Raw genomic sequence first — 57,671 nt, forward strand, 5'->3', positions numbered from 1 at the left:
TTTTGGTTCAAGTGGTTTTCACGAACCCAATACGAACCTCAAGTGGGACGACCACCCATCACTCAAGCAAGTCACTACCTTATTTATATTGAAGAACCTCTTCGAGTTAACGCTCGAAGAGGTTTTTTCATGCGCGCTACGGCAACAAAGAGACCAGTCAGACGCAAATTTCTAACTGGTTTGGATTACACTTCGATCTTTCTCGATCAACATACATACCCAACCGAATCCCGCCGCTCTCCAAGCCCTTTTGGTATTTGCTCTCTATTAGGAGACCAGTTGTCTTGAGCAAACCTAGAGAGTGTGACGAGCCCAACAAAACACTACCAAGGGCCGCTCCTTACTTTATGCTTTCGGTGAGAAACGAAATCTTGCGATCGTTCGCCACTTTCTTTCCTGGCGTACAGCGACCGTTTTCGACCTGCGTTTCCAGCAGTTGGATCAATTGCTGCACTTTTTGGGGATTTGCCTCGACAAGGTTTTCCTGCTCTGCCGGATCGCTGGCCAGGTTAAAGAGTTGCATTGCAGGCAAACTTTGTTTGATGGCCGCTGGCTCTCTTGGCTCGCTCCATCCGCCACTACCGTGAGCCAGACATAGCTTCCAGTCACCCTGTCGAACGGCAAAGTGCCCGGAGATCGAATGGCTGACCAGCGAGTCACGTCCGGTCGTCTCTTCTCCATCGAATGCAGGCACCAGACTGAAACCATCTTCGCCCCCCAGAGGTTTTCTAGGCTGGTTGGTAACTTCCTCCAGAGTAGAGTAAATGTCGGTCAAACATGCCAAGGCGTTGGTCTTGCGCCCCTTTGGAATGTGTCCTGGCCATCGGACGATCAGGGGAACCCGATGTCCACCTTCGTAGATGTCGGCTTTGTGGCCGCGAAAGCCGGCGCTAGGGTCGTGCCCTTTTTCCAAAAGAAGCGGGAAGTTGGCTTGAGGGGAACAGCCATTATCGCTGGTAAAGAAAACCAATGTATTCTCGTCAAGCTGATTGGCTTTCAATGCTGCGAACAGTTCTCCCATATGATGATCGACCTGCATGACAAAGTCGCCATATGGGTTCAATCCACTGGCATCCTTGAAAGGCGCGATCGGCACAATGGGTGTGTGCGGAGCTGGCAGCGGCAAGTACAGAAAGAAGGGCTGACCTGTGTGCTCAGGCTTGGCTCGCTCGTTGACGTAAGCAATCGACTTGGCAAACAGATGGGGAAGAACTTGCTCGATTTCAAAGTCAGGGCCGATCGGTCCTTTGCGATACCAGCCGTAACGATCTTCCTGTGCCGTCACTCCTTCTTCTCGCTGGGGAACGGCAGTGACGCGTCCCGTATCGACCCAAACGTACGGAGGCATATCTAGCGAACCACAATGGCCGTAGTACTGATCGAAGCCGTTAATATCTGGCCCGTTGGTAACGGGTTTGGTGAAGTCGATCTTGCCGTTTTCTTTGTGCCAGTCCCAACCAAGATGCCACTTGCCGATCATGGCCGTGTGGTAGCCGGCGGCTTTCATCAAATGACCGAGAGTTGGGCGATCGGCAGGAATCAGATGTTCACTCGTTCCACTCAAAACCCCCTTTGCAAGACGCGAACGCCAGTTGTAACGACCAGTCAAAAGGCCGTAACGCGTCGGGGTACAAACCGAACTAGGTGTATGGGCATCCAAGAACGTCAGCCCCTCAGCAGCCATCCGATCTAGGCTAGGTGTCTTGATCTGGCAATTAGGATTGGTCGCCGAGATATCGCCGATCCCTAAATCGTCGGCCATCACAACAATAACGTTCGGCAAGTTGGGTTTATTTTGCCCGTCAGCAATTCCAAGCGTTGTAAAAAGCAACAAGATGCCTAACGAGACGATGGATAGTTTTAGGCGTTCCATGATCCAAGCGAAAGTCAGAAGGGAAGGGGGGAAGAAAAGAGACCGGAGCTTTCTATCTTAACGTCGCGCAGATCAGGATACATCCCTCGTCAAGTGATCGACGTCAATTCACTATTGCTCTCGATAGGGTCGGAATACTGCTGCACAAAGCTCACGAAATCTTCCTTGCAAGATTCAAAGGCCCGCACGACTTCTGGGTCGAAATGCTTTCCACTTCCTTCGCGAATGATTTCTTCCGCGTAATCCGTACTAAATGCATCCTTGTAGATGCGTCGGGTTGTCAAAGCATCGTACACGTCGGCCACTGCCACAATGCGTGCAGCAAGGGGGATTTCCAGGCCGCTTAAACCGTAAGGGTAACCGCTGCCATCCCATTTCTCGTGGTGAGCCACCGCAATGTCTCTGGCCATTTGCAGGAACTTGGCCTTGGGGAATTGCTTGAGCGCTGCATCCAGTGTCTCCGCGCCGAGGATCGTGTGCTTCTTCATGATCTCGAACTCATCCTTGGTCAGCTTCCCCGGCTTGAGCAAGACGCCATCGGGAATACCGACTTTGCCGATATCGTGAAGAGGGCTCGTTTGATAAATCAGTCGGACGAATTCACCATCGATTACCTGAGCAAACCCAGGCAGCGTCGACATCTCTCGCGCTAATCGGCGCGAGTATTGCCGCACGCGTTCCAAATGCTGGCCCGTTTCCGTGTCACGTGATTCTGCCAGGCGTGCGAGCGAGAAAATAACCAAGTCGCGGGTTTCCAGTCCAATCAAGCGAACGCCGGCATTAATCCGCGCCAAGAGCTCCGGTGGGTTGAAGGGCTTGACCATAAAGTCGTCCGCACCTGATGCCATGCCCTCGACGATTTCATCATTTCGCCCGCGACTGGTCAGCAAGATGCTGTAGATATAATGCTCGGTGAAACGCCCCCGGATCTCGCGACACAGTTCCAGGCCGTTCATCATTGGCATTTCCCAGTCGGTCACGACGATCTGAATTTCATTCTCCTCGAGAATCTTGACCGCTTCGACACCGTTGATCGCGGTGTGTACCAGGAAGCCTTCCCGAGTCAAATAACTCTCGATCATATCGAGCGCTATGTCGTCATCATCGACCACTAAAATGCTAGTGCGAGTATCCACGCTCATCGCTCTCCTTCCTCACGATTCGCTTCGTTCAACAAGTGAGAAATGGCTGCTTCGCACGTGTCGAACTTTTGACTGAGCTCTTGCAACAAGAGTTCATAACCTTCTGGCTGCTGCTCTCTGGCAGCTAACTCAATGGTTCCAGCAACCTGGGAAACTGGCTGAGCGGCAACATTCGCGGCCATTCCCTTGAGGGAGTGGGCCACCTGGATTACCTGTTCCATGTTTTGATCACGAACATGCTGCTCAAGTAACGTGATCTCCGACTTGGCTTTGACGGCAAACTTCTGTAGAACACGCTGGATCAGTCCATCGTCATTACCGCACCGCTCGCGCAGTTCAGCAAGCGAAATCTGCTCTTCATGCTCGGTGGCCGGCTCGTCTGAATTCACATACGGACTGGCGACCGCCGAAGTTTCTTCTACGACGATCGACTTTCGCTGATCAAGCTGCCGCAGGATGGTTTGAATCAGTTGCTGACGATTGACAGGCTTCATCACGTAATCGTCCATGCCCGAAGCGAGACAGCGTTCTTGATCCCCTTTGATGGCTTGGGCGGTGAGAGCCACAATCGGCAAATCGTGTAGTTGTGCATGAGTCACCGATGCCATTTGACGAATCTTGCGAGTCGCCTCGAAGCCGTCCATCTCGGGCATTTCGCAGTCCATCAAAATCAGATCGACGCCCGATTCACTCACCTTATCGACTGCTTCTCGTCCGTTTTCAGCTAACATGACTCGAAAGCCTTCGGCCTGGAGAATCTCGTGGGCAACAAGCCGATTGATTTCATTGTCATCCACCACAAGTATCATGGCATCCTGATGACGCCGATCGTTGAGCGGCTTCTGTTCCGCTTCCAAGCGAGCTTGCATCTCGCTAGAACGCCGACCGCCAGACAGCGAGACCAGCGTATCGAGTAGTCGTGACTGGCGGATTGGCTTGGTCAGGCACGTCATCTCTAATCGCTTGAGCTCTTCATTGGAAATATTGCGATCGTAGGACGTAAGCATCAACAACTTGGTATCGCGATACTCTTCGTGCTGATAGATTCGGTCAGCCAGCGTCAAACCATCCATCTCTGGCATGATGTGGTCAAGAATGGCCAGTTGGAATGGTGTGTTTCTGTCCGCTGCTTCCTTCATCAGATCAAGCGCTCGCATTCCACTGCTAGCCGTGGTCGCTTCGACGCCCCACGATTGAAGCTGCTCTTTGAGCACCTGCAGATTCATGTGATTGTCGTCGACCGCCAGAACACGCAGGCCCTGAACATTTGGAATCACGTCGCAAGTCGATCGCTGGGTGCTTTGCAAAGGAATTCTGAACCAGAAAATCGACCCCTTACCGGCTTCGCTATCGACACCGATCTCGCCACCCATCAATTCCACGAGCTGTTTACAAATCGCTAGTCCTAGCCCAGTACCTCCGTAGTTACGCGTGGTCGAGGCATCTACTTGCGAGAACGCTTTGAACAGGCGATCGAGTCGACTTTGCGGGATACCAATCCCCGTGTCTTCCACGGCAAATTGAACGACTGCCTGATTCTCCATTTTCGGGCCACACGGTTCTTCAGACAGGGTGACATGCAGATTAACTCCACCATGTTCGGTGAATTTGACCGCGTTGGAGAACAAGTTAATCAACACCTGACGAATTCGTTCGGGATCACCAACGACGGCCTGCGGAACATCTGGAGCAATGCAGCAATTGAGTTCCAGCCCGCGCGATCTTCCTTGGGGCGAGAACATCTCGGGAACCGATTCCACCAATTCGTGGATGACGAACTCGGTAGATTCAAACTCAATTCCGCCTGCTTCGATTTTCGAGAGATCGAGAATATCGTTGATTAGGTGCAGCAGCGTCCCGGCTGAACTCTTGGCTAAATCCACAAATCGTTGTTGGTTGTTCTCCAGCCTGGTAGCTGCCAGCAGATCGAGAAAGCCAATGATTCCGTTAAGCGGCGTGCGGATTTCGTGACTCATGCTCGCCAAGAAGTCACTCTTAGCGCGGTTGGCGGCATCGGCCGCGTTACGCTCGGCCTCGAAGTACCGTGCTTTGCGTCGCTCAGTGATATCTTCGATCGTACCTTCGTAGTACGAAACATTCCCCTCAAGGTCGCGTCGCACGGACGCGTTTTCCGAAATCCACATTGTCTCGCCATTAGCACGGCGGATCTCGGATTCAAATCCGAAGACGACTCCCTGTTGGTCCAAGGTTTCGATGAATGCCGCACGTTGATTCGGATCGACGTAGACCTGACTCGAAATGTCGGTAACACGGTCGGTTAAAGCGACGAGACTCTCGTAACCCAGCATCCGAGCCAGTGCCGGATTGACCGTCATGAACCGACCATCTGGCGTCGTCTGATAAATCCCTTCGACAGCATTCTCAAAGATTCCGCGGAATCGAGCCTCGGCTTCGGTACGCTGCTTCATTTCTTTATTGACACACTCGAGCACGCGGTTGTATTCCGCGGCGATCTGTCCAACCTCGGTATGCGGCTCGATGTCGACCTTCTGCGAGAAATCCCCTTGCTCGCGGTGTCGCGACATGTTGGTCAGCAGGTCAATCAGTTCCGTACTTGCACCATGTTCAGAAATATTCAAACCAGCGACTTCGTGATCGGCAGACGTACGGAACGGCAGCACCTTGTTGATCGCGTAAATAAAGGTAAAACCACCACCAAACGCCAACGCAGCACATGTGGCGACGCCTTTGAGCTGAATCAAAAACTGCGACCACGCTGTCATCCCTTCGCCGAAATGACTGGGGTCTGCCAGGAAAGCAAGCGCCAAAGTTCCGAAAGCACCTGCGCAAGCATGAGCAGGGAAAGCACCAATCACATCGTCGATCTTCAGCTTCGGCAGAATCTCTGTAACCAGGCAACAAATGATGCCAGCCCCGCATCCGATGACAACGGCAGCCCAAGGGGCCACGATATGACACGAAGCCGTAATACCAACGAGACCGGCAACGGCCCCGTTCATGGTGTGGCCAACATCCGGACGGCGATGAAGGACCCAAGAGCAAGCCAGGCAGGCCAGACCACCAAACGCCCCAGCCAGGTTTGTATTGACGATAATCAGTGGCACCGAGTCGTTCATCGCCAACGTGCTGCCGCCGTTGAAACCGAACCAGCCAAACCACAGCATCAGCACGCCGAACGTTGCTAAGGTTAAGTTGTGACCATGAATACCAGGACGATCACCATCAAAGCGTCCAATGCGGGGGCCGATGACCAGAATTGCAGCCAAAGCGACCCAGCCACCCACCGAGTGAACAACCGTCGAGCCGGCGAAGTCAATGAACCCTTCTTTTGCTAACCAGCCAGTAGCAGAGCCATCGGCCGCACCGCCCCATGCCCAATGGCCGAACAATGGATAGATGACCCCAGAAACCAACAGGGCGATGATAAAGTAACCGCGAAAGCGAATTCGTTCGGCAACAGCACCAGAGATGATGGTCGTCGCGGTGCCGCAGAACACCATCTGAAAGATAAAGAACGCCATCAGCCAGGGAGAAGAATCTTCACCTGGGCAGAACATCGTGGTACCGAACCAGCCGTGATAGCTGGCACCGAACATGATCGCGAAGCCAAATACCCAGAAAACGGCCGCCGACACGCAAAAGTCGACCAAGTTCTTCAATGCCACATTGAAGCTGTTTTTGGCGCGGACCAAACCGCTCTCCAAAAGACAGAAGCCCCCCTGCATGAGCATAACCAGAGCAGCACAAATCAGCATCCAAGCGATATCGAGTTGAGGCAGGGCGGACGACATGGTTCTCTGTTTCCGTGAAATAAGCGCACGAATTCTCTATGAGATCTCGTTCCGCCTCGAATCGAGATTCAACCAGAGCTATGTCTACCACTCCCGAGGAGGTAGACATGAGCAATCAGAAAAACTTAGGTCGCGAATAAATCTTCACGAATGGAATTGGCCTTATTGAAGGATCATTTTTGATCACTTATTTCTCAGCCAACGTGATTCAGGCCGGTTTTAACGATCAGACCGAAGATCCCCCCACCAGGCTCCCCTCACTAAGCGGGAAGATGACCACGGTCTGCTCTCAAGAAGCTCTTGATACTGACTGAAGACCGAAGATTTCGACATCTACTCCTGGCGAGAAATGCGCAAAAGCAGGAGGTCCTGGAGGAGTCATAAGGCCTGAGGCATTCACGAGTGAGTCCTCAACGCTCAATAGTTCAACCTCGTGAGCCGGGTACGGAACGTGATGCACCTGCCCTGAATAGAGCGTACCGCGATGCTCTAAGAATAGGAGATAACGCTCGAGAAAGAAGTACTCGAGGGACCCTGGCTGCGAAGGTCCCATCGCGGAACCAATGCGGTAGCATACCTTGTGACGTACGCTGCCGCCCTGGCGTGACGTGTGATAGACAACTTCATCTCCGGTACGAACCAGGCTCATTTCGGCGTGATAATACGGGAGCCCCCAAAACTGCCGAGCTCCCCAGACGGCAAGACGGTTGGCCGCATCCAACGAAAGGAAGTAAACGCCTGGCTGACTTCCGTGATAGACATACGTTCGAACGTTCGTTTCCAAGAATGCCATCGAAGCCCATTCTGGCCACCAGGCATTGCGCACCCCTTCCATCGCGAAAGGAACCACGCCCACATAAGCAACGCCGTCGTGTTGATCGATCTCCAGGCAGCCAGGCACCAATGCCCGCAAAGCATCAGCGGGAACCGGCCAATGCAAAAACAGTAAAGATCGCCACCGTTGATAACCGCGGACGGCCTTACTTGGGCGAATCGTCGGGGCGATGCGGTCAATCATCAATCACTTCCCTCGATAGCAAGATGGCGAATTGATTGGATCTAGTACCACCTACCAACGCGGCCTGGCCCATACCCCAGAACCAACTTCAACCGGCCTGGCGTCACCTGTTTCGACATCGACAACATACGGGCGAGAACCTTTAGGTCCTCCAGATTTCATCATCAGGACCTGCTTCCCCTCGTTGTCTGCTGAGGGTGCGCCAAATTTTGCAAGACCATCTCCGACCTTCTGATGATCTTTTCCTTCCAAGTCACACGTGTACCAAAGGTCTTCATCCCCTTTGAAAAGGATACGCCCTGAGGCCGCTAACAGCTGTGGCTGTTGTCCGCGGCACAGCCTGGTAACCTCGCCATCAAGATTCATGCGACAGACAAAAGATGTCGACTTATCGAGTTGCCAATCGTGCTCTCGCAGCGTGAACACCAAGCCGCTGGAATCCGGTAGCCAGTCGAGATCGGTCATATCCTGCGATTCGCCGATCTTCATCGAATCGCCGGTCTCAACATCGATCAAATGTAAACCGAACTTCAGCGGGCCCGCCTCGTAGTCAATCTGCAACACGGCCACAAAGCTATCGTCAGGCGATACTTCCGCCACCAGGTTCATGCCTCGTAGTATCGCATCGCTCCCCAATCGAAAGTGCTCTTGCGTTTCCAGGTCGATCGCAAAGACACCAATCCGCCCCTCATATGGCAACAATCCGGTGAGAAAACAATATTGGTGATCCGCAGATAAAGATGCACTGATAATTGCACCATGGGCGAAAGGAACCCGGCGCATGACACCTGTTTTCCGATTCAGCATGACGGTCTCTTTATCCCCTCCCTCGCTCCCCGGCTCTGTGGCAGGGTTATGCTGAATGAGGATGACTTCGCTCAAATCGTCATCTTCTCCTAATAGCCTGCCGGTTCGATCTTCCCATGTCGTGCCGCTAACGTCGAACGTTTTTGGGCTGACCACTCGCAGCTTTTGAAAGGACTTCACGCGAAAGATGTTTTTCATAGCGCCCGCCTGTTCGATCACTCCGGTTCGGGTGTTGATCCGAACTTGCGTACCGTTATCCAGAAAGTCGCGGTATCCCTTGAGCTTTTCCTCCAACTCCGGATTGGGTTCCGGGGCAATCGCCATCGCGTTGAGCATCTGCTCGTACACGGCATAAAGCATCCCTCGATCCTTTTCCGCCAGGGGTACGCGGTAGACAGCCACTTCGCCATCCAGTTTCTCGAACTCGCCAACCGTGCCCATCGCTTCGTCGTAAACTTGCACCTCTCCCCGAGCGAGAAACGTGTACATGGCGGGAACAGAAAAGCAGGCCTCGTAAGGCAGACACTTGTAGCGTGCGTTGGACTCGGTCACGTACCACAATCCGTCGGCATCAATGATCTCGACCAAAATAGTCTTCGGCCCTGCACCTACACTTCGCAGGAATCTCGTCCTTCTCTGCTCTTGCTTAGCAATGACTTCAACCACCATCTCGCTGCCATCTGACAGTTCAAAAGCGATCTCCCAGCGGACAGGCTTGCGTTGGGAATACTCTATCGTACTTCGAGCTGCTGCCGCCAAGTCTTGCCACTGTGGTGGCTGCTGACCAAGAACCGCATCTTCACCCAGGAGAAGAAGTACACACGTTACGAGAATAGCTGAATATCGGAACACGCTGAACTCTATCGAACTGAAAAAGCAATGACGATTCGACGCTTGAAAAGAATCATCTCAGCGTACTGGATGATTCCGTCGATTGCACATCGATTTCTCAAATGGTCAGCGTCTAAGCCGCCATGGGGATCAGCTTGGGGCGAGGAATCTTGACGCCATAGATACCACCACGCTGTTGATACAACTTGGCAAAGTCATGCTCTAAGAACGCATACAACTCAGGGGACGGCTTCTTCATAAAGTACTTGTTCGACAAGACGGCCATGTGCTCGTCGTATTCCTTCTGGCTCGTCGAATGGGCATAACAGCGGCCGGGATGACGTCGGATATCTCCGTCGAAGTCAGGGCTGATGTGCCATAGCTCGTGGAAGATGGTGATCATCTTCTCTGAGAAATCCATGTTCTGAAATCGAGGCAGATAGAAGCTAAGGATGTAGAGCATCTCTCGACCGTGCTCATCCAATAGTGATTGGCAACAATACTTTCGCCCGCGACGAGTCGTAAAGCGAGAGCCCTGCTCGAAACGCATCGGAGTGAGGGTTGCAAAGACGCCGTGGGTCGAATCGATTCGCGCCTGCACGATGGCAACAGCCACTCGGCTCATGTCGATATGGGCCAGTTCCGGCATCCGATCAATCATGTCGTTGACCAGCAGCCGCATTGCGAAGGTGAAATCGAAGCCACGGCGGCCGGAAGATTTATGCAACTGCACACGGCCCATAGACTTCGCTGGGGTGCGAGTTTGCTTCGCCGCCGAGCTCTTAGCAGGCGTAACTTTCTTTCGTTTCTTAGGCCGCGAAGAGCGTTTCACGTCATGTCCGTCCATGAAAAAACCGCTATACCCAAGCGAGTATAGCGGTTTTGATATTTTCAGGCGATCCGAATCGCGAGAAGGGGTTTAGCCTTCCGACTTTTCTTCGGTTTCAGCAGGTTCTTCAGCTGGAGCTTCCGGTGCTGCAGCAGCTGGTGCGGGTGCCGCTTGCTCGTCGCTATCGAAAGCAGGACGTTCGGCTTCGGTCTTCACGCGATCGCGATCGTTGCCAACAAACTCGAGGATGGCCTGGATACCAGCATCACCCAGACGTGGTTTGGCCAACTTCAGGATGCGAGTGTAACCACCATCGCGGTCTTCGAAGCGAGGAGCGACTTCGTCGAACAAGATTTCGACAGCACGCTGGTTGCCCAGCAAAGCCACTACACGGCGACGAGCAGCAACAGCAGGTGCCATGGCAGCGTTCCACTTCTGCCATTGTTCGCTCTCACGCCATTCTTTGTATTCAGGCGTATTTGGCTTGGCCTTGGTCGCGAACTTTTGAGCTTCGCGAAGGTGTGGCAAAGCCTTCTTGGCAACCGTGATGCACTTTTCGACGTAAGGACGCAGTTCCTTCGCCTTCTGCACGGTCGTGACAATGCGCCCCTTGACCTTAGGCGTGTTATGCCCGGTCCCTGGAGTATCGGCAGCCAGGTAATCGCTGTAGAGGTAGTAGCTTTCGTTGACGTCGTCAGGACGTTCGGTCAGCAGCAGGCTGCTGGCCATATTGCGGAACAGAGCCTTGCGGTGGCTCGCCGAGCGTCCGAGTCGTCGACCTTTTTTTAGGTGTCGCATGGTACTTCTTGAGTGTTGTCAGTGCCGTGTAAGGCAGGGATATTTTGGAATGGGTTGTCCGATTTAGTGCATCGGGCTTGCAGCTGGCGGCACTCGCATGCCCAGGTGCAAGTTGTATTCCTTCAGCTTCTCGCGAACTTCGGTCAGGGTAGTTTCACCGAAGTTGCGGACTTCCATCAGTTGGTCTTCGGTACGGCGAACCAAGTCGCGAACCGTATGAATGTTTTCCGATTCGAGGCAGTTCGATGCACGAACCGAAAGGTGCAATTCAGCGAGGCTCATGTTGAGCTTGGCTTCCATCACCGGATCCAACCCGCTGGGGGTCGAACGGCTAGGCATGTTGATCGTGGCCCCCAGTTCGTTGTATTGAACGAACGGGTTGAGGTGCTTTCGCAGGATCTTGGCAGCTTCGACCAAAGCCATCTCTGGATGAGCCGAGCCATCGGTCCAAATTTCCAGAATCAGGCGATCGTAGTTGGTCTTCTGACCAACGCGAGTTTCTTCGACGGTATAACGAACGCGGGTTACCGGGCTGAAAACAGCGTCGACCGGAATGATACCGATTTCGTGTTCGTTCGAGCTGTGCTCGGTCGAAGGAACGTAGCTGCGACCCGACTCAACGACCATTTCCATCATGAATGGAATTTCGCCGGTAACGGTGCACAGGTGCAGGTCTTTATTGATGATCTCGACGTCGGCATCGCATTGGATGTCTCCGGCGGTGATCTCACAAGGGCCTTGCTTTTCGATGGTGATGACCTTGGTCATCTCCGAGTGCTTCTTAACGACAACCGACTTTACATTCAAAACGATGTCGGTCATATCTTCGACAACGCCAGGAATGCTGGTAAATTCGTGCTGGGCACCACGGACTTTGATCTGCGTGACCGCCGCACCCTCGAGGCTCGAGAGCAGGATGCGTCGCATGCTGTTGCCGATGGTGGCACCGAAACCGCGTTCAAACGGTTCGGCAATGAACTTGCCGTAATTGGAGGTGAGGGTTTCGGCTTCGCAAGTGACCGCACTCGGCAATTCCAACCCACGCCATCGAATATGCATAGTTCGCTCCGTTTTGTGCTGCTATGTGTGTCTTATGACCGCCTGAAAACGTTGCCAGGAAAGAGACGTCGTGGTATTAGACGCGACGCTTCTTCGGGGGGCGGCAACCGTTGTGCGGAATAGGAGTGCAATCTTCGATCGACTTGACGGTCAGACCGGCGGCTGCCAGGGCAGTGATGGCGCTTTCGCGGCCACTGCCTGGTCCGTTGACCTTAACGTCTACTTCCTTCAGACCAAACTTCAACGCCTTTTCAGCGGCTTGCTGAGCTGCACACTGACCGGCGAACGGCGTGCTCTTACGGCTTCCCTTGAAGCCACAAGTTCCGGCGCTGGCCCAGCACAACGTGTCACCCTTGCTGTCGGTGATGGTCACCTGGGTGTTGTTGAAGGTTGCCTTGATATGGACAGTCCCTTGCTGGACATTACGTCGTGTTTTTCGCTTGACGACCTTGGCCACTTAACTATCTCCCACCACAACGGGCGTAGCGTTTGAAGCTGAATGATGATGTGTTATGCAATTTAAGAAGCACGAAGCAAAACATCGCTGCGTCGCACTTCAAGGAAATCAAGAAGGATCGGATTAACGAAGATCCTTCACGCCCTTCTTACCGGCGACGGTCTTCTTCGGACCCTTACGGGTACGGGCATTGGTTCGGGTACGTTGGCCGCGAACCGGCAAACCGCGACGATGTCGCAGACCGCGGTAGCAAACGATCCGATTGAGACGCTGAATGTTCTGCGAAAGCTGACGGCGAAGAGGACCTTCGACCGTGTATTCGCTTTCCAGCAGACCAGCCAAACGGCTCAGTTCGTCTTCGTGAATTTCCGAAGCTGGGCGGTCTTGATCGATGCCCACCTTAACGCACAGTTCACGAGCAACCGCTGGACCGACACCGTACAGGTACGTCAAGCTGATCCAGGTCTTCTTATCGTTGGGAATGTCCACACCGAGCAAACGTGGCATGGTGATCTCCTAAGGCTGCCCAATCAGGGCAAATGATTCCGAAAATGTTTTGTGCTATCGATTTGCGAAGTGGTGCGATGTTTCGTTTTGCCCTCCCGGGCCACCCTTAGATTAAGGGGAAACACCGTGGCAAGACGGAAAACTAGCCCTGTCGTTGCTTGTGACGGGCGTTTTCACAAATGACGTAGACCCGGCCTCGACGGCGGACCACTTTGCATTTGTCGCAAATTCGCTTAACGCTGGCTCTTACCTTCATGACTCTCTACTTCCAAACCTTGGGCGTTGGGGAAGCGGGACAGTATACCCGACTTTCTTTTCCACTGGCAAGGGGCGGAATGATGAAAAGTTCGGTTTTCGAAGGGTGAAATGGCTCATTCCTCTTGACCAGAGAATCATTTCGCTCCCGTGCTAAGCGGCGGATACCAACAGGCCAACCACTTACGCTTCCTCACGATTGTAAATCACTGGCATTTGACCGACCCACTTCTCCCATACCTCCCTATCTGTGGCCAAATCCGCCATAAAATGAGCCACATTGATGCGGCTGGTGGTTCCGGCATTAAAAATGGGATCCCGCGTCGGGGAAGGGGCCAATTCGTATTCTGTGACTTCGCTTTGATTGACCAGGCTATCGGGCCTGACGACGACCCAGCTCAGCGAGGAATTATTTTTTCCAATTTCTTGCCGAAGCACGCCGGAGGCCTGTTCGTTGTCGGCGTGTGGAGGTACCGCCCAACGAATTAAGCCCACGACAATTCGATTGGCAAACGTGGCTGGCTCGTCCAAATCCCGGTTCCGGTTGCCGGCGGTATTCATCAGTACGAATCGGACGCGGCCAGTTGGCTTTGCCTGCTCGATTGCCCGGCAAAGACGCCGTGTGGCATCGGTGACAAGCCTGCGCGGATTACCAAACAGCCCCTTGAATGTCAAATTGTGCCCCAGGCACGAAGCAACCGCGTCGCATCCGGAAACGTGCTGCCCGAGCTCTTCGTCAGCTAGATCTAAAAGGTTGGCCTCGACGATCGTAATGCTGGGATGACTACGCACCGAATCAGGCAAACGATCTCGCGAGCGGACGATTACCCGAACCTGATGTCCTCGCTTCAGAAGCTGTTCTACCAGCAGCTTGCCGGTCGCTCCGGTAGCCCCTACCACGAGAACCGTCATAGCAACTGCCTAATCATCGCCGGTCAGGATGCGCACGCCTGAGGTAGTCAGGGCCAGCGTGTGCTCGAAGTGCGCCGTCAGGCTATGATCCTTGGTCGAGAGAGTCCATCCGTCACCGTGCAGATAGAGATCTTCCCGCCCTACGGCAACCATCGGCTCGACAGCGATGACCAGGCCTGGTCGCAGGTCAAAGTCCCCTTTCTGCCGGAACTCACGCGAATCGTAGTTGGGAACCTGGGGCTCTTCGTGCATCGTCGTACCGATGCCATGTCCTACCAAGGTCGTAATCACCGAGAATCCGGCCGATTCGACCACATTCTGCATTTCTTTGGCCACCTGGCTCCAGCGTTTTTTCACCGGGAGAAGCTCGATGGCGACATGCAGTGCCCGCTCGGTTACTTCCATCAGCTTCTTCGCTTCATCGCTGATCTCGCCGACAGCATAGGTCCAGGCCGAATCGCCGCACCAACCACCGATTTTGGCACCGGTATCGACGCTGACGATGTCGCCTTCTTTGAGGATTCGCTTGCCAGGAATGCCGTGCACCACTTCGTCGTTCACAGAAACGCACGTGGCAGCAGGAAAGGGAACCTTACCCGGAACCCCTTTGAACAGCGGAATGGCCCCCGCTTCGGCGAACAGGTCGTCTACCGCCTTGTCGAGTTCAGCCGTGGTAACCCCTGGCCTGACCAGCTCGGCCACTTTTTGGTGGGCTTGCCGAACGAGCTGCCCGGCAACGTGCATTTTCTCGATCTCGCGTTTGGAGCGGAGCGTGATCATGCGTTTCTCTTTCGGTCCACTTCTTCCAGAATGGTTTTGATGCGGTCGAAGACTTCGTCGATCGAGCCGATCCCGTCGATACGGTGCAAAACCTGCTGCTCTTCGTAATAGGCGATCAGCGGCGAGGTCATATCGTCGTAGACCTTCATACGGTTACGAATTGTCTCTTCGTTGTCGTCGCCGCGGTCTTCTTTCTGAGCGCGAGCCATCAGCCGGCTTAAGAGTTCGTCCTGATCGACCGTGAGGTTCAATACGGCATCAACCGCTTCGTCATCGACTGCCAAGCCCAGATCAAGCGATGCGGCTTGTGGCAAGGTTCGGGGGAAGCCATCGAGCAAATAGCCGTTGCGACAATCGGGCTGAGCCAGACGCTGACGCACGAGTTGGACGACGATTTCGTCCGCGGCCAGACGGCCACCCTCCATTTGCGCAGCGACCTTCAGGCCGAGCTCTGTCTTGTTACGGATCGCTTCCCGCAGCATTTCCCCCGTCGAGATATGGGGAATGTTCAGAAATTCGACCAGCTTTTGGGACTGCGTCCCTTTGCCGACACCAGGAGGTCCGAGAAAGATAATCCGCATGGCCAAACCGCAGTCCAGCTTGGGCGTAAACGACGTGGGACATCATCGACACCGAAGTCACAAAATCGAAGCCGCCTTTCCCATGGGGTAATGGAAAGGCGGGACGTGCCATCCTGGCGAGAAAGGGTTAGCCCTCGATGAGCCCCTTGTAGTTACGCATCACCAAGTGACTGTCGATCTTTTGGACCAGGTCGAATGCCACACTCACAGCGATGAGCAAACCAGTACCACCGTAGAAACTTGCCACCTGAGGCGAGACACCCAGTTCCGCGGAAACGAGCGTCGGAATGATCGCCACCAAGGCAAGGAAGCCTGCACCCACGTACGTGATGCGAACCATCACCTTTTCCAAGTATTCTTCCGTGCGCCGACCTGGACGATAGCCGGGAATGAACGAACCGAAGTTCTTCAGGTTCTCCGAGACGTCCTTCGGATTGAAGGTGATCGCCGTCCAGAAGTAGCAGAAGAAGTAGATCAACGCGATGTAGCAAGCGATGTACAGGAAGCTTTGTCCGCGAGCGAAAACGTCAGCCAGGTTGGCCAGCGTTGCTGATTCGGTCCATCCGGCAAGAGCCTGGAAGATGAACTGTGGGAATAACAGCAAGCTGCTCGCGAAAATGATCGGCATCACACCGGCTTGATTGATTCGCAGTGGAAGGAACTGGCGGGTACCCCCATAAACGCGACGACCGCGAACATGCTTGGCACTCTGCATTGGGATCTTGCGTTGTCCCTGCATGATAAAGACCACACCAGTGATCACAGCCACAAACAGGATCGCTAACACCACAATGGTTTCAATACCAAACTCCCCTCGCGTGAAGTTGGTCAGCTCAGGCTTGGTATTGTAAAGCAGGTCCAGCAGCGCCCCTGGCATTGCCGCGAGAATACCAGCCATAATCAAAAGGCTGATACCGTTGCCGATGCCGAACTCGTCGATCTGCTCGCCGAGCCACATCAAAAAGACGGTCCCGCAGGTCATGATCGCCACAGCGACGATCGCCCAGCCCCAATAGAGGCTTTTATCGATATTGCCTGGTTCTGCGGATGTCCAGAACGCCTGGTTGACGATACTATCACCCCCTTCACCCACGGCCGTCATCGACGCCAGGTAGAAGTAACTCTGGATGACGCACAAAGCCACCGTCGCATAACGGGTGTACTCGTTGATTTTCTTGCGTCCCGTTTCCCCTTCCTTCTGCAGCTCTTCCAGCGGCTTCCAGACGGTACCGAGGAGTTGGAAGATAATCGACGCCGAAATATACGGCATGATACCCAGACCAAAGATAGTGATCTGGCTCAACGCACTGGCACTGAAAACGGAGACTTGCTGCAGCAAGCCAGCAACCCCTTCGTTTCCTTGCGAAGCGAACATCTCTTGCAGCTTGAGCTGGTCGATCATCGGCAGAGGGATTTGCGAGCCGACACGAAAGACGGCCAACAAGCCGATCGTCAAAAGAATCTTCGTCCGTAGTTCGGGGATGGTGAAGAGGACGCGTACTTTTTCCAACATGACAATCTAACCCGATTTGGCTAGTTCGAATGAATGCCTGTCAGCAGGCATAGCAATGAACGATGGTTTGCAGGGATGTGCGGATGAGTAAATTTACACCAAACCGCGTGTCTCAGACTAGACCACCCGAATGAGTCCTATCCGTAAATTCGAGCGTATTTCCGCATTCTTGCGGTTCGCTAATCACTGCTTGCGCAAAAAACATGCCCACGTAACAACGTGGGCATGTCGTGTTTTGGCTTTTAACTAGGCCTTAGCACCTTTGGCGGCTTCCTTCTTTTCAGCCACCGTGGTGATGCGGACGACCGTGTTGCAGGTACCGCCAGCCTTTTCGATCTTTTCCTTTGCCGAGGCGCTGAAGCGATGAGCTTCGACCGTCAGCTTCTTGGAAAGTTCACCGTCGCCGAGAATCTTAACTTCATCGAAACGACGCTTGCACAGGCCCTTTTCACGGAGCGTTTCCATGGTGACCGTATCACCATCGTTGAACAGCTCGTTCAGGTCCTTGATGTTGACAGCAGCAACCGTCAGTGCCCAGCGGTTGTTGAAACCACGCTTAGGCACGTGACGAACGATCGGGGTTTGACCACCCTGGAAAGTCGGACGATTCGACCAACCAGCACGGCTACGAGCACCCTTGTGACCGCGTTGCGAAGTCTTGCCCCAACCGCTACCGGAACCACGTCCGATACGTTGGCGACGCTTGTTCTTTTGAACGCCTTGGTTGATATCGTGCAAACTCATTAGACAGCAACTCCTCGCAGGCGTTGAATTTCTTCCTTGGTTCGCAGTTGTTCCAGTGCGTTCAGGGTGGCTTTCACCAGAACGACTGGGTTCGTCGAACCAAAGCTCTTGGTCAAAACGTCGTGGATCCCTGCAGCTTCGCAGACGGCACGAACCGAAGCACCAGCGATGATACCGGTACCAGGGTGAGCTGGAAGCATAACCACGCGGCCGGCACCAAAAGTACCGATCACCTTGTGCGGGATCGAGCCTTCAACGATCGGCACTTCCAGCATCTTGCGTTCAGCTTGCTTGACGGCCTTCTGAACGCTCGGTGGGACTTCGTTGGCTTTGCCATAGCCCCAACCGACCTTGCTCTTGCCGTCACCAATGACGACCATTGCCGCGAAGCTGAAACGACGACCACCCTTGACCACGGCGGCACAACGCTTGATCTTCACGACCTTTTCGACGAATCCGCCTTTGCCAGAATCTTTCGCCACGGTATTGGCTCTCCCGTTTGGATGTTACCGATCTGAGGACCGGGTTTTCCCAACGCTTTGAAATGACTTAGTTATCTACTAGAAGTCCAATCCACCTTCGCGAGCGGCCGATGCCAGTGCGGCAACACGTCCGTTATAGCGAAAGTGACCACGATCGAAGCAAACCTGCTTCAGCCCGGCAGCCAATGCCTTTTCGGCGATGGCCTTGCCGATCTTCGCGGCGGCTTCACAGTTGCCAGCAGTAGCATCCGCACGCAGATCTTTGTCGCGGGAAGAAGCCGACACCAAGGTGCGACCTGCTTCGTCATCGATGATCTGGCAATAGATGTTGTTATTGCTGCGGTAAATGGTCAGACGCGGACGTTCTGCGTTGCCACGAACCTTTCGACGGACGTGATTGCTCCGACGCTTCCGCTGCTTGGCAATGAATTTTTGCTTGTTCACGACTCAACTAGCCTCGTGGGTGCCGCGGTAACAGCCGCGACACGATGACTTCAATTAACGTGGTTATTTACCGATTACTTACCAGCGGCCTTACCAGGCTTCAGCTTAACGCGTTCGCCTTGGTAGCGGACACCCTTGCCCTTATAAGGCTCAGGCTTACGGCTGGCACGCACTTCGGCAGCAAACTGACCGACGCGTTGCTTGTCGATACCCTTGATCAGAATGTGGGTCTGGTCTGGGCAAGTGACGGTGAGATCCTTGGGGATCTTCTTATGAACTTCATTGGCGAAACCGACGCGAAGCTGCAGGATGTCGCCGGCGATAGCCGCCAAGTAACCAACGCCTACAACTTCCAATCGCTTTTCGTAACCCTTGTCCACACCTTCGACCATGTTGGAGATTAGGGCCCGGGTCAGGCCGTGCATGGCCTTACCGGTTCGGGTATCTTCCTTTCGCGAGACAACCACTTCCTTTTCGTCTTCACTCAGTTCGATGGTGATGACAGGATTGGCAGTGTACGAAAGCTTGCCGAGGGGGCCTTCGATGTTGACGGTTTGACCGTCGATCGAAACCTTGACCTTTTCAGGCAGGGCAACTGGTTTTCTACCTAGTCGGGACATTTTCTTAACCTATCTTAGGCAATGGGTCTCTGCGAAGGAGACTGTCCTGGTGGATGAATGGATTACGAGCTGGTAACTACCAGACTTCGCACAATACTTCGCCGCCGATCTTCTTCTGGCGAGCTTCACGATCGCTGATCACACCACTGGAGGTGCTGATCACGGTGATACCCATGCCATTGAGGATTGGACGCAAATCGGTCGACTTGGAATAAATTCGACGACCAGGCTTGCTGATACGCTTGATGTGCTGAATCACGCGTTCCCCGCTGGGGCCGTACTTCAGTTCCAAGCGAATCTGCTTCACCGGATGGTCCTCGGTTTCTACCCAGTCCCAGATGTAGCCTTCACGCTTCAACACGTCGGCCAAACCGCGTTTGACTTTGGACGTGGGCATTTCAACGTGTGGGTGCTCGACGCGAACCGCATTGCGAATACGGGTCAACATGTCGGCGATAGGGTCGGTCATCATAATACTTCGGGTCCCCTTACCAACTCGCCTTGCGTAAACCTGGAATCAGCCCTCGATCCGCCAAGTTGCGAATACAAATACGGCAGACACCAAACTTTCGGTACACGGCACGTGGTCGACCGCACATAGTGCAGCGACGTTCACGCCGAGACGAAAACTTCGGCTCGCGATTGGCCTTGGCGATTTTTGACTTGCTTGCCACGAGGATTTCCTACCTGGAAAACGAATCGACTGAGTAAACGTTCTTTATACGGTCCGGTCTAAGCACTACGACTTAGGCGGTCTTCTTCTTTTTAGGATCTTCCCGCTGGAACGGCATGCCCAACAGAGCAAGCAGTTCGCGAGCTTCGTCATCGGTTGCCCCGGTAGTGACGAAGGTGATGTCCATACCTTGCTGACGGGTGTACTTGTCCGGGTTCAATTCCGGGAACACCATCTGCTCGGTAAGGCCCATCGTATAATTGCCGTTGCCGTCAAAGCTCTTGGGGTTCACACCACGGAAGTCGCGAACCTGTGGAAGGGCCAGCGAGACCAGGCGGTCCAGAAACTCGTACATGCGTTGACGACGAAGGGTGACCTTCACGCCGATCGGCATGCCTTCACGCAGCTTGAAAGCGGCGACGCTCTTACGAGCACGGCAGATCATCGGGCGCTGGCCGGTGAATTCCGACATGGCTTCCGCAGCTTCGTCGACATGTTTCTTTTCGGTGACGGCGGTACCAACACCCATGTTGACGACGATCTTCCGCAAGCGAGGCAGGTTCATCGGGTTCTTACGACCGAGCTTTTCAGCCAGTGCGGGAAGCACTTCGTTTTCGTATTGTTCTTGAAGTCGTGGTTTGCTCATGGCTTATCTCGAACGATTACCGGCTCACGCCTTTTGACTTGGGACTGCCGCCAGGCAGTAATTATTTCTTCTTGGCCGGACTCAGCTGGCCGATTTCGGCATTGCATGACTTGCAGTACCGAACCTTGCTGCCGTCCTCTTTGATCTTGGCACCGGTCTTGGTGCGGGCCTTGCACTCGGTGCAAACCAGCATGACGTTGGAAATGTCGATTGGCATTTCCTTCGACAGCTTGCCCCCCTTAGGGTTACGCTGGCTTGGCTTGACGTGCTTGTAAACCTTAGCCACGCCTTCCACGAGGATCTTGCCCTTTTCAGGGTAGACCTTCAGGACCTTGCCACGAAGTTCGCTGGCCGCATCGGCGCCGGTGATGATTTCGACGGTGTCGTCAACTTTGATATGCATTAGACCACCTCACTGGCCAAACTGACGATCTTCATGAACTTGCGATCTCGCAGCTCACGAGCGACCGCACCGAAAATACGCGTGCCACGCGGATTATTGTCTTTGTCAATCAGTACGACCGCGTTGCGATCGAACCGGATGTAGCTTCCGTCTGGACGACGAGTCGGCTTTTTGCAGCGAACGATCACGGCACGAACAACGGCCTTCTTCTTCACGTCCGCACCTGCCACAACTTCCTTCACCGAGCAGATAATCACGTCACCCAGGCCAGCGGTACGCTTACGCGTTCCACCGAGAACCTTAATGCACATGACTTCCTTCGCTCCGGTGTTGTCGGCGACGGCCAGTCTTGTTTCTTGTTGAATCATCGCTTTTTAAATCCAACCCTATGCCGCGGCTGATGTCAGCTTTGGCGGTGTACGGGAGCTTATCTATCTTCTTGTTCTTGGAGGTGAGCCGCTTGTTCACGAGCAGCCTTCAAAGCGGCCACGTCAACTTCGGTGCTCTTTTCCACGATCCGAACCAATTCCCAACGCTTTGTCTTGCTGCGGGGACGGCTCTCGATGATCTCGACCCGATCGCCCAGGCCCGACTCGTTGTTCTCGTCGTGCACATGGCAAACCATGCGTCGCGAGTAGTACTTGCCGTACAGCGGGTGACGGATACGACGGGCGATTTCAACGCGTCGCGTTTTGTCTTGCTTGTCGCCCGTCACTCGACCGACCAATACTTTCTTGGGCATTGCCGAATCTCTCTTTAAACTTCGCTTGAATTAGGTACTGGCCGCGGCGGCTGCTCGCTCGGCTTTAATCGTTTTAATCCGAGCCACCAACTTGCGATTCTTCGCTAATTCGCTGGGGGCGTCCAAACGTTCGGTCTGAGACTGAACTCGCAGACGAAACAGGTTGTCCATGGCGTTCTTCAGATTCGCCTGGAGCTGATCGTCGCTCAGTTCTCGCAATTCGCTTGCTTTCATTGCCTTATTGCCTAATCACGTTTCGCTTGCGGTTATGTCGCCGCCGACCATCGTGGCCAGGTCCTCAGTGGACTAGGCCTCAGTTGTTTCCAGTTCCGGACGACGACGCACGAAGCGGCATCGAACCGGCATCTTGTGAGCCAAACGAGCGAAACAAATCTTCGCTTGTTGCTCGGTGACACCCTTGAGCTCGTACATGACCGTACCGGGCTTCACGGTGGCGACCCAACGGTCAGGCTCACCTTTACCCTTACCCATACGAGTCTCCAACGGGCGAGCCGTTACCGACTTGTGGGGGAAGATCCGGATGTACAACTTACCGATACCACGGACGTACTGCTGAGCAGCGATACGACCCGCTTCGATCGTTTGAGCGGTAATATGTCCCGCTTGTGTGGATTGAAGTCCGTAATCACCAAGGACGACGGTATTGCCACGAGTGGCATTACCTTTTATACGTCTTCTTTGGCTTTTTCGGTGCTTCACTCGTCGAGGCATCATAGCCATCGGAGTCGTCCCCTTCGTAAAAACCGTTATTGATCCAGACCTGGACCCCGATGTGTCCCTGCGGAGTACGTGCTTCAGTGAAGCCGTAATCGATCTTCGCCCGCAGGGTGCTCAACGGAATCGATCCTTCAATTTGCTTTTCGCGGCGAGCCATTTCCGCACCACCAAGACGCCCGGCCATTTGGATTTTGATGCCACGGGCACCGGCCTCCATGGTGCTTTCGATCGCACGTTTCATCGTGCGGCGGAAGCTGGCACGCTTGGCCAACTGATCGGCGATATCCTCGGCGACCAACTGGGCTCGCAGTTCTGGGCGACCGACTTCTTCAATCTTCAGATTGATGCGACGGCCAACCAGGTTTTGCAGTTCTTCCTGCAGCTTTTCGACTTCCTGCCCCTTCTGACCAATGATCAGACCAGGTCGGGCGACGAACAACGTCACGCGAACTTCATCGCGAGTCCGTTCGATTTCGACTTTGTCGATACCTGCATTACGGTACTTTTGGCGAATGCGTTGATCAGGGTGCTTCAGGATGAAGTCCCGGATCTTCTTATCTTCCAGGAGCAAGCCTGGAAAATCACGCTTCGACGCAAACCATTTGCTCTTCCAGCCGACCATGACGCCGGTACGAAACGCAACTGGATTAACTTTTTGTCCCATGCTTGTCTCTCGACTCGAAGACGGGGCAACCACCTGGTTACCTTAGCCTTGGAGTTCCTCCAGGGTGACGTGAATGTGACAGGTCCGCTTCAAAATCGGGAACGCGCTTCCACGAGCTCGGGGGCGGAATCGCTTAATGATCGGGCCACCATCGACGCGAGCTTCGCGAACAAACAAAGCATGCTGGTTAGCAGCACGACCTTCGTTCTGTTCCGAGTCTTGCGAGTTGCCGATGGCACTCTTAATGACTTCTTCCAGCAGGCGAGCACCACGCTGCGGTTGATATCGCAGAATATCGAGTGCCTCGTCGGCCAGCTTGCCACGCACCAAATCGGCTAGCGGGCGCACCTTTCGTGGGCTGATGCGTGCCAGTCGGTGGGTCGCTTTGAACATGGTTGATCAACTCCTCGAACCACGGGTGTCGGGCAAGGCCCTTGTTAGCCGTGGGCAGCCAAGCTGCGTTTGCCAATCGGTATGCGTTATTTCTTCTTCTTGTCAGCGCCATGACCACGGAAGGTTCGCGTCGGTGCGAATTCGCCGAGCTTGTGCCCGATCATGTCTTCAGTGACATAAACTTTCAGGTGGGCCTTGCCGTTGTGGACCATGAACGTGTGGCCGATGAACTCGGGAATGATCGTGCAAGATCGAGCCCAGGTCTTGATCGGGTCCTTGGTGCCAGCCTCTTCTTGCTTGGCAACCTTTTCATAAACGTTGGGGTCGACGTACGGCCCTTTTTTTAGGGATCGGCTCATCTTTGAAAACCTTTAGGATCGCGGCTTGGCGGCCTAACTTTCCGTGTGCTGTGGGTGCTCTTACTTCAACAACTTCAGTAGACCGTAACGACGCGAACGACGGCGACGAACGATCGAGCGATTGGAAGCCTTCTTGCGGTGACGCGTTGCACCACCTTTGGTCGGCTTACCTTGTGGCGTAACCGGATGACGACCACCCTTGGTACGACCTTCACCACCACCGTGTGGATGGTCGATCGGGTTCATCGCGGTACCACGGACGTGAGGACGTCGACCAAGCCAACGCTTACGACCAGCCTTACCGAGCGAAATCTTTTCGTGATCCGGGTTGCTTACACGACCGATGGTCGCACGGCAGCGGCTCGAAACACGGCGAATTTCGCCACTGGGCAGCGACAGCTGAGCCCAATCGGCTTCGCAGGCCATCAAAGTGGCCGAGCTACCAGCCGAGCGGCACATTGCACCACCACGGCCAGGCGTCATCTCAATATTGTGAACGGTGGTCCCAGCAGGGATGTTCTTCAACGGCAGGCAGTTACCAACCGATGGCGAAGCTTCGCTACCGCTTTGGACCTTATCGCCAGCCTTCAAACCATCGGGAGCGAGGATATATCGCTTTTCGCCGTCAACGTAGTTCAACAGGGCGATACGAGCACTGCGGTTCGGATCGTACTGCACCGAGGCAACCACTGCCGGCACACCATCTTTGGCGCGACGAAAGTCGATCACACGGTAACGACGCTTATGGCCACCACCGCGGTGACGGGTGGTGATCTTACCTTGGTTGTTACGACCGCCGGTCTTGGTCAGCTTCCGGAGAAGGTTCTTCTCTGGCTGTGCTCCCTTGGTCAACTCTTTGAAGTCGCTGACCGAGGCGTTACGACGCCCAGCGGAAGTTGGCTTGTATTTTCGGATACCCATGGTTCGTCTCGTAGTTTATTACGGGTCGCTGTCTTATGCGGAGGACCGAACTCGATTAATAGAAGTCGATCTTTTGATCATCAGCCAACGTGACGATGGCTTTCTTCCAGTTGCGGGTCGTTCCGTTGCGAAAACGATAACGGCGGGCCTTGCCCTTACGCGTTTGCGTCTTCACGCTGGCGACTTTGACGTCGAACAACTCTTCAACCGCACGACGGACATCCAACTTGGTGGCAGCCGGAGCGATCTCGAATGTATATTGATTCAAGTCTTCCGAAACCTGAACACCCTTTTCAGTCACCAGCGGACGCAGGATCACTTGGTGCGAATCAAGCGTACGGGTTGGGGTGTCTGTGCTCGGTTTGTAGTAAGGCCGTGCCATGTTGGCACCTCTGTCACTATGTCAGGTTGAATTGATTTACCGTTAAGTCAATCGACCAAAAGCGATTATTCGCCCTTGCCACTGCTCCGAAGCGAGTCGAGAGCAGCTTTAGTGATGACTAACTTCCGAGGACGCAGAACCGAGTAGGCGTTCAGTTCAGCAACTGGGCTGACCGAGACACCTTCGATGTTCCGTGCACTGCGGTAGAAGATCGGATCGTGCTTTTCCAGCGCGATCGCAACCTTTTGACCGTAAACACCCAGGGCTTTCAAAGCACCTGCGACGCTCTTGGTCTTGATTTCACTTTGAGCCAGGTCGTCAACAACAACCACTTGCTCGCCTTGGATCTTGCTGGCGATTGCCATACGGGTCGCGATCTTCAACGCCTTCTTGTTCAGGCGGTACGAGTAATCGCGTGGGCGAATCGCGAAGATGTGACCACCGCCACGGCGAACGCCGCTACGTTTGGAACCGGCACGTGCGTTACCAGTACCTTTCTGGCGATACATCTTCTTGGTCGAACCAGCAACTTCAGCACGTGTCTTACTGCGGTGTGTACCCTGACGGAGATTCGCCTGGTACATCACGACAGCGTCGTGCATCAACTGCTTGTTGATCGACGGAGCGATTTCAGCCGGATCAAGCTCGTACTTGCCGACTTCCTTTCCGCTCTTGTCAAAAATTGGCAAACTGACCATGGAACTATTCTTTCACGCGTTGACGCGACTTAATGCTTCAAGGACGCCGTTAGCGAACCATATTTGTTTCACGAACGATCACGTATCCGCCATTCGGGCCTGGAACGGCACCGTTAAGCAAGATCACGCCGTTTTCTTCGTCGACCTTGACCACCTTCAGATTGCGAGTGGTGACCTTGGCGTTCCCGTACTGGCCGCTCATCCTCAGGCCCTTAAACGTACGGCTTGGATAGGCACTGCAACCGGTGCCACCGGTGTGACGGTGAACCTTCTTCACACCGTGGGTAGCACGCTGACCAGCGAAATTGTGTCGCTTCATCACACCGGCGTAACCGCGACCGCGGCTAGTGGCAATGACGTCGACGCGGGCTGCTTCAGCGAGAACGCCGATGCTGATCTCTTGACCAACTTCAGCACCTTCGATCGAACCACGAAGTTCACGGATGAAACGCTTTGGTTCGCATCCGGCCTTTGCGGCAGCTTCACCGCCAGCGGCGGCCAACTTCTTCGATCGCTTGCTTGAGAGAGGAGCAACGTGACCACGTTCACTACGAATCGCCAAACGACGGGGCTTGTCGCCGTAACCGAGCTGAATTGCCTCGTAGCCATCGCGCTCCATGGTTCGCACCTGGAGAACGTGACAGGGACCTGCTTGTACAACCGTAACCGGGATAACTTCACCAGACTCTGTATAGATCTGGGTCATCCCGACCTTACGGCCGAGTATGCCTTTTGCCATGATTCGTCGCCTTGTAGTCCGTTGCTCGCTTCGATGGATTAGCCAAGTCGGCCAATTACCACCCGAAGCTTCCAGCCATCCAAAGACTCTTTAAAACGAGCTAAGTGGGTAAACTATCGAGTTGTTGCCTTGATCTTGATATCGACACCAGCTGGCAGATTCAGCTTGTTGAGCGATTCAATCGTCTTGGCGGTAGCCTGGACGATATCGATCAGACGCTTGTGCGTCCGAACTTCAAACTGCTGACGTGCCTTTTTGTCGATATGCGGACCCGACAGAACGGTGTACCGTTCGATGCGAGTCGGCAACGGAATGGGGCCATGCACTTCCGAATGGGTCCGCTTCGCCGTATCGACGATGTCGAGAGCACTCTGATCCAAGATCGAGTGATCGTAAGCTTCCATCCGAATGCGAATAATTTCTTTCGCCACGTGCCTGACCCCTATAAGCTGCTTCCCGGAAACCCGGGGTTGTAATTTCTTTTCGCTCCCTAGTCGCTCTTTGAGCTAACCGGGAAACAGATGATATTAAAAATCCAAGGCTGTTTCGTCAATGGGCTCAGGTTTGGATTTCGAACCTTTTTCGAATGGTTGTCTCGATCGGCGAAAAAAGCCCTGTTTTCAGGCACAATACGCTACTTCTCGAAACTTACGGGTATGGGCAATTCTCGGAATAACCTGTCGGATTTTTCGTTCTCGCAGACCTGAATTCAGAGCCCGCAGACCGAACTGACATAAATTGCCCATGATTCATGGATCCAACCTGGGCTTCAGCAGTGCAACCCATCTGCCAACCTAACCCTGTCGAGCAGCCAGGTTGACCGTGTGAATCGCGACCCACCGCCACCCAGTCGGCCCAGTCACCGCAGATCACATAAACTGCTTAATTAATTCTGGTGGGGCAGGGGCGTACTTGAGCGGTTCCATGCTGCTGGATGCCCGGCCTTGGCTTAGGCTTCGCATCGCACTGGAATAGCCAAAAAGCTCGGCCAGCGGGGCGTGGGCCTCGATGATCGCGTCGCCGGAGCGATTCTCGGTCTTGGCGATCTCGCCCCGCCGCTTCATGATGTCTCCGACGAAATCCCCCATGTAATCTTCCGGGGTTGTGATGGTCAGCTTCATGATCGGCTCGAGCAGGGTTGGCACGGCGGCTTCCAGGCCTTTCTCGAAAGCATCTCCCGCAGCAATCGCAAAGGCAGTCTCGGTCGAACCGACTTCCGCTGCTTCGGCGTCGAGGATGGTGACTTTGATATCAGCTAACGGAAACCCACCGATGATGCCGCCGCCCGCAGCCCGGCTTTGCAGCTCTTCGATCGCCGCTTCGACCAGGTTGTACGGCACACGTTCTGGCGGAACCCGAGGAATGATAATGACCGGCTGTTGCTGATTCGGTGCGTGCTCGACCTGAATCGTAACCTTCGCGAACAACTGCTGCCCCTGAATTACGCGATGACATTCGCCAGTGACTTTCGCCGATTTGCCGATCGTTTCGCGGTAGCTCACGCGTGGCTTGTGCACCTTCACGTTCAGCTTGAAATCACGCAGCAGGCGATGGCGAATCACTTCCAAGTGCAGTTCACCCATCCCGCTAATGATCGTCTGCCCGGTATCTTTGTTTTCGCTGGCGGCGAACGTCGGATCCTGGCGGCGCATCATCGCCAGGGTCTCGGAAAGCTTGTCGCGGTCCGCGGACGATTCCGGTTCAATCGCCATGCCGATCACGGTCTCTGGAAACTTGATCGACTCCAGCAAAATAGGGCTGCGCGTATCACACAGCGTATCCCCAGTCACCGAGTGACGCAGGCCAATAATGCCCACGATATCGCCCGTACCAACGTGATCGACCTGTTCTTTTTTGGAGGCTTGAATGTGCCACAACTGAGCACAGTTCTCTTTCACATCGCGACCAGGATTCAGCAGGCGCGAGTTTGGCTTCAATTCACCGGAATACACGCGAACCCAGGTCATGTCGCCGTGCTTGGCAGGCAGCACTTTGAAGACCAGGCCGCAAAACGGCTCCGCGGGATCTGGCTCGCGCTTCTCGGCCTGATTCTTCTTCGTAGGATTCGTACCCACGACGGCCGGCACATCCTTGGGACTCGGCAGGTAGTACGTCACCGCGTCCAAAATTGGCTGCACCCCAATACCATCGAGCGCCGAACCACACATCACCGGCTGCAGTTCGCGAGCGAGCGTACCTTGCCGCAGCACCTGGCGAATCAAAGCTGGCGGAATTGGTTCTTCCGAGAGACTCAGCTCCATCAATTCATTGCTGAGGTCGTACAATTTCTCGAGCAAGTTATCGCGCCACTGCTGGGCCTTCTCGAGGTAATCTTCAGGAATGTCGAGCACGTCGACGGTTCGATCCTGATCCCCTTCGCCGAAATGGAGCATCTTCATTTCGATCAGGTCGATCACGCCGCGAAAAGCTTCGGCCAGATGCGGAGGCCCGGCACCGACAGGGATCTGAATGGGAACCGGATTCGCTTTGAGGCGTTTCTCAATTTCGCTAAGAACCGCGTAGAAATCGGCACCTTCACGATCCATCTTGTTGATGAACGCGACACGCGGAACCTTGTAGCGATTGGCCTGACGCCAAACCGTTTCGCTCTGGGCTTCCACCCCTTCTCGCGCACTGAAGACAACCACACCCCCATCGAGCACGCGCAGACAGCGCTCAACCTCGGCAGTAAAGTCCACGTGCCCCGGCGTATCGATCAGGTTTACCGTATGCCCCTTCCAGGCAAACGTCACGCACGCCGAATAAATCGTAATACCGCGTTCGGCCTCTTCTGGATCAAAGTCCGTCTGCGTGGTCCCCTTGTCGACCTCGCCCACCTTGTGCGACGTACCGCTGTAATAGAGCATTCGCTCGGTCACCGTTGTCTTCCCGGCGTCGATGTGGGCAATCACCCCGATATTGCGAATGTCTTCAAGTTTACGATCCATGACTCTGACGCCAGCCGCTTTCAGCTGGACCTTTCTTGCTACTCGGTGAACGGCAAAGGGAATCGTCTATTTTGCCGGTTTCTTACCTTGTCGACTACGCCGGGCAGAGTTCCATTTCTGCCCTTTCCCCTTCCCCAAAGCAGGAGACGAGGGAACGCATAGAAACTTCGGTCGGCGCATAAAAAAAGCCGCACTTTTGTTGAAGCACGGCTTTCGCTTTGAATTCTTACCAGGCGAAGTGAGCGAATGCCTTATTCGCGTCGGCCATACGGTGAACGTTTTCACGCTTGGTGTAGGCGGCACCTTCACGGTTGTAAGCGGCAAAGAGTTCGTCAGCCAGCTTCAAGTGGGCTGGACGACCCTTCTTTTCGCGAACAGCAGACAACAACCAGCGAATGGCCAGCGATTGCTGGCGAGTGCGATTGACCTGCATAGGAACCTGGTAAGCAGCACCACCAACTCGCTTCGAGCGAACTTCGATGTGCGGCTTTACGTTTTCGACGGCCTGCGTGAAGACGTCGATTGGCTCTTCGCCTGGAACACGCTTCTTCAGCTCATCCATGGCACCGTAGAAAACTTCCTGAGCGGTAGTCTTCTTGCCATCTTGCATCAGGCAATTGATAAACTTGCTGGCCAGGATCGACTTGTAACGTGGATCTGGCTTCAACGTTTCGCGGCTGGCGGTAATCTTACCCATCGTTGGTAACTAACTATTCGCTATGGCTTTGATTTGTGGGATGACTTCTCACTCAAGACACTAGGCACTCAGCCTAAAAGTGTCGAGGTTAGCTCTTCTTTGCACCGTAACGGCTGCGGGACTGCTTACGACCGTTAACACCCAACGCATCGAGGGCACCACGGACGACTTGGTAACGCACACCCGGGAGGTCGCGGACACGACCGCCACGCACGAGCACGATCGAGTGTTCCTGCAAGCTGTGACCTTCACCTGGGATGTAAACGGTGACTTCCTTCTGGTTCGACAGACGCACACGAGCGATCTTCCGCAGAGCCGAGTTTGGCTTCTTAGGGGTCATCGTGCGGACCTGCAAACACACACCACGCTTCTGCGGGCACTTCTCCAAAACCGGGGACTTGGAGAACTTACGCTTCTTTTTTCGCGGCTTACGAACGAGCTGATTAATGGTGGGCATAGGTCGCCGTTGCTTTTTTCCATAGGGCCGCGATGATCAGGGGCGGCCGAATTTCTGTTTGCTTACTGTCGCTTCCCACGGATTATGGGAAGCCCTTTAAATTATCCGATTGCCGAGAACTGTCAACCCGTAATGAGGATCTCGCGGGAAAACGTGTTTCAACAATCTATGCTTCCCTCGATTTTCCCCATAGGACGCGAGGGACAGGAACGGCACATGGCCACGCGGACGTGGCCATGTCACCTTATTGCTCAACGCTCTGGGCCTAAAAGTTGCCCAAACGCATTGTTTTACAGTTCGTCCCCATCGGGATCGAAGCCGTCGCCATCTTGTGGCATCGGAGGCTGCTGTGGCTGATGGCCATAAGCCGGGCCTTCCGTTGCGGGGATTGGCCCGCCACCACCCAACAGGCTTTCCAAGCCAGGAGCTGGGGCCATTTCGGAAATTGCCGCAGGCCCATGACCTGGCTGCTCGCCGCCGTCCTGCAACAGCGGGAAGCTATCTTCCAGCGTGCGTTCACGGGTTCGCGAAGCCAGCTCAGCCAATGCTTCTGGATTGATGCGGACTTCTGAATCCTGGAAAGTGCGGAAACCAGTACCGGCTGGAATCAAGTGACCCAAGATCACGTTTTCTTTCAGACCGATCAGTTCGTCGACCTTACCTGCCAGGGCGGCCTCGGTAAGAACCTTGGTTGTTTCCTGGAAGGACGCGGCCGAGATAAAGCTGGAGCTCTGAACGGCTGCCTTGGTGATACCCAAGAGCTGCGTCGAAGCACTTGCCGCGGCTGGCTTAGTTCCCTTGGCGGGGTTACCACCAAGCGATTCGATCTGGCCGTTTTCCTGCTCGAGGGCTTCCTTCGGCACGATCATGCCTTCGGTGAACTGCTGCGAGTCACCGGTAGCACTGATCTTCAAGCAGCGGGACAGCTGATCGTTGGCTCGACGGAAGTCGAACTTGTCCATCACCAAACCAGGCAACAGGCTCGTATCACCAGCCGAATCGACCATCACCTTTCGCAGCATACGTGCGACGATGATTTCGATGTGTTTGTCGTTGATTTCCACACGCTGGCTGCGGTAAACGCCTTGAATCTCGTGCAACAGGTACTGCTGAACGGCTTCTTCGCCGGAGATACGCAGGATGTCGTGAGGAACCAACGGACCATCGATGAGCGACTGCCCAGCTTTGACGTAGTCGCCGGTGTGAACGAGGAATCGCTTACCGTGCGGAACCAGGTGCTCGCGTTCGATGCCTGACTCGTTGCGGACGATAATCGTTCGCTTGCCACGCTTCTTCTCGGAGAGGATTTCGACCACGCCGTCGATCTCAGCCATCACAGCTGGATCCTTCGGCTTACGAGCTTCGAAGATTTCGGTAACTCGCGGCAGACCACCGGTGATGTCCTTAACACCGCCCGATTCGCGCGGTGTACTGGCAACCGTGGTACCGGCCGAAACCTTGGTGCCTTCTTCGACGTCGATGATCGCCTTTTCTGGCAGATAGTAAACGTCGAGCGGCTTGCCGTCTTCGTCTTCAATCACCAACTGCGGGTGGAAGTCACCCTTGTGCTCGGTGATCATTCGACGGGTGGTGCCGGTCGAGTCGTGCTCGATGATCATCGTTTCGCCTTCGACGACGTCCTCGTAACGGACGCGACCGCCGACTTCGGCAACGATTGGAATCGAGTAAGGATTCCACGAGCAAAGAACCTGACCGGTCTTCACTTCGCTGTTTTCCTTGACTTCCAGCGTAGCACCGGTGGGGACGTCGTAGCTTTCGATTTCACGACCCTTGGCATCGACGATCGTGATTTCACCATTACGGGTGAGCACGATGTCCTTACCTTCGTCGTTGGTCGCCGTACGCATACGGGTAAACTTGACGAAACCACCACGCTTGGTTTTCTTTTCGTGTTCTTCCGTATCGGTAACGGCCACACCACCGATGTGGAACGTACGCATCGTCAACTGCGTACCAGGTTCACCAATCGATTGGGCGGCGATGATACCCACGGCCATACCTTCTTCGACCTGATCGCCGGTCGACATGTCCATACCGTAGCAGGCCTTGCAGCAACCAAGACCGTTATCGCAGGTCATGGGGCTACGAACCTGGATACGTTCCAGACCCATCTTCTCGATCTTGCGAGCCGTATCAGGCGTGATCATCTCGTTCTCGCGAACGATCACTTCGTCGGTGATCGGATTCACGATGCTCTGGCGGCTGACACGACCTTTGATCGCGTCTGCCAGCGAGACTTCCACCTTTTCACCGCGGTAAATAACCCCCTTGGTAATACCCTGGGTCGTACCGCAGTCGTCGGCCGTGATCACCACATTCTGTGCGACGTCGGCCAGTTTACGAGTCAGGTAACCAGAGTCAGCCGTCTTCAACGCCGTATCAGCCAGACCCTTACGGGCACCGTGCGTCGAGGAGAAGTACTCGAGCACCGTCAGACCTTCACGGAAGTTCGACTTAATAGGCGTTTCGATAATTTCGCCCGACGGCTTAGCCATCAGACCACGCATACCAGCCAACTGACGAATCTGTTCGGTACCACCACGAGCACCCGAGTCGGCCATCAGGTACACCGGGTTGATGTAGCCATGACCACCGCGATCGTCGTTCTTCATCTCGGTCATCATCTCGGCAGTAATCTGCTCACGAGCATGAGTCCAAGCATCGAGAACCTGGTTCACACGTTCCTTGTCGGTGATCACGCCGCGTTCGTACAGCTTCTTGAACTTGATCACCTTCTTTTCAGCTTCGCCGATGATCTTGTGCTTCGAATCTGGCGTCACAAGGTCGTCGGTCGCGAAAGAGAGACCGCTACGGGTCGATTCGCGGAAGCCGAGCTGGTTCATATCGTCCAGCAAGTTAATCGTCGCACGACGCCCCAACCGCTGATAGCAGTCGGAGATCACCTTGGACAATTCGCTGCTACCCAGCGAATGGTTGTAGTAGTCCATCCCCGCTGGCAGCATCTCGTTGAACAAAACGCGACCGAACGTCGTTTCGATGATGCGGGTGCTGCTCTCTTCGTCGTCTTCGCCTTTGAGCTTGCGGCCTTCGGGCAGACGAACCTTGATAAGGGCATGCAGATCGATGATCCCCTGAGCGAACGCGTAATCCGCTTCGTCCATCGAGGAGAAGGTCATACCTTCGCCGGGACGATTCGGCAGGCTGATGGTGATGAAGTTACAACCCATCACCACGTCCTGCGACGGGCTCATAATCGGCTTACCGTTGGACGGAGCGAAAATGTTGTTGGTTGCCAGCATCAGCGTGTGGGCTTCGACCTGAGCTTCAATCGAAAGAGGCAGGTGGACAGCCATCTGGTCGCCGTCGAAGTCGGCGTTGAAGCCTTTGCAGACCAGCGGATGCAGGTGAATCGCGTTACCTTCAACCAAGGTCGGCTCGAAGGCCTGGATACCCATACGGTGAAGGGTTGGAGCACGATTCAAGAGAACCGGGTGATTCTGGATCACCGATTCCAAGATGTCCCAGACTTCTTCATCCTTTCGCTCGAGCATCTTCTTGGCGCTCTTGATGGTATCGGCATGCCCCAACACCTTGAGCTTGCGAATGATGAACGGTTGATACAATTCCAGAGCGATCTTCTTGGGCAGACCGCACTGATGCAGCTTCATCCGCGGACCAACCACAATCACGGAACGAGCCGAGTAGTCGACGCGCTTACCGAGCAGGTTTTCACGGAAACGCCCCTGCTTACCCTTGATCATGTCGGTTAAGGACTTGAGAGGTCGGTTGCTGCTACCCAGTACGGGACGCTTGCAGCGGTTGTTGTCGAACAAAGCGTCAACCGACTGCTGCAGCATACGCTTTTCGTTGCGGATGATGACTTCCGGGGCGTTCAAGTCGACCAACTTCCGCAGACGATTGTTGCGGTTGATGATACGACGGTAGAGGTCGTTCAAGTCGGACGTGGCGAAGTTGCCTGAGTCCAATAGAACCAGCGGACGCAGATCCGGTGGAATCACCGGGATAACGTCCATGATCATCCATTCTGGCTTGTTATCGCTATCGCGGATCGATTCGACGATCTTCAAGCGGTTGATGTAGTCCTTACGCTTCTGCTTCGAACCGGTTTCGGCCAGGTCCTTGCGCAGGTCGATCGACAGCTGAACGAGGTCCAACCCTTGCAGCAGCTTACGAACCGCTTCGGCACCCATGTCAGCTTCAAACGAGCCGGAACCGAATTGTTCAACCGCGCCGCGGTACTCTTCTTCGGTCAGCGTTTGGAACTTCTCGAGATCGGTGGAGCCTGGATCGATCACGACGTAGTCCTGGAAGTAGATCACCTTTTCCAGGCTCGAGGTCTTCATCGCCAACAGGTTACCCAGGCGACTGGGCATGGCCTTGAAGAACCAAATGTGCACAATCGGGGCGGCCAGTTCGATGTGCCCCATGCGTTTGCGGCGGACGCGGCTGTGGGTGATTTTCACACCGCAGCGATCGCAGATCATGCCTTTGTACTTCATGCCGCGATACTTACCGCAGGCACATTCCCAGTCCTTTTCTGGACCAAAGATACGTTCGCAGAACAGACCGTCCTTTTCAGGTCGGTAGGTTCGGTAGTTGATCGTTTCCGGCTTTTTGACTTCGCCGAATGACCAACTGCGAATGTCGTGAGGCCGTGCGAGGCTGATCTTGACCGCGGTGTAGTCGTTAATTCGGTCGTAAGAGCTTTCGAGAATACTCATGGCCCGTGCTCCTTATGTCTTTCCACTTGGATGGTCGAGTTGGTGAAGGTGCCGTTGGCTGCCTGGTGAGGTGCCAACGGCGGGGTCGCCAAACGCGGGCTGAACGATCTCAGCCCACCGCAGCAGAGGTCGCCTGGTTACAGGCGGCGTTTCTCCAGCTGCATATTCAACCCGAGCCCTCGGATTTCGTTGGTCAACACGTCAAAGCTGGCGGGCGTACCGGCTTCCAGCGTGTTTTCACCTTTGACCATCGATTCGTAGATTTTCGTTCGTCCTTCAACGTCGTCACTCTTCACAGTGAGCAGCTCTTGAAGGATGTAGGCGGCACCGTAGGCTTCCAGAGCCCACACTTCCATTTCCCCGAAACGCTGGCCACCGAAACGAGCTTTACCACCCAGCGGCTGCTGAGTAATAAGCGAGTAAGGACCAGTGCTTCGAGCATGCACCTTATCATCCACCAAGTGATGCAGCTTCAGCATGTAAATGTAACCGACCGTCGTTTCCTGGTTGAGCGCTTCGCCGGTACGTCCGTCGTGAAGGCGTGCCTTCCCATGACGCGGCAAACCCGCTTCTTCCAGACAGTCGTTGATGATTTCTTCGCTCGCCCCGTCGAACACCGGAGTGATCGCCTGGAAGCCGAGCTTGGCACCTGCCCAGCCCAAGTGGGTTTCCAGAATCTGCCCCACGTTCATACGGCTTGGAACGCCGAGCGGGTTGAGCATGATCTGGATTGGGGTACCGTCCGGCAAAAACGGCATGTCTTCGACCGGAAGGATCTTGGCGATCACACCCTTGTTACCGTGACGGCCGGCCATCTTGTCACCCACCGAGATCACTCGTTTGGTGGCAATGTAGACCTTGACCATCTGCAGCACACCACTGCGAAGCTCGTCACCTCGCTTCATGCTGTTCAGCTTGCGATCGCGTTGATCGATCGCCAGTTCAATGGCTGGCCACTTGGCGGCGTATAGTTGACGAATCTGGGAGATGCGGTCTTCGCTCTTGAGCGATTCCAGCACCTTGTACAGACGGAACTGCTGAGCTTGCTCCGCGATGTACTTGTTGTCCTGATCGCGAGTCAGCGGGGTGCCGTCTTCGTCGGTCACCGTCTTGCCGAGGATCTTTTCGATCTCACCGACAAACTCGGCAAACAGTTCGGAGATGGCACTGTTGCCTTCGGTTTCGGCGTCCTTCAAGGTCTTTTCGAAGGCCTTTCGTTCATCGTCCGAGAGGCTCATGCGGCGAGCAAACTTCTCGGCCTGAACGACGATCCCTTCGATACCTGATGGTACTTCCAGCGAATCGTTCTTAACGTCTTCACCAGCACGACCAAAGATCGCGTGCAGCAGCTTTTCTTCTGGCGTCAGTTCGGTCTTGCTCTTCGGCGAAACCTTACCGACCAGAATATCGCCAGGCTTCACGTAGGTACCGACCTGCACGATGCCGCTCTCGTCGAGATTGCGGAGCATCTTTTCCGAGACGTTCGGAATGTCTCGCGTGAAGTCTTCACGGCCCAGCTTCGTTTCGCGAATTTCGACGTCGAACTCTTCGATGTGAATCGAGGTATAAACGTCTTGCTTCACCAACTCTTCGCTGATGATGATCGCGTCTTCGTAGTTGTAACCGTCGAACGACATGAAGCCGACCAGCACGTTACGGCCCAGGGCCAGCTGACCACCATGGGTCGCAGCACCATCGGCCAGCACGTCGCCGGCAGCAATCTTCTGTCCCATCTTCACGACAGGATGTTGATTCAAGCACGTACGTTCGTTGAGCCCAACAAACTTACGCAGTTCGTAGACGTCTTCGGCATGTTCGGCAGCACCGCTGCGTTCGACCACAACCTTCAAGGCGTCGACGTATTTCACCGTACCGTCGAACTTGGCACGAATAATCATGCTTGAGTTCATGGCCACGTCGCGTTCGACACCGGTACCGACGATCGGTGGTTCGGCGATCAAAAGCGGAACGGCTTGCCGCTGCATGTTGGATCCCATCAAAGCACGGTTCGCGTCGTCGTGCTCGAGGAACGGAATCAATGCCGCGGAAACACCAACCATCTGGCATGGTGCCACGTCGATGTAGTGCACTTCGGTCGGAGCGACCATTTCAAAGTCGCTGCGATAACGAGCGATGATCAAGTCACCCAGCAGGTTATCGTCATTGTCGGTGGGCGTATCGGCCGGAGCCACCAGGGCATCCGATTCTTCGTCAGCACGCAGCCAGACGAAACCCTTGGCAATCTTACCATTGGTAATCTTGCGATAAGGGGTGATCAGGAAGCCATATTCGTCGACCGACGAGTAGAGGGCCAAACTCGAGATCAGACCGATGTTCGTACCTTCCGGCGTTTCAATCGGGCAGATACGACCGTAGTGCGAAATGTGAACGTCGCGAACCTCGAAACCGGCTCGCTTACGATTCAAACCGCCTGGGCCGAGAGCCGACAAGCGACGTTCGTGCGTGAGCATCGAGAGCGGGTTGGTCTGGTCGACCACCTGCGACAATTCGCCACGACCGAAGAAATATTCGATGGCGGCCGAAATGCTCTTCGGATTGACCAGGTTACGCGGAGTCATGTCTTCCGCGTCCTTCAGGCTCATCCGTTCTTGAACCGTACGACGGAGCTTCAGGAAGCCCTTACGCATTTCGTCGCAGGCCAATTCGTCGATGGTACGCAGACGACGATTGCCAAGGTGGTCGATATCGTCGATACGGGCCCGCTTATCACCGGACGAGAGATTCAGGATGTACCGAATCGCCGCGATCAGGTCTTCGGGACGGAGGGTCTGCTGACCTTCGTCGATGTCGAGACCGAGCTTTCGGTTCATACGGAAACGACCCACGCGACCAAGGCGGTAGCGGTTTTCGTCGTAGAACTTCTCTGCGAAGAGGGTCTTGGCCTTTTCCAGCTGCGGCGGATTACCGGGACGCAGACGCTGATAGATACGCAGCAAAGCTTCTTCATGACTGGAAGTGTTGTCCTCGCCCAACGCGTTGAAAATCAACTGCGTCTTGGGAGGCTCCATCACCTCGACCTTGTCGATGCCGGACGAGCAGATCAATTCCGCGATATTGCGGCTGATCTTCTGGCCAGCTTCGAGAATGATTTCACCAGCGCGATCGCTGCCGCTTGGGTAGATGATGTCATCTACCGCGATCTTGTTTTCGATTTTCGAGACGCTGCGGCCATCTTTGACCGATTCGACGCTCGATTCGTAGAAAGCACGAATGACGTCGGCATCGCTGCTGTATTCGGGCGACATCGCACGCAGCAACGTGGTCGCGGCGAACTTACCGCTTTGGTCGATACGGACCGTCAGCGAGTCCTTCTTCGAGACGTTCACTTCAATCCAGCTTCCACGTTCAGGAATGACGCGGCAGCTAGGAAGCTTTTTGTCGGAAGTGGTGTCTTGCTCCAAAACGAAGTCGACACCAGGGCTGCGGTGCAGCTGGCTCACCACGACGCGTTCAGCACCGTTGATGATGAACTCACCACCACCCAGCATGACGGGCAGATCACCGAGGTACACTTCTTCCTCGATAGGCTCCTCTTTGTTCAAGCGGAGCCAGATTCGGAATGGGCGACCGTAGGTCAACCGCAGCTGCTTGCATTCCTCTGGCGTGTAGCGCGGCTTGCCCAGTTCGTAACGGACGTAATCAAGCTGATTCTGTCCGTCGTAGCTCTGGATCGGGAAGATCTCGCGCAGGACACTTTCGATGCCCAGCTCAGGATCCCGCTCTTCTGCTTCGACCTCCGCCTGCAGAAAGTTTTGATAGCTCAGGGTCTGAATTTTCGTCAGATCCGGGGGAGCCATGTAAATCGATTGACTTCCAAACCGACGAACTTCAGTAGGTTCCAGCCGTCGTTGCGACGAGGTAGCCATAGGCGACGCGACTCCTTGGGCGGCAAATCAAAAAACAACATGCTTTCGCGGACAATCTAAGACGGATGTTATGCAGGGTTCCAGCCAACAGTCCGATATAGAGTGCGTGAAAGCATGAGTGATACGGGCGGACAGTAGAGGTTCAGATTCAAGCGAACCGGCAAAAGCGCGCAGCTGGCGCTATGCAAGCTAGCACGCCCGCCAACGCAGGCGCGCACTCTTACCTGATTCCCATCCATGCTGTCAAAAGAAAAAGAAGATCCGGAAGACTTCAAAATCACACCTCGCGACGTTGCCTCTTTAGTATAGGGGAGGCAACGCCTGAGTGAAAACAGGAAATCAGCCAATAACCGCAGTCTTATCGAATTTCGACAACGGCACCAGCAGCTTCCAGTTCTTCCTTCGCCTTCTGGGCGTCTTCCTTGGAAACGCCTTCTTTGATCTTGGCGTCTTTGGTTTCGACCATGTCCTTGGCTTCTTTCAAGCCCAGACCGGTGATACCACGGACAACCTTAATGACGCCGATCTTCTGAGCACCGAAGTCAGTCATAACGACGTCGAACTCGGTCTTTTCAGCAGGAGCAGCAGCATCGCCACCACCAACTGGACCAGCCATGACAACACCACCGCCAGCAGCGGCTTCGATGCCGTGAGCGTCTTTCAGGTAGTCGCCCAGTTCAACGGCTTGCTTCAGGGTAAGGCCGGCGATCTGATCGCCCAAACCCTTGATTTCTTCGGACACTTCGACGGTTGCAGTTGCTTCTTCGGACATTTCGGATCTTATCCTTTCAACACTTATTTGCAGGGGAACGGACCCGCCTGCGCCAGGGAATACGGATGTTTTGGTTTATGGAAACGTTCTTTCGGCAAATGCCGCCAGGACGTTTGCCGAGATAAGGCAATTAGCCTTCTTGGTTTTCGCCAACTTGCTTGACCTGCGAGGCCAACTTGGCACCTGGCCCCTTGATTTGGGCTGCCAGGGTACGACCAGGCCCCAGGATCTGACCCACCAGAAGCGAGAGCTGTTCAGCTCGGTTGGGCCATTTACTGATTGCCTTGACCGATTCAGGGTTCAGGGATTCGCCATCCATGACACCGCCTTTGGCGGTGAATCCCGGAAGCTTGTCGTCATCGTTCAGCTTGACAACTTCCTTGGCCAAGTCGACGAAATCTTCGCCGCCCCAAACCAGGGCAGTGCTGCCTTCCATGCTATCGAAAGCAGGTGCGAGCGAAGTGCCTTCGCATGCCTTGGCTGCCAGCGTGCGGCGGACAACCAACAGGCTCAGGCCCTTTTCACGGAGTTGCTTGCGGACGAGATACGTCTTTTCCGCATTCATCCCCACAACGTCGACCACCAGAAGGTCGTTCACCCCTTCCAATCGCTTGGACAGGTCGGTGATCACCAGTTTCTTTAGATACTTACTCATGGCTCAGGGCTTTGTACGTATGAGTTATTGCGTAACGCTTGAACTTGTTAGGAACAATTTAGAGGGCAACCGGAACACCAGGGCTCATCGTTGCACTCAAATTGACGCTACGAACATAAGTGCCCTTCGCCGCTTGCGGCTTGAGGCCATTGATATGATCGACGAACGCCTGGATGTTGTCTTGCAGTTTGCCGGCCTCGAAACCAAGCCGACCAACGACTGCATGAACAATACCGGTAGGGTCATTGCGGAATTCGACCTTACCGGCCTTGTATTCCTTAACCACCTTGGCGACATCCGGGGTAACCGTGCCAGCACGAGGCGAAGGCATCAAACCACGCGGACCGAGGACACGACCTAATGGACCAACCAGGCCCATCATGTCTGGGGTGGCGATACAGACATCGAAGTCCAGCCAGCCGTCTTTGATCTTCTTTGCCAGGTCTTCCGCACCAACTTCGTCGGCACCGGCTTCCGTAGCTGTTGTCGCATTGTCCCCCTTGGCGAACACAACGACGCGTTGAACCTTACCGATACCGTGTGGCAGAACCAAAGCACCACGGACCAATTGGTCGGCTTGCTTTGGATCGATACCCAATCGCATCGCAATTTCAACGGTTTGATCGAACTTCGTCGTATCGAACGACTTCAGCAGAACGATCGCATCTTTCAGGTTCAGCGGCTCCGCTGGCACCTTTTCTACCAGGGCTCGATATCGTTTGGATTGTTTAGCCATCGTCAATCGCCAGTATGTAGTGAGATAATGTTCGCGTTAGGGGGCAGGACTATTCCGTGACTTCCAGGCCCATACTCCGAGCCGTTCCTTCGATCATTCGGCGAGCATGGTCCAGGTCGCGGGCATTGAGGTCCGCCATCTTTTGATTGCAAATGTCGTCGATCTGGTCCTTGCTGACCTTACCGACCTTCTTGGTGTTCGGAGTACCGCTACCCTTGGCCAGGCCAGCAGCCTTCTTCAGCAAAGCAGCCGCTGGTGGGCTCTTGCAGATGAATTCAAAAGTACGGTCGTTGTAAACCGTGACGACAACCGGAATTGGCATACCATTGAATTCGCGGGTTTTGTCGTTGAACTGTTGAACGAACTGGCCGAGGTTCACACCGTAACGACCCAACGAGGTACCAACCGGAGGAGCCGGCGTGGCTTGACCACCAGGGACCTGAAACTTCGCTTGACCTACTTGTTCCCGTGCCATTTTGCTGTTTCCCGTGCCGCGGTCCGCCTTGATCAGGTTTCCGCAACCGTATGCTATTTAAACCGAGTGCTTATTAAACTAAGGCCCCGAAGGAAGTTCTCTCTGTCCGCCGGCAAAGGGGGAATAAGAAGAATCGACCACCGGTCCAACGCCTGAAGTGGATTAAACTGGCTCCATCTGCCAGTGTTCCATCTCCACCGGGGTTGTGCGGCCGAAAATATTGATCATGACCGTCACGCGGCCATTGGTATTGTCGATCACTTCAACATCCCCCTCGAAATTCTCGAAGGTACCTTCGGTGATTCGAACATGGTCGCCAATCTTGAAGCGAATGTTCGTCTTGACTTCTTCTTGCTCACCCTCTTCAGGCTTGCGCGTCTTCTTGACGATGCGATCCACTTCGTGCGGCAACATGGGAACCGGCTTGCCAGCCGCCCCCGTAAAGTCACCAATACCGCCGGTCTCACGAACCAGGAACCATGTTTCGTCGTTGATTGCCATGTGCACGACGATGTAGCCTGGGTAGAGCTTCTGCTTGGTAACTTTTTTCTTACCGTTCTTGTATTCCACCAGGTCCTCGGTGGGGACAAGAATCTCGCCGAAGTAATCCTCAAGACCGGCCATTTTGACCCGGCGAATCAGGTTACTGGAAATCGACTTTTCGCGATTACTCTGAACCTTGAGGATGTACCACTCCTTGTTGGCTGCATCCGTGGCAGCCTCTTCTTCATCTTCAATGATCTCTTCGATCGGCCCGCGGTTCTTACCGGTTTTCGGCCGAACAGGAGCCGGCTCAGCCTCAGCTTCCGCGGATACTTCTTCAGCCGCGTCTTCTGCTGCAGTTTCGGATTCCGCTGGCACGCTCACCTCATCGCTCGACGACGACTCTTCCGAAGTAGCATCCGAGGATGCCGCTTCTTCTGTTGGAGTCTCTGCATCCGCAGGAATACCCGTTTCGGGATCTTTCTGAGGATCGAACGAATTGTCAGGAGAACTTGCCACGAAAATAACCTTAACCGGCCATTGCAACCGGGCCATCAAAGCGAAGTGTATTCCGGAATCCGAGGACGCTTGCCGCCGCCTACTAAGTGGCAGGAGTCTGCGTATCAGGCGGGATCAGTCCAATCGTCTTGAACAAGGTGATCCACAACAAGTCAAACGCAAACAACAACAAGGCCAGGATGAAGATCAACGCGATCACCACGATGACACTTCGCCACAACTCAGCCTTGGAGGGCCAAGTCACTTTGTTCATCTCTGCCTCGACCGCGATCAAAAAGTCCGCGAACGTAGGCCAATTAATCAGTCGATAAGCGACCCAAAAACCAACGACTACCAAAGCGATCGGAAGCAGCAAGTGCAGCCGATATTGGGCCATCGATGCATATGCTTCCAATTGCTGATAAAGCTGGTAAGCAGCGATCGAAATCAATACCCAAATCGAAATCAGCGTTGCCTGCCGAGCAATCTTGCCCTGCGTCCGCTTGTATCGATTCGCCTGAACCATCTCGTTGAGAAGGGAAGGGGAACCGACGGTCTTCTCCTTGGCCATGGTCACTCTCAGTCTTTGGCGTTCCTGCCGCGGCGACGACGCTGGGTAATTCCAGGATGTCTCTACCGGTGCGACGCGCTCATCAATTTCGGTAACACCAACGATAAAGCAGGGGCGGTGGGAATCGAACTCACAACCTCTGGTTTTGGAGACCAGCGCACTGCCAATTGTGCTACGCCCCTGTAACATCGCCGAACCAAGTCAAATTTGGTTCGGCGACGTGATCATTCAACTTCTTACGAGGTGATCTTGGTAACAACGCCGGAACCGACGGTCTTACCACCTTCGCGGATAGCGAAGCGAACACCTTCAAACATAGCGATTGGCTTGTGCAGCTCGACCGCAATCTTCACGTTGTCGCCTGGCATGCACATTTCAGCGCCTTCCAGGTTGGCGGTGCCGGTGACGTCGGTGGTTCGGAAGTAGAACTGCGGACGGTAACCGCTGAAGAATGGCGTGTGACGACCACCTTCTTCCTTGCTCAAGCAGTAGATTTCTGCCTCGAACTTGGTGTGCGGGTTAACCGAACCTGGCTTAGCCAGAACCTGGCCACGCGAGATGTCTTCACGCTTGACACCGCGGAGAAGGCAACCGACGTTGTCGCCAGCGTGACCTTCCTGCAGGATCTTGTTGAACATTTCGACGCCGGTGACGGTGGTCTTGGTCGGCTTTTCGGTCAGACCGAGAATTTCGACTTCTTCACCAACCTTAACAACACCGCGTTCGATACGACCGGTAGCAACCGTACCACGACCTTCGATCGAGAACACGTCTTCGATAGCCATCAGGAACGGCTTGTCGGTTTCGCGTTCTGGCTCTGGGATGTAGCTATCCAGAGCTTCAACCAGTTCGGTGATGCACTTGGAAGCTTCTGGATCGGCTGGGTTGTTGTAAGCAGCCAGCGAGTTACCGCGGACAACCGGGCAATCGTCGCCAGGGAAGTCATTCTTGTTCAGCAGTTCACGAACTTCCAGTTCAACCAGGTCCAACAACTCTTCGTCGTCGACCAGGTCACACTTGTTCAAGTAAACCACGATGCAAGGCACACCCACCTGACGAGCGAGCAGAACGTGTTCCTTGGTCTGCGGCATAGGACCGTCAGCTGCCGAAACCACCAGAATCGCACCGTCCATCTGGGCGGCACCGGTGATCATGTTCTTCACAAAGTCGGCGTGGCCGGGGCAGTCAATGTGGGCATAGTGACGAATCGGCGATTCGTACTCGACGTGAGCCACAGCGATGGTAACCGTCTTCGTTTCGTCACGAACGGTACCACCCTTGGCGATTTCCGAGTAGGCCTTCATCTTGGCCAAACCCTTAGCAGCCTGAACTGCCAGGATAGCGCCGGTTGTGGTCGTTTTACCGTGGTCGATGTGACCGATGGTGCCAACATTGACGTGAGGTTTAGATCGTTCAAATACGTCCTTGGCCATTTTCTTTGTCTTTCTTACCCCAGCTAAACCGTGAAATTTGGGATTTGTCTAAATACGAAAATCAAGGTGCCGTGAAGAGCTGCTGAAGGGACTTGAACCCTTGACCTCTTCCTTACCAAGGAAGTGCTCTACCACTGAGCTACAGCAGCCGAAAAATGGGAAGCTTGTTTGGGGCTTTGCTTCCGCCACCTTTACCCGGCTACTCGCTTCCGAGCCGCCCAAACGGACAACCCGATTTTCGATAACAGGAGCCTTATCGACCTGCCCGGCCGAATCGGCAAGCTCGCAACATGCCCGGTAAAGAGGCGTGCCGCGAAGCGGGTGAAGGGAATCGAACCCTCGTCTTCAGCTTGGAAGGCTGTTGCTCTACCATTGAGCTACACCCGCAACCTACCCAGGCCTTGATGTCTTTTCTTCCAATAAAGCCCAGGAACTTTTCAGTGGGGGGTACAGGATTCGAACCTGTGAAGGCAATGCCAACAGATTTACAGTCTGTCCCCTTTGACCGCTCGGGAAACCCCCCAACATATCCGCTTTCCCGGGCGTCCGATACTGGTGTGTTCGGGAACCCGTCGAAAACGGCAATGATCCGTCCAAAATTAGCCACAAAAGTAGGCTCTACAAGCTAGCGGAGGGAATTGAACCCACAACCTGCTGATTACAAATCAGCTGCTCTGCCAATTGAGCTACGCTAGCCCACTACCTGGGCTTTATGGAAAACCAATAACTATAACGAGTCCGGATTTCCTCGCAAGCCAGGATGAGCACGTGAAGGGCAAATTTCGTCCAAAATCCGTGCCGCTTTACAGACACCGCTTTCCAGGAGGAGTTCGCATAGCCATTATCGCGCACTTCCCCCCCCATTATCGCGTGCCCCATCTTGCCTAACTTGCAAGGCAGTTTTAGGCGTTCCGCCAAGAGAAATCGAGCCTCTCAATAGAGACGGCACACCCACTCGCAGAGCAGGTGTGCCGAATGATAAAAGGCCTTAAAACAGGATGTAAATCGCCCCAATTAAGCTTCTCGTGTGCCGGCGAACTTCGGTTCGTTCCAGACCTCCAGATAGTAATCTCGATGCCAACCACCGTCAGGAACGCGCATCACCAGAAACGGATCGAGCACCATCCGATTTTCTTCGAGAGAGCAAATATAAAAACTCACTTCTGGGTGTCGCTTCTTGATATCGAGCGCGGTCTGCAGTGCGAATTCCGGGACCGGCTCGGTGTAGTGGGCCAGGTCGTACATCATCCACGTGCGATCAATCACGTAGCGATCCCCGATCGCGGCGCTGACAACCAAAAAGCCCCCCCCAACAAGGATCGCCAAAGCCAGATAGAACGACAACGAAGAGTTCAGCGTCACCGCTGAGACCACCAGGATCGGCAGACACACAATGGCCGCCACAAGGCCTATTCCTGCCGCGTAGTTCACCAGCGTCATCGCCAGGAGGCTTGGGGGCACCTCGCACGACCTCTTGTACTTTTCCACGCTCTCGGCCGTGAAAGGCCGCACGTCGAGATCAGCCAAGGTTTTCTGCAATGCCTGTTGCCGCCGGGCTTTTGCTTGGGTCGTGGCATAGCCAAACACCAGATATGCCTCGTCGGCCAGATCGCCGGCAAGCAGCTCAGTCTGATCCTTAGCGACCGCATCACAAGCAAACGGCTCACGCTTTAAAATCGATGCACTCATCGTTGCTCTCCTTACTTCTCAGATAAGACAAGATCGAGAATGACAGGTTCGAGCGCGAAAGAAACGCACTCGATGGAAAGCAGGCCCACCTCCAAAGCGTAGCAAGAAGCAGCTATTCCTGCACTACTTTGGTTGATTTCTCAGATCGAGCTACGGAAGTACTTTCAGGGCGAATGATGATTAGGGCACTCAGTAATCCCAGTAGCCCACCCATGTAACTTCCGCTGTGAATGTAGGCGACTCGAATAAACGACCACTCGTCCTGAATATCGAGGACCTGAATCATGTGAGCCCAGTTGGAATAGTCGGCGTTCGGTCCACGTGCTATCCCCGCGAAATACGCGATCCCGCCGCACAATAACGTCAGCACAAAAACACAAAGAAAGCCCTGCAAAACCTGACGCACTGCACGTCCCGCAGGCTGCTGCGGCACAAGTCGTCGCGCCAAGAACCAGGCGGCCAATCCCCCCACCCACCACGAGGCGAGAAAGCCGATCGTGCCGGCAAACACCTGATCACCGAAACCGAAGTCCGCATATCGAAATTGATCGAACTTCAGCTTCGTGAAGTACTCCGGCGAGATTGAGAACGTCACCAAATCATGCAGGACTCCATACATGCCTGCAAGAACTGCTCCGGCAACCGTCAGGCAGATCATGATCGGCACTTGCTCGATCCGAATGCGCGGAACCAACCATCCAAACAGCCACGCCATCTTGATCCTAAATCATGTTCCAGGGCAAACAACCGCTGCCCTAAGTCTGCTCACAATCTGTATATCCGACCAGAAAGAAACAAAAAAAGCCAGAGACCGAGGCCTCTGGCTTTTTGCATGATGGGCAGGGCTCCAAGAACCCTGGGGGTTAGTTGGTTTCCGGCAGATCGAAATTGTAATCCCGAGCAGCCGTTTTCAGCTTGTTCAGGGCTCGTGCTTCGATCTGGCGAATTCGCTCCTTGGTCACGCCCAACTCTTCACCAACCTCCTTCAAGGTCTGTGGTTCGCGGCTATGATCCAGGCCGAATCGGCGGATGATAATCTTCTGTTCACGCTCGTCCAAGCGATGCAAGATCTTATCGATCTGCTTTTCACGAGTCTGCTGAGCCACTTCCTGCTCATACTGATCGCTACGCTCGTCGACCCGCGTGGTGAAGTATTCGTCCAGGCTCGTGCGGTAACGATCGCGATGGCGGAACTCGACCGGAATAGTGCGGGCAAAGTTCTTCATGATCGCCCAACTGCAATAGGTACTGAACTTGTTACCACGCGAGTAGTCGAACTTCTCGGCGGCACGAATCAGCGACATATTGCCGTCTGAAACCAGCTCGAAGAAATCTTCGGTCGCCCCGACATGCCGCTTGGCGATCGAAACCACCAGCCGCAGGTTCGACTGAACGATCAAGTTCTTCACGTCGCTGGCCTGATCGTAAAGCTGTTCGATGGCGTCCATGTCACTCGACTTCGGACGCTGTTCATCCAACGTTTCACGAATCTTCAGGGCCTTGTGCTTCAGGAAGTTGAACTTCCTGAACAGGTGATACTCCTGCTCGCGAGTCAGCAACGGCATTTCGTACAGCGAAGCAAGGTAGGTAGGCAGACCCGACGGAATACGAACCTTGCGAGTCGGCTTCTCGTGCGGTGGCATTTCGCCGAGGATATCTTCTTCCAATTCCGGCTTATCAAAGTCGTCGTTGTAGATGCAATCCAGCGGCAATTCCATGATGTGACGGAAACGAATCTCGTTGATCACACGATAGATCGATGCCCGGGTTCGACCGTGCTTCTCTGCAAGTCGATCAACGGACACACCATGACGATACTCGCCGTAGATGATCTGCTTGGCCGACTCGGTCAAAGGGCCAGTTCCCCGCGGAAAAACGGCCTCTTTAGGCTGTTCGTCGTCGTGATGCTTGAGCGTGTAACGAATCGTTTCCACACTGCGTCCCATCTTCGCAGCAACGCGTTTAGCAACCTCCGAAGGCGTGCCACCAGCGTTGGCCAAGCGACGAGCCCGGTCGATGATTTCCAGCTTTTCAGCGTCGGTCAACTGGCTGAAATGGCGCCCCCGCTCAATACGATCGGGGTTTTCTTTCACGAAGCGTTCGACGCTGCTACGCAGGAAGCCGACTCGCTTGCGTCCCTCAAACAGGAACTTACGGCTCACAAGCCCTTGCTTTCGCCAACGCGAGATTGTCTTGGTCGACACGTTGAAGCGGTCGCTCAACTGTTCAACAGTCAACACTTCTTCCGGGACCGTATCGACCGAGACGTCGGCAGCATCCGAGAGGTCCTCAACCATCAGACGCAAGTCTTCGGCGGCGGACTTTCCTGGAAGCAACGAACCAACGCTGGGTTGTTCCGGACGAAAGTCGGTCAAACGGTAGTAGATGTAGTCGACCGGGTATTGTTTATTAGGATCGATCTCGGAAATGAGCTTCTCAGCGCGGTTAGCCTGATCTAGCTTCCGATCTCGGGGAGCATATTTGATTTGCTGATCGCGCAGCTGTCGAAGCGCGACATTCTTATATCCCTTGTTCATGTTGTCCCTCACTCAGTGATTAACAACACCTGTCTGGTTTTCCCTGCGAGTTCCGATCGCCCAGACGATGTCTAACTTGGAGAGAGCCCCCCTTCCCGGGGAACTTTCACTCAAGCAACGGGACAGCTACCCATCGGTCGATGAGCGCCTCTTTCTGTCAGATGCTTGAAAAGTCTCGTGGAACGCAAAGTAAACGGATGAACGATCAACTATTAGCTTGCGAACCAACCTTCTCTATGACCTTATACGAGGAAATGACTCATTTGGTTGCTCATTTGTTCATGCTTTTCTCAAAAACCCCCGTTTCAGGGGCCATGAATGGCTTCTGCCATTTGCCGTAAGTCAAAGCATGAAAACCTGTTGCGAATGCCATGCCAAACCTTGCAAGAGAACTCACGCTCGTAGGCATACACGCGGCAAATGTCAAATCCTGACGTCTTGTCCACTTTCAGGAAGCGGAAAAACGATGGTCTCTCTGCCAGATAGACACCGCAGCGGCAACTTTCTTTCAACCTGTTCCGCCGAATTTGACGATTCTCCCGTATAGAGCGATTTTGCTTTCTCCCGAGAGACCTCAAATTCCAGGCCGAACACATGTATTTCGATGCTTGCCGGGCAATATTCGTTACACGCAATTGCGGAAACCCGAGTAGCTATAAACACCTCCTGCTGGCTGGTTCAATCCTCGTACTGTGGGCCACTTCACCAGTTTTGGCAGAAAACACTTGGAAGCTGACCGAAAATCTCGAAGGGAAGACGCGTCGCGTTAATACCGAGCTTAAAGTCCAGGGAACGATGCGTGTGAACCCTGACGGCAAGAAGGTTCGCCACTATCCCATGAGCCTCGACGGCAAGTACGTCGCCATCGAACGCGTTCTCGGCCCGACTTCGGCGGTACGCTACTATGAAACGGCCGAGACCCACTCGACCGCGAACGAAAAGCCGCTCGACGACAAACTTCCAACCGTCAAACGTCTGATTTCGCTCGATACAAGCGGAGATCGCCCCATTCTGTTCAGCCCTCAGTACACCTTAACGCGCGAAGAACTGGAACTGATCAGCGTTCCTGGAAATCCAGTCGTTTTATCGAAGCTGCTGCCAGCTCAACCGGTTGCCATCAAGCAAACCTGGTCGCCTGACGACCAGGCACTTGCTCAAGTCCTGGGCATCGATGCAATCAACAACCACGAGGTCGTTGCGACCCTAACTGAAGTCGACAAATCTGGCATCGCGAAAGTGTCGCTCGAAGGTAAGGTTTCCGGAGCCATCCAAGGGGTCGCCACCGAAATCGAACTGAAGGGGCGTCTGAACCTGGACACGAGAAATCAGGCCATCACTTGGTTTGCCGCTTCAATCAAAGAAGATCGCACGATCGGCCACGCCCTGCCAGGCTTTAACGTGACCGCCATCGTCCGCACACAGTTGGAAGCAGCGGAGCCGACCGAGGAACTTAGCGACGCCAATCTCGCCAAGTTGAACCTCCAGGCCAACGACGGCAGCGAAATGCTGGCATTCGAGGGGAAAGAGGGGGGATTCCGTTTGATGCACGATCGTCGCTGGCATGCCATGGCAGAAACCGCGAAGCAAACCGTCTTCCGCATGGTGTCCGACGGTGAACTGGTCGCCCAGGCCAACGTGAATCGTCTAACGAACCTGAAAGCCGGCGAGCAGATGACGCTTGAAGGCTTCGAAGCGGAAGTCAAGAAAGCCCTGAAGGAACGCTTAGGACAAATTGTCGACGCCGCAGAAGGCATCAACTCGCAAGGGCTGCGTGAACTTCGTGTCACCGCCGTCGGTACGGCCAACAAGATGCCGATTACCTGGATCTATTACCTGATCTCGGACGACAACGGCCGTCGTTACTCGACCGTCTTCACGTTCGAGACGAGCCTGGCTGAGAAGTTCGGCCAAACGGATCGCTCGTTCATGAGCGGCTTCGACCTGATCGAAGGTGCCAAGCCGACCCTGGCGACAAGCCCTAAAGAAGACGAATCCGAGGAGCCAGCTCTGATTTCTGCAAAAGCTGAACCGGTCCAAAAACGCTAATCGGACCGATCGCTGCGTACAATTACAGTGAGCACTGTCATGTGTTGCGCATGAGCACAGCGCTATCGGCCCCCTCGTCCGCTGAAAGGCCCCACCGTGATTGTCCGCCCTTACAAGCTGCCTGATGGCGAACCGATGTTGTTCCTGATCCAACAATCGGTGCATGCCGCCCTCTCAGGCGACCTTGCTTCGCACTGGGGCAACCGCCCCTTTTCCCCCCTGATTCACCCTGAGGTAGTCTGGCCGGCGATCTTTCATCATGACGATGGCTGGATTCCCGTCGACAAGTCTCCACCAATCGATCCTAAGACGAAACGCCCCGTTTCGTTTCTCGACTCTCCGGCACCTGCCTCGCATGCCATCTGGACGAAGTCGATTGAGTGGGCCGCGCGAATCAGCCCGTTTGCGCAGTATCTGATTGCCGAACACTTCATGTCACTGCGCGAGCACAGTGAGTCGGCCGAAAGCGAAGCAGGCCAAACCTTCATTCACAAATACGAAGAACTCAGCGAGTCGTGGCGAGATAACTGGGAACAACGCCACCCACAGTGCACCGACGCGGAAGAAAAGCTGGCCCTCGCTCAGCTGCGATTCTTTGACTGGTTCAGCCTCTGGCTGTGCCTGGACTCGCGGACAGAGGTTTACCAGTTCGAGCAGACACCAGGGGACATACCACTAACGATCCGCCCAGTGGCCGATGGATTGTTTCACGCTACCCCCTGGCCCTGGACCGTCGATCGCGTCCACGTGGCGGCAGGGGGCTACCTGGTGCCAGATCGAGACTACACCGATACCGATGATCTGCTGCTGGAAATGAACGACTGGTGCCGGATCGAGTGGCAGTTTGCGCCCGAGTAGATACCTCGACTACTCAACGCAAAAAGCCCTGACGGGTTCGCCAGGGCTTTTGCTTGGATCGTAGGATCGTCAAAGAAGACTACTTCTTGCCTTCTTCTTCCTTGACCTTCTTCTTCTTCTTCATCGAGATCTTCACGACCTTGGTCTTGGGCAGGCCGATTGGGGACATGTTCTCTTCGTCGAAGGTGCCGCGCTGCTTCATCTGAGCAATGCGTTCGGTACGCTTCAGTACACTGCGGGTGGAAATACCACCCCGCTTCACTTTAAGGCTCTTATCGATGGTCACGGTAACTCTCCTGAACTTATGCGTTATCAGGCGGATTACGTGCAATCCGCCGGGTATCTACCGCCCAAAGGGCGATTTAGGATCGAGGGGAAACGCATCATGATACCAGAGCCCGCTCGACCGTCAAGGCGTAACAGCCCCACCCAATGGGCCACTTTTACGCGTCAACTCGCTTGATCCGCTGCAAAGCGTTGACAAGGTCTCGGGCGGTCTCAGGGCGGTTACGGGGATCGCGATCAATGCAGGACATGATCAGCTCTCCTAGCTCGCGATTGAGCTTTGGGCGGAGATCGAAGATGTTGCCCGGCGGAAGCGTATCGTGGCTTAGCGCATCTCGCCCGGTCCCTTCCACGCTGGCCCATGGCAATTCATAAACCAATAGGCGATAACCGGTTACGCCCAGGGAGAAAATGTCCACGCGTTGGTCAGTGGGACGTCTGCGAACGATTTCCGGGGCCATGTAATTGGGCGTACCGGTGCGATTGCCTGGGGCCATGAACTCAGGCTTGGCTGGCAAAGTCAGCCCAAAGTCGATGAGTTTGCACGAGCGGCAATCCGGGGCGGCAATGAAATTTCGCGGGCAGATGTCGCGGTGGATGTAACCGGCCTCGTGTACGCAGGCCAGAGCATCCGACATTTGACGCAATAGGACCAGTTGCTTTCCTTCCAACATCGGATCGCGGTCGACGATCAGCGAATTGAGCCCTTTGCCCTCCAAGTACTCCATCAGAAGGTATTGCTGCCCCGTCGTCACCAGGCCGTGCTCGAGCGTCCGCACGATGCATGGGTGGGTCAGGGACATGGCGATTTCACCTTCCTTGGGGCGAGTCAGCCCCTGGAAGCGAGAATCGAAGAACTGCTGCTTTTCTAAGTCGAGGATCTTGAGCCCAAGCGTACGGCCGGTCGAGTGCTCTCGGACCTTGTAGAATTCGCTCATCGTCCCAGAGACCGCTTCTTTCAAGATCGAGAATCGCGAGGCGATATCGAGCTTGGGCTGGCCAGCGAAGAGCGACGTAAACTTCTTAAGCAGACTCATCTGGGAAAGAGACTCACACGATCAGGGTGCAAACTTGAAACGACACTTCAAATTTAGGCCCCTGAACGGATTTTGCCCGGCAAAATTGGCGCATCAATCGCCAAAATTGACGTCTCTGGGATGGGATTAGCCTGTCTGTTCCGGTGCCTCTACCCCCCCACTTTAAGCTGGCATGCAAAGCGGCACAAGAGATAACATCCGTGTGAGTACCGCTGGAGGGTCAAAGACGCTGGCAGGTTTATTTGCCGCAGTAGTCGATCGCCCGAGCAATTTCGAGCTTCAGCTTGTTTCGTGGAACAATCCGGTCAACAAAGCCATGCTCGAGAAGGAATTCGCTGGTCTGAAAACCTTCCGGAAGATCGATGCGGATGGTGGCCTTGATCGTTCGTGGGCCGGCGAAACCTACCAAGGCCTTCGGTTCGGCGAAGATCAGGTCCCCCAAGGATGCGAAGCTGGCCGCCACGCCACCCATGGTCGGATTGGTCAAAACGGAAATGAACAGTCCGCCGGCCTCGTGAAACTTGGCCAGGGCTGCGGTGGTCTTGGCCATCTGCATCAGGGATAAAATCCCCTCGTGCATACGGGCACCACCACCAGAGCCGCTAATGATAATCAGTGGCAGATCTTGAGCAGTCGCTCGTTCGATAAGTCGCGTCAGCTTTTCACCCACAACGCTTCCCATGCTACCCATAATGAACGCGCTATCGGTCACGCCGATCGCGACGCGTCGGGCACGAATCATCCCGCAACCTGTCAAAGCGGCTTCACGCAGGCCGGTTCGCTTTTGCTCGGCCACCAGGCGTTCGGCGTACGACTTTTTGTCCTTGAATTCGAGTGGATCGAGCGAATGAAGATTCGTGTCCCATTCCTCGAAAGTGCCGGTATCAAGCACCTGTTCGATACGCTGCTGAGCGGTAATGGTCCAGTGATAATCACACTCGGGGCAAACCCCCAACTGCTGCTCGGCTTGCTTGCGGAAGATGACTGCCTGACAGCCGGGACATCGTTGCCACAGGCCTTCCGGTACGCCACGCTTCTTAGGTTTACCGGATTCTTCAGTTTGGGAAACGAGTTCCGAGGAAACGGAAGCCATGTTGGATGCCTCGACGAGGGGAGTAGTCGGAGAGGTGGTTTCGCCAGTTTCAGCCACTTGCTTCTTGCCAGGCTTAGACTTTGGAGACGACTGAGTTTTTTTCATACTGGATCAATTCCCACCATCCACATCGACGTTCGGCCTGCCACAAATCACCGAAGTCGGTTTGCAGGATCTCGCTGCGAATGATGGATGCCAGAGGTTCTGGGGCGACTACAATCACATTGCCGTCACCTTTTTGATGCTTTTTCCATATCTTGTCTAGGGCGTTCTGCACACGCAAGCGCACCTCGCCCAAGGTCTCCCCTTGGGGGGGGCAGACCGCCTCTGGGTTTTCCTGCCATAAGCGGTAGACGGTTGGCTGGTTTTGCTTGACCTCGGTGATCAGCTTTCCTTGCCAAAGTCCGGCGTTCAAGTTCGCCAGGCAGTCCATTTGCTTGAATCGTTTGCCGAGCGCTCGAGCAAACGCTTCGGCGGTTTGCAGGCATGCCTGACAGGGGCCACAGTAGATGGCCTCAACCGACAGGGCCTGAAGTTGTTGAACCATTTCCGACGCCTGGCGTGTTCCTTCTTCAGTCAAAGGAACGGCAAGACGACTACGTATACGACCTTGAAAGTCGTATTCCGTCTGTCCAGGTCGGACGAGCACTATTCGCAACATGGCAAAGCTGTTCTCAACTAGGTCGAAACTTGGGCAGATCGATAGAGCTGATCAATCGCTGCGCCGTAATCCGATTGATTGAAAATCGCTGATCCTATTACCAGGAGGTCAGCCCCTGCTTCGGTACAAGCCTGAACCGTTTCCAGGTTCACGCCACCGTCGACTTCCAGAAGTAGCTCTGGAGGACCGACTTTTCGCAAAGCTTCGAGCTTCTCCAACGCCACAGGGTTAAACGTTTGACCGCCAAACCCTGCATTTACACTCATGATTAATATCAAGTCGGCCGTATCCACGAAAGGGAGAACACGCTCGACTGGGATGTCTGGATTGATAGTCACCCCTGCCCCGCAGCCCATGTCCTTGATCTCTTGCAGAACATTGGCCGTGTCGATTCCCGTTGCTTCCTCGTGAACGGTAATGATATCCGCGCCCGCCTCATAGAACTGTCGGATATAACGCTCCGGATTCTCGATCATCAAATGGACGTCGAGCGGAAGTTGCGTCAACTTACGAAACGCAGCGACAATGGGCATTCCGTAAGTTATGTTGGGGACGAAATTTCCGTCCATCACGTCCAAATGAAGTGCTTGCACGCCAGCAGCTTCCAGTCGCTCTACCTCACCGCGCATATCGCTAAAGTCACACGATAGCACCGATGGCAGAATGAGCGGAGACTGTTGGCGGAGTCGCGCGAGATGCGAACGACGGGACATGCCAAACCTTGCGTCGGGGGGATGAATCACTTCCGAGGGAAACCACGAGGGCCTTCACCTGACGATACTCACTAAGTATCGCGGAAGCGAGTTTAGGGGCAACTTGCGCCCCTCAAAATCGATGGGTCGCATTGTACCAAGCGAATGTCGGCTCGTCAGCGGTCAAATGCAAGCATCGCCATAAGCTGCTTCTGCAAAAGAACTTACAAATACATGATTTTCATTAGACACCTTCCCGAAACGTGCAATCTTTGCGAATTTCATTCCGTGAGGCGCTGCCCACAGTTCGAGGCATCAATCGTCCAACGACTGTGGTTGCGGCAGATCATCGAGCGCAGTCAGCCCAAATAGTTGCAGAAATCGTTCGGTCGTAGTGTAGCGTTTCAGCCGTTTGTCTTCGGGATCCGGTTGCACGCGCAATAGCCGACGACGCACCAATTGCGTGAGAATGGGCCCGCTCGGTTTTTTCCGCATGTCGTCCACTTCTTCCCGCGTCGCGCCCTGGTTATAGGCCACCAGCGAGAGAACATCGATCGCCGGCTGAGAGAGCTTGGCCTCGCGGACCTTGCCGTAGAACTTCTCGCGCAGCGTGCGAAAGTCGTCTCGGAGCGCCATCCGATAGGTGCCGCCGACTGCGGTGATTTCGTAAGGACACCCTTCGGCTTCGTATTTACGATTGAGTTGGGTTACCAGATCATCGATTTCGTCGGCTTGAACGCCCCGCATAACCGATGCGGCCTTTTCCGCGGTCAGCTTGTCATTCGACGCGTGCCCAACGAACAAGATCGCTTCGAGAATGGTCGTGGGGGAAAGTTCGCACGGATCGTCCGCTTCGGCCTCGTCCGCCAGCCTGGAAATCGCTTCGGCCGTCGACTGGTCCTCGGCGGATTCTTCGTCTTCGGCCGGCTTCTCCTCCTGAAACGGGGCAGGGCGGCTGCCGAGGGCCTCGGCATACGTCTCGGACAAACGATCCAACGAAAGCCCACCGTCGTCGGCATCGTCGGCGAACATCGCAGAGAGATCGAACTGTTCCTCGTCGTCGGTCATAACCGAACTATATCGATCGATTTCGCTTTAACCAAGATGAAAGCGGGAAGAGTATTAGCCACAGAGGTCGCAGAGAGGGAGAAAGAAGAATGCCCCCCGGATGTGAGGGGCAATAACAGGATGCCGTTGCCAACTAGTCCTGCCTTTCGCCCTCTTTCTTCGGTTCTCTCTGTGACCTCTGTGGCAATGTCTCTTCGAAAAAGAGAAGGCCACGCGAACGTGGCCTTCTGACTCCAATCGATTTAACCGGCAGTCTACCAGCGTTTGGCGACTTCCTGCTTCATGAAGGCCAGGCTGTCTTTGGCGAGTTGCAGTTCGGTATCGAACATTTTTCGCCAGATCTTCGTGGCGGCGGCGATTTCCGGCAGGGCCAAGCCAAAAGCTTCGACAACCATCCAGCCGTCGTAGCCGACTTCCTTCAGCGTGTTGAAGTTCACGTCGAAATCGATATGCCCGCTGCCTGGCGTGGCACGGTTGTTTTCCGAGATGTGAACGTGCTGCAGCACGTCCGAGCAATCGCGAATGGCCTGGGCGATATCCGATTCTTCGATGTTCGCGTGGAACGTGTCGTACATCATCTTGCAGT

General features: G+C 54.6%; 59 protein-coding genes and 5 tRNA genes (1 of these 64 running past the window's edge). 2 read left to right on the forward strand and 62 right to left on the reverse strand.

Features of this window, described 5'->3' with window-relative positions; genetic code table 11:
* Positions 1 to 340: 340 nt before the first annotated feature.
* The 55 genes from C5Y96_RS08145 to C5Y96_RS08415 all read right to left on the reverse strand — a co-directional run bounded on the left by C5Y96_RS08145 (position 341) and on the right by C5Y96_RS08415 (position 49,345).
* Entirely contained in the window at positions 341 to 1,783 is a 1,443-nt protein-coding gene (locus C5Y96_RS08145) for a sulfatase family protein (protein ID WP_233198879.1), read from the reverse strand.
* A 179-nt stretch (positions 1,784 to 1,962) separates the two neighbouring features.
* Complete coding sequence (locus C5Y96_RS08150) at positions 1,963 to 3,009, reverse strand: HD-GYP domain-containing protein (protein WP_233198880.1); 1,047 nt, start codon at positions 3,007 to 3,009, stop codon at positions 1,963 to 1,965.
* 2 nt (positions 3,010 to 3,011) lie between these two features.
* Complete coding sequence (gene amt, locus C5Y96_RS08155; RefSeq protein WP_105351871.1) at positions 3,012 to 6,788, reverse strand: ammonium transporter; 3,777 nt, start codon at positions 6,786 to 6,788, stop codon at positions 3,012 to 3,014.
* A gap of 289 nt (positions 6,789 to 7,077) precedes the next feature.
* Positions 7,078 to 7,806 (reverse strand): YqjF family protein, encoded by a 729-nt coding sequence (locus tag C5Y96_RS08160; protein WP_105351873.1) that lies wholly within the window; start codon positions 7,804 to 7,806, stop codon positions 7,078 to 7,080.
* A gap of 51 nt (positions 7,807 to 7,857) precedes the next feature.
* Positions 7,858 to 9,465 carry a hypothetical protein gene (locus C5Y96_RS08165; RefSeq protein ID WP_146115569.1) on the reverse strand — a complete coding sequence of 536 codons (1,608 nt, stop codon included), beginning with the start codon at positions 9,463 to 9,465 and terminating at the stop codon, positions 7,858 to 7,860.
* Between the two features lie 112 nt (positions 9,466 to 9,577).
* Positions 9,578 to 10,276: a putative metallopeptidase gene (locus tag C5Y96_RS08170; protein ID WP_233198881.1), complete on the reverse strand. Its 699-nt coding sequence runs from the start codon at positions 10,274 to 10,276 to the stop codon at positions 9,578 to 9,580.
* Positions 10,277 to 10,363: 87 nt separating this feature from the next.
* Positions 10,364 to 11,071: a bL17 family ribosomal protein gene (locus C5Y96_RS08175; protein WP_105351887.1), complete on the reverse strand. Its 708-nt coding sequence runs from the start codon at positions 11,069 to 11,071 to the stop codon at positions 10,364 to 10,366.
* A 63-nt stretch (positions 11,072 to 11,134) separates the two neighbouring features.
* Complete coding sequence (locus tag C5Y96_RS08180) at positions 11,135 to 12,130, reverse strand: DNA-directed RNA polymerase subunit alpha (protein WP_105351889.1); 996 nt, start codon at positions 12,128 to 12,130, stop codon at positions 11,135 to 11,137.
* 76 nt (positions 12,131 to 12,206) lie between these two features.
* The gene (gene rpsK, locus C5Y96_RS08185; RefSeq protein ID WP_105351890.1) at positions 12,207 to 12,587 is read right to left on the reverse strand and encodes a 30S ribosomal protein S11; all 381 of its coding nucleotides are present in this window, start codon (positions 12,585 to 12,587) and stop codon (positions 12,207 to 12,209) included.
* A 123-nt stretch (positions 12,588 to 12,710) separates the two neighbouring features.
* Positions 12,711 to 13,094: a 30S ribosomal protein S13 gene (gene rpsM, locus C5Y96_RS08190; protein ID WP_105351891.1), complete on the reverse strand. Its 384-nt coding sequence runs from the start codon at positions 13,092 to 13,094 to the stop codon at positions 12,711 to 12,713.
* Positions 13,095 to 13,236: 142 nt separating this feature from the next.
* Positions 13,237 to 13,350 carry a 50S ribosomal protein L36 gene (gene rpmJ / locus C5Y96_RS08195; protein ID WP_105330843.1) on the reverse strand — a complete coding sequence of 38 codons (114 nt, stop codon included), beginning with the start codon at positions 13,348 to 13,350 and terminating at the stop codon, positions 13,237 to 13,239.
* A gap of 182 nt (positions 13,351 to 13,532) precedes the next feature.
* Positions 13,533 to 14,261: an NAD(P)-dependent oxidoreductase gene (locus tag C5Y96_RS08200; RefSeq protein ID WP_105351892.1), complete on the reverse strand. Its 729-nt coding sequence runs from the start codon at positions 14,259 to 14,261 to the stop codon at positions 13,533 to 13,535.
* A gap of 9 nt (positions 14,262 to 14,270) precedes the next feature.
* The gene (gene map / locus C5Y96_RS08205; protein ID WP_105351893.1) at positions 14,271 to 15,041 is read right to left on the reverse strand and encodes a type I methionyl aminopeptidase; all 771 of its coding nucleotides are present in this window, start codon (positions 15,039 to 15,041) and stop codon (positions 14,271 to 14,273) included.
* Positions 15,038 to 15,622, reverse strand: coding sequence for an adenylate kinase (locus C5Y96_RS08210; protein ID WP_105351895.1), 585 nt, complete (start codon positions 15,620 to 15,622; stop codon positions 15,038 to 15,040). The genes map and C5Y96_RS08210 overlap by 4 nt, the downstream gene beginning before the upstream one ends.
* 127 nt (positions 15,623 to 15,749) lie before the next feature.
* The gene (secY, locus tag C5Y96_RS08215; RefSeq protein WP_105351898.1) at positions 15,750 to 17,135 is read right to left on the reverse strand and encodes a preprotein translocase subunit SecY; all 1,386 of its coding nucleotides are present in this window, start codon (positions 17,133 to 17,135) and stop codon (positions 15,750 to 15,752) included.
* A 246-nt stretch (positions 17,136 to 17,381) separates the two neighbouring features.
* Positions 17,382 to 17,879: a 50S ribosomal protein L15 gene (rplO, locus tag C5Y96_RS08220; RefSeq protein WP_105351901.1), complete on the reverse strand. Its 498-nt coding sequence runs from the start codon at positions 17,877 to 17,879 to the stop codon at positions 17,382 to 17,384.
* A complete protein-coding gene (rpsE, locus tag C5Y96_RS08225; RefSeq protein WP_105351903.1) occupies positions 17,879 to 18,361 on the reverse strand; it encodes a 30S ribosomal protein S5 in 483 nt (160 codons plus the stop codon). Before rpsE ends, rplO begins: the two co-directional genes overlap by 1 nt.
* 78 nt (positions 18,362 to 18,439) lie before the next feature.
* Positions 18,440 to 18,805, reverse strand: a complete 366-nt coding sequence (gene rplR, locus C5Y96_RS08230) for a 50S ribosomal protein L18 (protein WP_105351905.1) — start codon at positions 18,803 to 18,805, stop codon at positions 18,440 to 18,442.
* Between the two features lie 74 nt (positions 18,806 to 18,879).
* Positions 18,880 to 19,425 carry a 50S ribosomal protein L6 gene (gene rplF, locus C5Y96_RS08235; RefSeq protein ID WP_105351908.1) on the reverse strand — a complete coding sequence of 182 codons (546 nt, stop codon included), beginning with the start codon at positions 19,423 to 19,425 and terminating at the stop codon, positions 18,880 to 18,882.
* Positions 19,426 to 19,501: 76 nt separating this feature from the next.
* Entirely contained in the window at positions 19,502 to 19,900 is a 399-nt protein-coding gene (gene rpsH / locus C5Y96_RS08240) for a 30S ribosomal protein S8 (protein ID WP_233198892.1), read from the reverse strand.
* A gap of 13 nt (positions 19,901 to 19,913) precedes the next feature.
* On the reverse strand, positions 19,914 to 20,099 hold the full coding sequence (locus C5Y96_RS08245) for a type Z 30S ribosomal protein S14 (protein ID WP_105351913.1): 186 nt from the start codon (positions 20,097 to 20,099) through the stop codon (positions 19,914 to 19,916).
* Between the two features lie 72 nt (positions 20,100 to 20,171).
* Positions 20,172 to 20,744: a 50S ribosomal protein L5 gene (gene rplE / locus C5Y96_RS08250; protein WP_105351914.1), complete on the reverse strand. Its 573-nt coding sequence runs from the start codon at positions 20,742 to 20,744 to the stop codon at positions 20,172 to 20,174.
* Positions 20,745 to 20,805: 61 nt separating this feature from the next.
* Positions 20,806 to 21,147, reverse strand: a complete 342-nt coding sequence (rplX, locus tag C5Y96_RS08255; protein WP_105351915.1) for a 50S ribosomal protein L24 — start codon at positions 21,145 to 21,147, stop codon at positions 20,806 to 20,808.
* Complete coding sequence (gene rplN, locus C5Y96_RS08260; RefSeq protein WP_105351916.1) at positions 21,147 to 21,515, reverse strand: 50S ribosomal protein L14; 369 nt, start codon at positions 21,513 to 21,515, stop codon at positions 21,147 to 21,149. Before rplN ends, rplX begins: the two co-directional genes overlap by 1 nt.
* A 59-nt stretch (positions 21,516 to 21,574) precedes the next feature.
* Positions 21,575 to 21,889, reverse strand: coding sequence for a 30S ribosomal protein S17 (rpsQ, locus tag C5Y96_RS08265; protein WP_105351917.1), 315 nt, complete (start codon positions 21,887 to 21,889; stop codon positions 21,575 to 21,577).
* A gap of 30 nt (positions 21,890 to 21,919) precedes the next feature.
* The gene (gene rpmC / locus C5Y96_RS08270; RefSeq protein ID WP_105351919.1) at positions 21,920 to 22,123 is read right to left on the reverse strand and encodes a 50S ribosomal protein L29; all 204 of its coding nucleotides are present in this window, start codon (positions 22,121 to 22,123) and stop codon (positions 21,920 to 21,922) included.
* Positions 22,124 to 22,195: 72 nt separating this feature from the next.
* Positions 22,196 to 22,630, reverse strand: coding sequence for a 50S ribosomal protein L16 (rplP, locus tag C5Y96_RS08275; protein ID WP_105351921.1), 435 nt, complete (start codon positions 22,628 to 22,630; stop codon positions 22,196 to 22,198).
* Positions 22,569 to 23,291: a 30S ribosomal protein S3 gene (rpsC, locus tag C5Y96_RS08280; protein ID WP_105351923.1), complete on the reverse strand. Its 723-nt coding sequence runs from the start codon at positions 23,289 to 23,291 to the stop codon at positions 22,569 to 22,571. Before rpsC ends, rplP begins: the two co-directional genes overlap by 62 nt.
* A gap of 42 nt (positions 23,292 to 23,333) precedes the next feature.
* Positions 23,334 to 23,684 (reverse strand): 50S ribosomal protein L22, encoded by a 351-nt coding sequence (gene rplV, locus C5Y96_RS08285; RefSeq protein ID WP_105351925.1) that lies wholly within the window; start codon positions 23,682 to 23,684, stop codon positions 23,334 to 23,336.
* 86 nt (positions 23,685 to 23,770) lie between these two features.
* A complete protein-coding gene (gene rpsS, locus C5Y96_RS08290) occupies positions 23,771 to 24,043 on the reverse strand; it encodes a 30S ribosomal protein S19 (RefSeq protein WP_105351927.1) in 273 nt (90 codons plus the stop codon).
* Between the two features lie 60 nt (positions 24,044 to 24,103).
* Complete coding sequence (rplB, locus tag C5Y96_RS08295; RefSeq protein ID WP_105351929.1) at positions 24,104 to 24,964, reverse strand: 50S ribosomal protein L2; 861 nt, start codon at positions 24,962 to 24,964, stop codon at positions 24,104 to 24,106.
* A gap of 55 nt (positions 24,965 to 25,019) precedes the next feature.
* A complete protein-coding gene (rplW, locus tag C5Y96_RS08300; RefSeq protein ID WP_105351932.1) occupies positions 25,020 to 25,346 on the reverse strand; it encodes a 50S ribosomal protein L23 in 327 nt (108 codons plus the stop codon).
* A 65-nt stretch (positions 25,347 to 25,411) separates the two neighbouring features.
* Positions 25,412 to 26,044 (reverse strand): 50S ribosomal protein L4, encoded by a 633-nt coding sequence (gene rplD / locus C5Y96_RS08305; protein ID WP_105351935.1) that lies wholly within the window; start codon positions 26,042 to 26,044, stop codon positions 25,412 to 25,414.
* Positions 26,045 to 26,093: 49 nt separating this feature from the next.
* Positions 26,094 to 26,783 carry a 50S ribosomal protein L3 gene (rplC, locus tag C5Y96_RS08310; protein ID WP_105351937.1) on the reverse strand — a complete coding sequence of 230 codons (690 nt, stop codon included), beginning with the start codon at positions 26,781 to 26,783 and terminating at the stop codon, positions 26,094 to 26,096.
* Positions 26,784 to 26,896: 113 nt separating this feature from the next.
* The gene (gene rpsJ, locus C5Y96_RS08315) at positions 26,897 to 27,214 is read right to left on the reverse strand and encodes a 30S ribosomal protein S10 (protein WP_105351940.1); all 318 of its coding nucleotides are present in this window, start codon (positions 27,212 to 27,214) and stop codon (positions 26,897 to 26,899) included.
* 438 nt (positions 27,215 to 27,652) lie between these two features.
* Entirely contained in the window at positions 27,653 to 29,731 is a 2,079-nt protein-coding gene (fusA, locus tag C5Y96_RS08320) for an elongation factor G (RefSeq protein ID WP_105351942.1), read from the reverse strand.
* 226 nt (positions 29,732 to 29,957) lie between these two features.
* Positions 29,958 to 30,428: a 30S ribosomal protein S7 gene (gene rpsG, locus C5Y96_RS08325; RefSeq protein WP_105351945.1), complete on the reverse strand. Its 471-nt coding sequence runs from the start codon at positions 30,426 to 30,428 to the stop codon at positions 29,958 to 29,960.
* An 88-nt stretch (positions 30,429 to 30,516) separates the two neighbouring features.
* Positions 30,517 to 30,885, reverse strand: coding sequence for a 30S ribosomal protein S12 (gene rpsL / locus C5Y96_RS08330; protein WP_105351948.1), 369 nt, complete (start codon positions 30,883 to 30,885; stop codon positions 30,517 to 30,519).
* Positions 30,886 to 31,175: 290 nt separating this feature from the next.
* On the reverse strand, positions 31,176 to 35,609 hold the full coding sequence (rpoC, locus tag C5Y96_RS08335; RefSeq protein ID WP_105351951.1) for a DNA-directed RNA polymerase subunit beta': 4,434 nt from the start codon (positions 35,607 to 35,609) through the stop codon (positions 31,176 to 31,178).
* Positions 35,610 to 35,746: 137 nt separating this feature from the next.
* On the reverse strand, positions 35,747 to 39,496 hold the full coding sequence (gene rpoB, locus C5Y96_RS08340; protein WP_105351953.1) for a DNA-directed RNA polymerase subunit beta: 3,750 nt from the start codon (positions 39,494 to 39,496) through the stop codon (positions 35,747 to 35,749).
* 358 nt (positions 39,497 to 39,854) lie between these two features.
* Positions 39,855 to 40,268 carry a 50S ribosomal protein L7/L12 gene (gene rplL / locus C5Y96_RS08345; protein WP_105351955.1) on the reverse strand — a complete coding sequence of 138 codons (414 nt, stop codon included), beginning with the start codon at positions 40,266 to 40,268 and terminating at the stop codon, positions 39,855 to 39,857.
* Between the two features lie 130 nt (positions 40,269 to 40,398).
* Positions 40,399 to 40,923, reverse strand: coding sequence for a 50S ribosomal protein L10 (gene rplJ / locus C5Y96_RS08350; RefSeq protein WP_105351958.1), 525 nt, complete (start codon positions 40,921 to 40,923; stop codon positions 40,399 to 40,401).
* A gap of 58 nt (positions 40,924 to 40,981) precedes the next feature.
* The gene (gene rplA, locus C5Y96_RS08355) at positions 40,982 to 41,659 is read right to left on the reverse strand and encodes a 50S ribosomal protein L1 (protein ID WP_105351960.1); all 678 of its coding nucleotides are present in this window, start codon (positions 41,657 to 41,659) and stop codon (positions 40,982 to 40,984) included.
* Between the two features lie 49 nt (positions 41,660 to 41,708).
* Positions 41,709 to 42,134 carry a 50S ribosomal protein L11 gene (gene rplK, locus C5Y96_RS08360; RefSeq protein WP_105351963.1) on the reverse strand — a complete coding sequence of 142 codons (426 nt, stop codon included), beginning with the start codon at positions 42,132 to 42,134 and terminating at the stop codon, positions 41,709 to 41,711.
* 162 nt (positions 42,135 to 42,296) lie between these two features.
* A complete protein-coding gene (nusG, locus tag C5Y96_RS08365; protein WP_233198882.1) occupies positions 42,297 to 43,136 on the reverse strand; it encodes a transcription termination/antitermination protein NusG in 840 nt (279 codons plus the stop codon).
* Positions 43,137 to 43,218: 82 nt separating this feature from the next.
* Positions 43,219 to 43,686: a preprotein translocase subunit SecE gene (secE, locus tag C5Y96_RS08370; RefSeq protein WP_105351968.1), complete on the reverse strand. Its 468-nt coding sequence runs from the start codon at positions 43,684 to 43,686 to the stop codon at positions 43,219 to 43,221.
* Positions 43,687 to 43,795: 109 nt separating this feature from the next.
* Positions 43,796 to 43,868, reverse strand: a tRNA-Trp gene (locus tag C5Y96_RS08375).
* A gap of 54 nt (positions 43,869 to 43,922) precedes the next feature.
* The gene (gene tuf / locus C5Y96_RS08380; RefSeq protein WP_105351971.1) at positions 43,923 to 45,119 is read right to left on the reverse strand and encodes an elongation factor Tu; all 1,197 of its coding nucleotides are present in this window, start codon (positions 45,117 to 45,119) and stop codon (positions 43,923 to 43,925) included.
* A gap of 77 nt (positions 45,120 to 45,196) precedes the next feature.
* Positions 45,197 to 45,268, reverse strand: a tRNA-Thr gene (locus C5Y96_RS08385).
* Positions 45,269 to 45,435: 167 nt separating this feature from the next.
* Positions 45,436 to 45,506: transfer RNA gene (locus C5Y96_RS08390), tRNA-Gly, on the reverse strand.
* 54 nt (positions 45,507 to 45,560) lie between these two features.
* Positions 45,561 to 45,642, reverse strand: a tRNA-Tyr gene (locus C5Y96_RS08395).
* Positions 45,643 to 45,742: 100 nt separating this feature from the next.
* Positions 45,743 to 45,815: transfer RNA gene (locus C5Y96_RS08400), tRNA-Thr, on the reverse strand.
* A gap of 318 nt (positions 45,816 to 46,133) precedes the next feature.
* Positions 46,134 to 46,808, reverse strand: coding sequence for a hypothetical protein (locus C5Y96_RS08405; RefSeq protein ID WP_105351973.1), 675 nt, complete (start codon positions 46,806 to 46,808; stop codon positions 46,134 to 46,136).
* 112 nt (positions 46,809 to 46,920) lie between these two features.
* Positions 46,921 to 47,523: a hypothetical protein gene (locus C5Y96_RS08410; protein WP_105351975.1), complete on the reverse strand. Its 603-nt coding sequence runs from the start codon at positions 47,521 to 47,523 to the stop codon at positions 46,921 to 46,923.
* 148 nt (positions 47,524 to 47,671) lie between these two features.
* On the reverse strand, positions 47,672 to 49,345 hold the full coding sequence (locus C5Y96_RS08415; protein ID WP_105351977.1) for a sigma-70 family RNA polymerase sigma factor: 1,674 nt from the start codon (positions 49,343 to 49,345) through the stop codon (positions 47,672 to 47,674).
* Between the two features lie 711 nt (positions 49,346 to 50,056).
* Between C5Y96_RS08415 and C5Y96_RS08420 the strand changes: the two genes are divergently transcribed.
* Positions 50,057 to 51,391 carry a hypothetical protein gene (locus tag C5Y96_RS08420; protein WP_146115570.1) on the forward strand — a complete coding sequence of 445 codons (1,335 nt, stop codon included), beginning with the start codon at positions 50,057 to 50,059 and terminating at the stop codon, positions 51,389 to 51,391.
* A 96-nt stretch (positions 51,392 to 51,487) separates the two neighbouring features.
* Entirely contained in the window at positions 51,488 to 52,249 is a 762-nt protein-coding gene (locus C5Y96_RS08425) for a DUF3891 family protein (protein WP_105351981.1), read from the forward strand.
* Positions 52,250 to 52,328: 79 nt separating this feature from the next.
* On the opposite strand, the gene C5Y96_RS08430 is transcribed toward C5Y96_RS08425, so the two are convergent.
* The 7 genes from C5Y96_RS08430 to C5Y96_RS08460 form a co-directional block, all read right to left on the reverse strand.
* Complete coding sequence (locus C5Y96_RS08430) at positions 52,329 to 52,535, reverse strand: small basic protein (protein ID WP_105351983.1); 207 nt, start codon at positions 52,533 to 52,535, stop codon at positions 52,329 to 52,331.
* Between the two features lie 157 nt (positions 52,536 to 52,692).
* Positions 52,693 to 53,571 (reverse strand): serine/threonine-protein kinase, encoded by an 879-nt coding sequence (locus tag C5Y96_RS08435; protein WP_105351986.1) that lies wholly within the window; start codon positions 53,569 to 53,571, stop codon positions 52,693 to 52,695.
* Positions 53,572 to 53,809: 238 nt separating this feature from the next.
* Positions 53,810 to 54,664 (reverse strand): acetyl-CoA carboxylase, carboxyltransferase subunit beta, encoded by an 855-nt coding sequence (gene accD, locus C5Y96_RS08440; protein WP_105352368.1) that lies wholly within the window; start codon positions 54,662 to 54,664, stop codon positions 53,810 to 53,812.
* 73 nt (positions 54,665 to 54,737) lie between these two features.
* Positions 54,738 to 55,325 (reverse strand): histidine phosphatase family protein, encoded by a 588-nt coding sequence (locus C5Y96_RS08445; protein WP_105351988.1) that lies wholly within the window; start codon positions 55,323 to 55,325, stop codon positions 54,738 to 54,740.
* A gap of 17 nt (positions 55,326 to 55,342) precedes the next feature.
* Positions 55,343 to 56,038: a ribulose-phosphate 3-epimerase gene (gene rpe, locus C5Y96_RS08450; protein ID WP_105351990.1), complete on the reverse strand. Its 696-nt coding sequence runs from the start codon at positions 56,036 to 56,038 to the stop codon at positions 55,343 to 55,345.
* A 294-nt stretch (positions 56,039 to 56,332) separates the two neighbouring features.
* Positions 56,333 to 57,085 carry an SMC-Scp complex subunit ScpB gene (locus C5Y96_RS08455; RefSeq protein WP_105351992.1) on the reverse strand — a complete coding sequence of 251 codons (753 nt, stop codon included), beginning with the start codon at positions 57,083 to 57,085 and terminating at the stop codon, positions 56,333 to 56,335.
* A 254-nt stretch (positions 57,086 to 57,339) separates the two neighbouring features.
* Positions 57,340 to 57,671 carry the final stretch of a sugar phosphate isomerase/epimerase family protein gene (locus C5Y96_RS08460; RefSeq protein WP_105351995.1) on the reverse strand. It continues 517 nt past the right edge of the window, so only the last 332 of its 849 coding nucleotides appear in the window; its start codon lies beyond the right edge, outside the window — the gene reads right to left on this strand; the stop codon is at positions 57,340 to 57,342.

It is taken from the genome of Blastopirellula marina (assembly GCF_002967715.1).
GTDB lineage: Bacteria > Planctomycetota > Planctomycetia > Pirellulales > Pirellulaceae > Bremerella > Bremerella marina_B.

Coding starts and splice junctions, on each gene's coding strand:
- amt (WP_105351871.1), bottom strand. CDS start 6,788: ATGTCGTCCGCCCTGCCTCAACTCGATATCGCTTGGATGCTGATTTGT.
- C5Y96_RS08160 (WP_105351873.1), bottom strand. CDS start 7,806: ATGATTGACCGCATCGCCCCGACGATTCGCCCAAGTAAGGCCGTCCGC.
- C5Y96_RS08175 (WP_105351887.1), bottom strand. CDS start 11,071: ATGCGACACCTAAAAAAAGGTCGACGACTCGGACGCTCGGCGAGCCAC.
- C5Y96_RS08180 (WP_105351889.1), bottom strand. CDS start 12,130: ATGCATATTCGATGGCGTGGGTTGGAATTGCCGAGTGCGGTCACTTGC.
- rpsM (WP_105351891.1), bottom strand. CDS start 13,094: ATGCCACGTTTGCTCGGTGTGGACATTCCCAACGATAAGAAGACCTGG.
- rpmJ (WP_105330843.1), bottom strand. CDS start 13,350: ATGAAGGTAAGAGCCAGCGTTAAGCGAATTTGCGACAAATGCAAAGTG.
- C5Y96_RS08200 (WP_105351892.1), bottom strand. CDS start 14,261: ATGACGGTTCTCGTGGTAGGGGCTACCGGAGCGACCGGCAAGCTGCTG.
- map (WP_105351893.1), bottom strand. CDS start 15,041: ATGATCACGCTCCGCTCCAAACGCGAGATCGAGAAAATGCACGTTGCC.
- C5Y96_RS08210 (WP_105351895.1), bottom strand. CDS start 15,622: ATGCGGATTATCTTTCTCGGACCTCCTGGTGTCGGCAAAGGGACGCAG.
- secY (WP_105351898.1), bottom strand. CDS start 17,135: ATGTTGGAAAAAGTACGCGTCCTCTTCACCATCCCCGAACTACGGACG.
- rplO (WP_105351901.1), bottom strand. CDS start 17,879: ATGAGTTTGCACGATATCAACCAAGGCGTTCAAAAGAACAAGCGTCGC.
- rplF (WP_105351908.1), bottom strand. CDS start 19,425: ATGTCCCGACTAGGTAGAAAACCAGTTGCCCTGCCTGAAAAGGTCAAG.
- rplE (WP_105351914.1), bottom strand. CDS start 20,744: ATGAGCAAACCACGACTTCAAGAACAATACGAAAACGAAGTGCTTCCC.
- rplX (WP_105351915.1), bottom strand. CDS start 21,147: ATGCATATCAAAGTTGACGACACCGTCGAAATCATCACCGGCGCCGAT.
- rplN (WP_105351916.1), bottom strand. CDS start 21,515: ATGATTCAACAAGAAACAAGACTGGCCGTCGCCGACAACACCGGAGCG.
- rpsQ (WP_105351917.1), bottom strand. CDS start 21,889: ATGCCCAAGAAAGTATTGGTCGGTCGAGTGACGGGCGACAAGCAAGAC.
- rpmC (WP_105351919.1), bottom strand. CDS start 22,123: ATGAAAGCAAGCGAATTGCGAGAACTGAGCGACGATCAGCTCCAGGCG.
- rplP (WP_105351921.1), bottom strand. CDS start 22,630: ATGGCTATGATGCCTCGACGAGTGAAGCACCGAAAAAGCCAAAGAAGA.
- rpsC (WP_105351923.1), bottom strand. CDS start 23,291: ATGGGACAAAAAGTTAATCCAGTTGCGTTTCGTACCGGCGTCATGGTC.
- rplV (WP_105351925.1), bottom strand. CDS start 23,684: ATGTTCAAAGCGACCCACCGACTGGCACGCATCAGCCCACGAAAGGTG.
- rpsS (WP_105351927.1), bottom strand. CDS start 24,043: ATGAGCCGATCCCTAAAAAAAGGGCCGTACGTCGACCCCAACGTTTAT.
- rplB (WP_105351929.1), bottom strand. CDS start 24,964: ATGGGTATCCGAAAATACAAGCCAACTTCCGCTGGGCGTCGTAACGCC.
- rplW (WP_105351932.1), bottom strand. CDS start 25,346: ATGGCACGGCCTTACTACAAACCGAGCACAGACACCCCAACCCGTACG.
- rplD (WP_105351935.1), bottom strand. CDS start 26,044: ATGGTCAGTTTGCCAATTTTTGACAAGAGCGGAAAGGAAGTCGGCAAG.
- rplC (WP_105351937.1), bottom strand. CDS start 26,783: ATGGCAAAAGGCATACTCGGCCGTAAGGTCGGGATGACCCAGATCTAT.
- fusA (WP_105351942.1), bottom strand. CDS start 29,731: ATGGATCGTAAACTTGAAGACATTCGCAATATCGGGGTGATTGCCCAC.
- rpsG (WP_105351945.1), bottom strand. CDS start 30,428: ATGGGTAAGATTACCGCCAGCCGCGAAACGTTGAAGCCAGATCCACGT.
- rpsL (WP_105351948.1), bottom strand. CDS start 30,885: ATGCCCACCATTAATCAGCTCGTTCGTAAGCCGCGAAAAAAGAAGCGT.
- rpoC (WP_105351951.1), bottom strand. CDS start 35,609: ATGAGTATTCTCGAAAGCTCTTACGACCGAATTAACGACTACACCGCG.
- rpoB (WP_105351953.1), bottom strand. CDS start 39,496: ATGGCTACCTCGTCGCAACGACGGCTGGAACCTACTGAAGTTCGTCGG.
- rplL (WP_105351955.1), bottom strand. CDS start 40,268: ATGTCCGAAGAAGCAACTGCAACCGTCGAAGTGTCCGAAGAAATCAAG.
- rplJ (WP_105351958.1), bottom strand. CDS start 40,923: ATGAGTAAGTATCTAAAGAAACTGGTGATCACCGACCTGTCCAAGCGA.
- rplA (WP_105351960.1), bottom strand. CDS start 41,659: ATGGCTAAACAATCCAAACGATATCGAGCCCTGGTAGAAAAGGTGCCA.
- rplK (WP_105351963.1), bottom strand. CDS start 42,134: ATGGCACGGGAACAAGTAGGTCAAGCGAAGTTTCAGGTCCCTGGTGGT.
- secE (WP_105351968.1), bottom strand. CDS start 43,686: ATGGCCAAGGAGAAGACCGTCGGTTCCCCTTCCCTTCTCAACGAGATG.
- tuf (WP_105351971.1), bottom strand. CDS start 45,119: ATGGCCAAGGACGTATTTGAACGATCTAAACCTCACGTCAATGTTGGC.
- C5Y96_RS08405 (WP_105351973.1), bottom strand. CDS start 46,808: ATGAGTGCATCGATTTTAAAGCGTGAGCCGTTTGCTTGTGATGCGGTC.
- C5Y96_RS08410 (WP_105351975.1), bottom strand. CDS start 47,523: ATGGCGTGGCTGTTTGGATGGTTGGTTCCGCGCATTCGGATCGAGCAA.
- C5Y96_RS08415 (WP_105351977.1), bottom strand. CDS start 49,345: ATGAACAAGGGATATAAGAATGTCGCGCTTCGACAGCTGCGCGATCAG.
- C5Y96_RS08435 (WP_105351986.1), bottom strand. CDS start 53,571: ATGAGTCTGCTTAAGAAGTTTACGTCGCTCTTCGCTGGCCAGCCCAAG.
- accD (WP_105352368.1), bottom strand. CDS start 54,664: ATGGCTTCCGTTTCCTCGGAACTCGTTTCCCAAACTGAAGAATCCGGT.
- C5Y96_RS08445 (WP_105351988.1), bottom strand. CDS start 55,325: ATGTTGCGAATAGTGCTCGTCCGACCTGGACAGACGGAATACGACTTT.
- rpe (WP_105351990.1), bottom strand. CDS start 56,038: ATGTCCCGTCGTTCGCATCTCGCGCGACTCCGCCAACAGTCTCCGCTC.
- C5Y96_RS08455 (WP_105351992.1), bottom strand. CDS start 57,085: ATGACCGACGACGAGGAACAGTTCGATCTCTCTGCGATGTTCGCCGAC.